Genomic DNA, 57,059 nt, shown 5'->3' on the forward strand with positions numbered 1-57,059 from the left:
GCACGATCTCGGCGGCATGAGGCGTCGGCACAACCCAGTCTAACAACTAGATTGCAATTTATGACTCAGGACACTAGCGATGGGCATCCCGATTCCCGAACCCACGCCGGTGTCGCGGCCCTTCTGGGACGGCCTGGCCCAGCACCGCATCCGGGTGCAGTACTCACCGTCGTTGGGGCGCTACGTCTTCTATCCCCGCACGCTCGCCCCCGGGACACTGGCCGACGACCTGCAGTGGCGCGAAATCGACGGCGAGGGAACGCTGTACACGTTCACCATCGCCCGCCGGCCCACCGGGCCGCCGTGGGCGGACGCCCTGCCGCAGCTGCTCGCGGTCGTGCAGTGGGACGCAGGGCCCAAATTCAGCACCGAGCTCGTCGACGTCGACCCGGGCGACGTCCATATCGGCATGCGGGTCGAGCCGGTGTTCTACGATCTGCCCGAAGCCGGAATCACCCTGTTGAAGTACCGGCCGGCATGACCGACTTGGGCGACGAGCTCGGAGGTGTACATGGACGACCCCTTTGGCGGCGTCCGGGCGTTTTTGCGTGAGTTGGACGTGGCATTCCCGCGTATCGAAACCATGACCGCCGTGCAGGCTCGCGCGGCTGTCGCCGAGCGGCGCCGGCCCGTCGACAACATCGACGACGTCCGCCACACCGAAGACCGGTCGATTCCCGGTCCGGCCGGGGACATTCCCGCGCGGATCTACTACCCGCACGGCGAACCGCAGGCGGACCTCCCCGCGATCGTGTTCTACCACGGTGGCGGATTCGTGTTGTGCGACATCGAATCTCACGACGGATTCTGCCGCGCACTGTCCCGCGGCGTGCAGGCGGTCGTCGTGTCGGTCGGCTACCGCCTCGCGCCCGAACACCCGGCTCCCGCGGCCGCGCTGGACGCTTTGGCCGCGTTCCGCTGGGTGGTCGACCACGCGCCCGAACTCGGCATCGACCCTGCGCGCACGGCCGTCGCCGGCGACAGCGCCGGCGGCAACCTCGCCGCGGTGACCGCCATTGGCTGCCGCGACCGGGCCGTGGCCGCGCCGTCCGCGCAACTGCTGATCTATCCGGTCATCGAGCCGTCGTTCGACACCGACAGCTACCGGCGCTGTGCCTCCGGCTACTTCCTCACCAGCGCCGCCATGCAGTGGTACTGGCGCCAGTACCTGGGTGCGGAAACACAGCCGGGCCACACCGATTTGGTGGCGCCGGCCCGCGCCGAGTCGCATGCCGGCCTCCCGCCCGCAGTGATCGTCACCGCCGGCCTCGATCCGCTGCACAGTGAGGGCTGCGACTACGCGCGCCGGTTACGCGACGCGCGGGTGCCCGTCGTGCACCGCGATTTCCCGGACCTGTTTCACGGCTTCCTGACCATCCCGGCCTTTCCCCCGGCGGTCTCGGCGCTCGACCTGATCTGCGCCGACCTGCGCGGGCTGCTCCGGACGACCCTTCGCGAGGCGATATGACCGACACCGCAATCAAAGACGTGATCGTGATAGGCGCGGGGTTCGCCGGGCTCTACGCCGTGCACCGCGCCTCGTCGGCGGGACTGTCGGTGCTCGGCGTCGAGGCGGCGCCCGACGTGGGCGGCACCTGGTATTGGAACCGCTACCCTGGCGCGCGGTGCGACGTCGAAAGTGTGGACTATTCCTACTCATTCGATGAGGAACTCCAGCAGAGCTGGACATGGACCGAACGCTTCGCCGCCCAACCGGAGATCCTTGCCTACCTGGGCCACGTTGCCGACCGGTTCGATCTCCGCCGCCACTACCTGTTCGGGGTCGACGTCGTCGGCGCCGCCTTCGGCCAGGGCCACTGGCGGGTCCGCACCCGCGACCAACAGACCTATGCCGCCCGGTTCCTCATCTGCGCGACGGGTTGTCTGTCCGCGGTCAACCGCCCGGACATCCCCGGCGCCGACGATTTCGCGGGCGCGGTCTACTTCACCGCGGCGTGGCCGCGCGAGGACCCCGACCTGCGTGGCAAGCGCGTCGGCCTGATCGGCACCGGATCCTCCGGCATTCAAGCGGTTCCGATCGTCGCCGCGCAGGCGGACCGGCTGGTGGTGTTCCAGCGGTCGGCCAACTACAGCATCCCGATGCCCAACCGACCCTGGACGCAGGAAGAACAACAACAGATCCGCGAACAGTATCCCGAGCGCCGCCGCGCCTCGGCCTACGCGGCGTCGGGCACACCGCACGGCACGTACCACAAGAACGCGGTCGACGCCGACCCGCAGGAGCGCGCCGAAGCCCTGTGGCGGCGCTGGCGCGAGGGCGGCGTGCTGTTCGCCAAGACGTTCCCGGACCAGAACTCCGACCTCGCCGCCAACCACATCGCCCGGGAGTTCGCCGAGGAGCGCATCCGCGAAATCGTGGCCGATCCCGTCGTCGCCAACGACCTCATCCCCGTCGACCACCCGATCGGGACCAAGCGAATCTGCACCGACGGCGGGTATTACGCCGCGTTCAACCGGGACAACGTGGAGCTGGTCAACCTCCGGCGCGAACCCATCGAGACCATTACCGCCGACGGCGTGCGAACCACCGCCTCGACCTACCCGTGCGATGTGCTGATCTTCGCCACCGGCTTCGACGCGCTCACCGGCGCTCTGACCCGCATCGACCCGGAAGGGCCGGGGGGAGCGCGGCTGCGTGACGTCTGGGCCGACGGCCCGCTGACCTTTCTCGGGCTGATGGTGCCCGGCCTGCCGAACATGTTCACCATCAGTGGACCGGGCAGCCCCTCGGTGCTGGCCAACATGGTGCTGCACGCCGAGGTTCAGGTCGACTGGGTCATCGAGCTGATGCTGTCGATGCGACGCCTCGGGGTGACGGAGGTGGAGCCGCGCCGCGACGCCGCCGAGGCGTGGACGGACCATGTCGCGAGTGCGGCCGAGCAGACGCTGTTCCCGAAAGCCGCCTCGTCGTGGTACCTCGGCGCCAACATCGAAGGCAAAAAGCGGATCTTCATGCCCTACGCCGGGGGATTCGGCACGTATCGGCGCCACTGCGACGAGGTGGCGCGCCGGCACTATGCCGGGCTGGTGCTGACCACCCGATGATCGAAACGGTTCAGCAACTGCTGCGGGGACGCCGGGACGACGACACCCCGGCGGTCGCGCACGGCGAGCGCGTCTGGACCTGGAGAGAACACCTCGCGGAGGCCGAGGCGGAGGCCGCCGCGCTGATCGGTCTCGCCGATCCGGCCCGTCCGCTGCACGTCGGGGCCCTGCTGCCCAACTCCCCGGCGATGCTGCGCGCCATGGCCGCGGCGGCGCTGGGCGGCTACGTGCTGTGCGGGATCAACACCACGCGGCGCGGCGCCGGGCTGCTGGCCGACATCCGGCGCTCCGACTGCCAACTGCTGCTCGTCGACCCCGAACACCGGGACCTGTTGGACGGCCTGGATCTCGGCGGGATTCAGGTGCTCGACGTGACCGGCCGGCGCTACGCCGAACTGGTGGCCGCCGCGCCGGCCCTGGAACCGCACCGAGAGGTCGCCGGCGACGACACCCTGATGATGATCTTCACCTCCGGAACCAGTGGCGACCCGAAGGTCGTGCGGCTCGCGCACGCGATGGCGATCATGTGCGGCGCCAGCCTGATCTTCCAGTACGACGTCACCGCCGCCGATGTCTGCTACCTGTCGATGCCGCTTTTTCACTCCAACGGCGTCGCCGCCGGGTGGGCGGTCGCCGTCGGTGCGGGCGCCACCATGGTCCCGGCCCGGTTCTCGCCGTCACGCTTCCTCGACGACGTGCGCCGCTACGGCGTGACGTATCTCAACTACGTCGGCAAGCCGCTGGCCTTGATCCTGTCCACCCCCGAACGTCCCGACGACGCGGACAACACGCTGCGAGTGGCGTTCGGCAACGAGGCCACCGACCGCGACATCGCCGAATTCGCAAGGCGTTTCGGCTGCCGCGTGGTGGACAGCTTCGGTTCCAGCGAGTTCGCGGTGATCGTCGTCCGCGAGGACGGCACGCCGCCGGGGTCGATCGGCAAGCCATATGCGGGGGTCGCCATCTACAACCCGGCGACGCTGCGCGAGTGCGCCGTCGCGGAGTTCGACGAGCACGGGGCGCTGACCAACTTCGACGACGCGGTCGGGGAACTCGTCAACACCCAGGGCGCGGGCCCGTTCGTCGGCTATTACAACGACCCGGCCGCGACGGCGGAGCGGATGCGGCACGGCATGTACTGGTCGGGCGACCTCGCCTACCGCGACGCCGACGGCTGGATCTACCTGGCCGGCCGCACCGCCGACTGGATGCGGGTGGACGGCGAGAACCTGGCGGCGGGCCCGATCGAGCGGATCCTGGGACGCCTGCCCGAGGTCAGCCAGGCCGCCGTCTACGCGGTGCCCGACGACCGGGTCGGAGATCAGGTGATGGCCGCGCTGGTATTGCGGGAAAGAGCGCGGCTCGGCCCGGACGACTTCGCGAAGTTCCTTGCCGCGCAACCGGATCTGTCGCCCAAAGCCTGGCCCCGGTACGTGCGCATCAACGCCGACCTGCCGACGACGGCGACCAACAAGATCCTCAAGCGTGCGCTGATGTCTGCGGGTGTCACCGCGGAGGGCGGTGTCTTGTGGACGCGCCCGGCGCGCGGCACCACCTACCGTCAGCTGACGGCTTCGCCGGCCTGAGCCGATTCAGAAAGGTCCTGCGGCGCTTCACCGAACCGCGCCAGCACCAATGTCGCGGACACGGCCACGGCGAAGCCCGCGATAACCAGCCAGCCGAGTCCGTCGCGCGCGCTGTCACCCAGCCACACCACTCCGACGAACGCGGGGGCGATGGTTTCACCGATGACCATCCCGGCGACGGCCGTGGTCACCGAACCGCGGTGCAGGGCGGAGGTCAGCAGCAGGAAGCCCGCCGCCCCGCCCGCGACCGCCGCGTACAGCGCCGGATTGGTGTAGAACGCGCGCTGGGTGGGATCGAGCACCTCGATCAGCCGCACGCCGACCTCGATGACCCCGAAACCGGTTCCGGCCGCCAGTCCCAGCGCCAGCGCGCGCGGCCGGTCCGGCAGCCGGCCCGCCACGGCGCCGGCGATGAGGATCGCCGCCACCACCCCCAGTAAAGCCCAGCCCAGCCCGGCCGGGGCGCGCCGGAAGTGCCCGTGCCCGGCGGCGAGTGCGAGGACGACCAGGCTCGCGCACACCACGCCCACCGCGCCCCATTCGGTGGGCGACAACCGCGCCGACAGCAACCATGCCGACGCGATGCCGGTGACCGCGATCGAGGCCGCCAGCGCGGCCGCGACCACATAGATGGGCACCAGGCGCAACGCCGCGACCTGAAGCAGGAAGCCGAACCCGTCGAGGCCGACGCCGACGAGATAGCGCCACTGCCGGGCGGCGCGCAACAGCAGCACCGTGTCGACACCGCTGCCGCTGCCGGCCTCCACCGAGCGGGTCGCCGCCGCCTGCAACACCGAGGCCGTGCCGTAACAGACGGAGCACCCCAGCGCGAGCAGGAATCCGATCAGCACACGTCGAACAATAGGCCGCTGCCACGACTGGCGCGGGTGCCCGACCGGCTGAGATCTGTCTGAACAAATGTTTGGGCGACGGCGCGTGCGGGCACGTCAGAGGTAAGCGTGGCTGGGGGTTGGTCAACTCATCACAACTGGCGAACAGTCATGCGCTGTGTTTGCGGTCATTGACGGTTTGTCAAAATAAAGCGCCACAAGCTGATTCGAAAATTACGTTTAAACTCAGTGTACAACTGTGTACTCTAGCGAACATGGCAGAGCGCGGTGCCCAGCCCCACGTCCCATGGGGACGACGGTTGTTCCTGCGGGCGGTGCGGCGGTTGTTCAGCCCGCTGCAGCCGGACGACTACCTCGAGATGATCAACCCGCTGTGGACCACCAAGGAGCTGCGCGGAAAGGTCGAAGGCATCGAGCAGCAGGGCTCGGAAGCGGCCAGCATTCTGATCCGGCCCGGCTACGAATGGCCCGGTCACAAGCCCGGTCAATACGTGCGCCTCGGTGTGGTCATCGACGGCGTCTACCACTGGCGCGCCTACTCACTCACGTCTGATCCCAGGCCCGAAGACGGTCTGATCAGCGTCACGCCGAAGAGGGTCGACGGCGGGGTGGTGTCGCCGTATCTCGTGCACAAGATTCAGCCGGGGGACTTGGTACGGCTGGGCGACATCGAAGGCGTCTTCACGCTGCCCGAGCCCTTGCCGGAGAAGCTGTTGTTCATCAGTGCCGGAAGCGGCATCACCCCGATCATCAGCATGCTGCGCGACCTGGACCACCGGGACGAAGTGCGCGACGCGGTGGTCCTTCATTCGGCGCGAACCCGCGAACAGGCGATGTTCCTGCCCGCGTTGGAAGAGCTCGAGAAGCGGCACGCGGGGATGCGGCTGGAGCTGCGCCTCACCTCCGAACAGGGCCGACTGACGCCCGACGACCTGGACGACGTATGCCCGGACTGGCGTGAGCGCGAGGCGTTTTGTTCGGGCCCCGGGGAATTGCTCGACGCGCTGATCGAGCACTGGGAGGACACCGGCGATCGGGACCGCCTGCACTTCGAGCGGTTTCAGCCCAAGATCGGCGGCGACGCCAACGCCGGCGAGGGTGGCACCGTCTGCTTCCTCGACAGCGACAAGGAAGCCGAATGCGACGGTGGCACATCGATTCTCGAGGCCGGCGAAAAGGCTGGTCTCAATCTGGCCTACGGCTGTCGCATCGGGATCTGCCATACCTGTGTCGGGACGCTGAAATCGGGCAAGCTGCGCGACCTGCGCTCAGGTGACGTGATCGAACCCACGGGTCAGGACGTGCGGATCTGCATCAACACCGCCGAAGGTGACGTGCAACTGGAACTTTGATCGAAAGGAGCGGCCGGTGACAACTGCCGTGAAAAAGGGTGCGGACAGCCCGCTCGCGCACCTGAGTGAACAAGAACTGGAAAAGCTGGCGAAGGAATTCGACGCCATCCACGACGAGGTGTTCGCCGACCTCGGCGACCGGGACCGGCGCTACATCAAGAACGTCATCTCGGCGCAACGACAGATCGTGGTGGCCGGCCGGGTGCTCTTGCTGGCCTCGCGCTCGAAGACCGCGTGGCTGCTGGGCACCGCCTGCCTCTCGATGGCCAAGATCTTGGAGAACATGGAGATCGGCCACAACGTGATGCACGGTCAATGGGACTGGATGAACGACCCCGACATCCACTCCTCGGTCTGGGACTGGGACACCGCGTCCACCGCCGAGTCGTGGAAGCACTCGCACAACTACATCCACCACACCTTCACCAACATCCTCGGCAAGGACAAGGATCTCGGCTACGAGATCATGCGAATCGACCCCAACCAGAGATGGGCGCCGCGCTACCTGGGCCAACCGATCTACAACCTGCTGCTCACCCTGCTGTTCGAGTGGGGCGTGGCCGTCCACGACATGGACATCGACGCCATCCGCAAGCGCGAGAAGCCGTGGTCGGAGGTGCGCAAGGATCTGCGGGGCATCGGCGTCAAGGCGCGCGCTCAGATCTACAAGGACTACCTCGGCTGGCCGGCCATCAGCGCCGGCGCCTTCGCCCTCACTCAACTGGCGTTGCGCGGCGGGCTCGAGCAGCCGGCCAAGTCACGGTTGGGCAGGAGGCTGCGCAAGGTGTCCAGCCGCGGCCGCATCGGCGCCGCGACGAACTTCCTCGACAAAGTCGCGCCCGGCGTGGAAAGCACCTACCTGCGCACGCTGGCCGCCGATGCGCTGGCCAACGTCATCCGCAACGTGTGGGCGCACGCCATCATCTTCTGCGGCCACTTCCCGGATCAGACCTATACGTTCACGCAGGAAGAAGTCGAGAACGAGACGCGCGGCGGTTGGTATGTTCGCCAGTTGCTCGGCGCCGCGAACATCGACGGCAGCCCGCTGTTCCACATCGTCAGCGGCAATCTCGGTTACCAGGTCGAGCACCACCTCTACCCGGACATGCCGAGCAGCCGCTACTCGGAGATCGCGCCCCAGGTCAAAGACATCTGCGAGCGCTACGAGTTGCCCTACAATTCCGGCCGGTTCGGCAGGCAGTGGTTGATGGTGCACCGCAGCATCTTCCGCCTGGCCTTCCCGGGCGGAAAGCCCCGGCCGAAGCCCGGCCCCTACCGTGGCAACGTCCACCGCCCCGAGCCCGGGCGGTCCAGTGAGGGCACGCGATTCCGCGACCGGGTCCCGGCCGAGCACCCGGCCGCGGGTCCCGAACACGAGGGCACCGGCGTCCAGGTGCAACCGCCACCGCGCGGCAAGGACTGACCCGGCACCCGGGCGCCCCGAGTAGCCTTAATCCGCAAGGGGATTCGGGCTGCTGACTCAGGGAGCGCAATGGCGGGCATCGACGGGCAGGTGGTGGCCATCACCGGGGCAAGCAGTGGCATCGGGGAGGCGACCGCTCTGCTGCTCGCCGAGCGCGGAGCGCGGGTGGTGCTGGGCGCCCGGCGGGTCGATCGGCTCGACGACGTTGCGCGACGGATACGCGCGCGCGGCGGACAAGCCATCCTTTGCGAGACCGATGTCTCGCGACGTGAACACCTCGCGCGGCTCGTCGCCGCGGCCGCCGGCGAGTTCGGCCGGCTCGACGTCCTGGTGGGCAACGCCGGCATCAGCAAGGTCGGGCCGATGTCCGATCTCGACGTCGACGGGTGGTCGGCGATGATCGACGTCAACCTGCGGGGCGTGCTGCACGGGATCGCCGCGGCGCTGCCGGTGTTTCGGCGCCAGCGACGCGGCCACTTCGTCACCACGGTGTCGACCGCGGGGCTCAAGATCGTCCCCACCATGGCGGTCTACGCCGCCACCAAGAACGCCGTTCGCACCGTGATGGAGGGACTGCGCCAGGAGTCCACCGACGGCGTCATCCGGACCACGTCGATCTCACCGGGATTCGTCGACACCCAACTCGACAGCTCCATCGACGACCCGGAGGCGCGCGCGCAGATCCGGCGCAACATGACCGACTTCGGCCTGCCGCCGGCGGCGGTGGCACGCGCCATCGCGTTCGCCATCGAACAGCCGCACGACGTCGAGATCGGCGACATCACCATCCGGCCGACCGTCCAGGGATAGCACCGGGTCGCCGAATCTGAACCATTTGCGTCGACCGGTCGTGGATGATCATCGATGATGCGCCGCATCCGCGAGTCCGATAGCGAAGACGCCGAGCCGACGGGTGATTCCGGCGGCTACGGGTTTCCGGCGCGCCTGTGGCGTCGGTTGGACGAGCACCCGCCGCCGGGGGTCGACCGGGCGCAGCGATGGCGCAGCCCGCTGCGGGGTCCGTGGCTGACTTCCGTGTTCGGTTCGGCGCTGCTGGTGACGCTGCCGATCGTCGTCGTCACCGGCCTGCTGTCCTACATCGCCTACGGACCGCGGTTCGGCCAGGCGATCCCCGGCGATGTCGGGTGGCTGAAGCTGCCGACGTTCGACTGGCCCACCAAACCGTCCTGGCTGTATCGGCTGACCCAAGGGCTGCACGTCGGGCTCGGTCTGGTCCTGATCCCGGTGGTGCTGGCCAAACTGTGGTCGGTGATACCGAGGCTCTTCGCGTGGCCGCCCGCCCGATCCATAGCCCAACTGCTGGAACGTGTTTCGCTGCTGATGCTGGTCGGCGGCGTGCTGTTCGAAATCGTTACGGGTGTGCTGAACATCCAGTACGACTACGTTTTCGGATTCAGCTTCTACACCGCGCATTACTTCGGCGCGTGGGTGTTCATCGCCGGGTTCGTCGTCCATATCGCGATCAAGCTCCCGGCCATGTGGTCGGGCCTGCGCTCGATCTCACCGCGCGACGTCCTGCGCACCGGGCGCGCCGCGACCGCGGCCCAGGCGTGGGAACCGGACGGATTGGTCGCCGCGAATCCGCAGCCGGCGACGATGAGCCGCCGCGGCGCCCTGGCGCTGGTGGGCGGCGGGGCGCTGTTCATGGCGGTCATCACGGCGGGCCAGACCCTGGGCGGCTACGCGCGGCCGGCCGCGCTGCTGCTGCCGCGCGGGCGCACCCGCGGGGACGGGCCCAACGACTTCGAGATCAACCGGACCGCCGTGGTGGCCGGCATCTCCGCCGGGGACACCGGCGAACGCTGGCGGCTGACGTTGAGCGGCGGACCCCGCGCCGTCGCACTGGACCGCGCCGCGCTCTTGGCCATGCCACAGCACACCGCCGTGCTGCCGATCGCCTGCGTGGAAGGCTGGTCCACCACCCAAACCTGGACGGGGGTGCGGCTGGCGGACTTGGCCCGGCTGGCGGGCGTTCCCACACCGGACTCGGCGCGCGTCTCCTCGCTGGAGCGCTCCGGCGCGTTCGGCCGCGCGACGTTGCAGGGTAGCCAGGTGCTGCACCCCGACGCGCTGCTCGCGCTGCGCGTCAACGGAACGGATCTTTCCCCGGACCACGGCTTCCCGGCGCGCATCGTCGTGCCGGCGCTGCCCGGGGTGCATAACACCAAGTGGGTGGAGTCCATTGCCTTCCGGGCGGCCGCGAATGCGTAGCGCCCGTGCCGGTTTCGTCAGGCTCTACGGGTCCCGCCCGTTGCACCTGTTGACCCTGATCGCCGGGTTCGCGCTCTTGGGTTACGTGGTGGCCACCATCGGACCGGCCACGCTGTGGAATTCACACGTGTGGTGGCAGTCGATCATGGTGTGGTTCGCCGCGGCCATCGTCGCCCACGACCTGATTTTGTTCCCGATCTACGCACTGCTCGACCGGCTGCTGTCGCGGACCGTCGTCCGGCTCGCGGTGCCGCGCGTCCCGGCGGTCAACCACATCCGCGTGCCTGCGCTGGGCGCCGGTCTGACGCTGCTGGTGTTCCTCCCCGGCATCATCGAACAGGGCGCCGCGACCTATTCGGCCGCGACCGGGCAGACCCAGGATCCTTTCCTGGGGCGCTGGCTGCTGCTGACGGCCGCGATGTTCGGGATCAGCGCCGCCGCCTACGCGGTCCGGCTGACAACGGCGCGCAGGCGGCCGGGGCGCGCGCCCGGGCTACATGTCGGCGATGATGCGTAGCCGCTGCGCGCTGTACTCGGTATCGGGGATCGCGCCGCGGGTGTGCACTCCTCGAGCCGTCTGAGGCGCTCGGACGGCGGCCGCGACGGTGCGGCATGGCGCCGCCCTCGTTGGTGCTCCACCCGGCGTCCAGGTCGACGAGACGCAGGGCAAACTCAGGGCGACGTACCGGGTCGGCAGTAGCCGCGCGACCATCCCGCCGGCCGGCCGTACGACAGCCGTGCTCCTCATCCGCGGTGTACCTCCGATCAGTTCGCTGCGGTGGCAGCGGTGGTGGGCCGAGTGCAATCCGTCCGCGGCGCTACCGAACCCGAGAACGCCGGGTGTCACCACCGTCCGGTGCCGGCCTTGCCGGATTCTTGACGACTTCTTGGAATGTCCTTTGAAGTGCGCGCGCGTTCTGCAGGTCCTGCGGCGCGTAACTACAGTGGTGAGGCGTGGGGAACGGACGAACCAGGACGGCCGCGGCGCTGTGCGCCTGTGGGGCCGCGCTGGTCGTGGGGTTCGGTTGGCCCGGCGACGTGGCCGCGACGGCCGCGGCCGCCCGTTCTTCGTCGAGCGTGTCGCCCGCGCCCCCTCCGAGTCCGGGCGGCGCCCTGCCGGTACAGCCCGCCGGCGGGGGCGGCTGCATCATCGGCCTCAACTGCGGTTGCACGCGCAACTGCCACAAGCCCCGCCCGCGTCCGCCCGACGTTGCGGGCGACCCGCAACACGCCGCGCCGGCACCCGCCCCGCAGGACCCCTAACGGGCATTTGCCGACGTGGCCCCGCGCGGCTTCCCTATCATCTGCTCATGCAGACCGCGTGGTCACCGGCCTTCACCGACGAGGACTCGGCCCGGTTCCGGGCCGCCGGATGGTGGTCTGACTCGACGCTGTCGGACGCGGTGCGTCGCAACGCCGAACGGTCCCCGGATCGTCTCGCCTACCTCGACCATCCGGGGACGGGGTTGACCTGGACCGAATTCGACCGTGCGGCGACCGATTTGGCCGAACATCTGGCCGGTGCGGGGGTGTCTCCCGGCGATCGGGTGGCGGTGTGGCACGCCGACTCGGCGGCCCTGCACGTCCTGTTCGTGGCGATCGAGCGCTGCGGCGCGGTGGTCGTGGGCGTCGGCGCGCGGGCCGGAACCCGTGAGGTCGCGGCGATCCTGCGCAGCGCGCGGCCGCAGATCCTGATCAGTGATCGGCAGCGCGGCGACGCCGCGGCGGTTGTCGCCGAGCAGCTTTCGCTGCCCACCCTGGTGTTGAGCGCCGACAGCGGCGCACCGCGGCTCAACGTCGCGGCGCCGCCCAAGACGCTGGACGGCGAAAGCCGACTGGGGCCCGACGAGGTCTTCCTCATCAACTCCACCTCGGGCACCACCGGCCTGCCCAAGTGCGTGGTGCACACCCAGAACCGTTGGTACTACTTCCACCAGAAGGCCGTCGCCAACGGGCTGCTCACGGCGGCCGACAGGTTCCTGCCGGTGATACCGACGCCCTTCGGATTCGGGCTGTGGACCAGCCACACCACGCCGATCTACCTCGGCGCCACGGCGGTCATCGTCGAACGGTTCACCGCCAAAGCGACCTGCGAGGCGATATCCCGGCATCGAATCAGCGTGTTGTGCTGCGTGAGCACGCAATTGACGATGCTGATGGCCGACCCCGCCACTCGCGAGTACGACCTGAGCTCGCTGCGTGTCGTGTTCACCGGCGGCGAGGCGCTGCCGTATCGGCCGGCCGCCGAGTTCGAGGAACTCACCGGCGCGACGATTCTGCAGTTCTACGGCTCGAACGAAACGGGGATGCTCAGCGCCACCACGGTCGACGACTCACGCGAACGCCGGCTGCGCACCGGCGGCCGGATCGTCCCCGAAATGTCGGTCCGGCTCTTCGACGGGGACCGGGATGTCACCGAGACGGGACGCGGCCAGCCCGCCTGCCGCGGCCCGGCGACCAGCCTGGGTTACCTCGGCGGCACCGATCACGACAAGCTGTTCACCCGCGACGGCTGGATGCGTATGGGTGACCTGTGCGAAATCGACGACGACGGCTATCTCACGGTCACGGGCCGCACCTCCGACTTCATCCTGCGCGGCGGCAAGAACATCAGCGCGACCCAGGTCGAGGACGCCGTCACCACCCACCCCGCCATCGCGGTCGCGGCGGCGGTGGCCATGCCCGATCCGGTGTTCGGCGAAAGGGTTTGCCTCTACGCCGAACTCGTCGACGGGGTCACTCTGGACCTGCCCGGGCTGTCCGAACACCTGTTGGCGCTCGGAGTCTCCAAGGAACTGTTGCCCGAACGGCTCATCGTGGTCGACGAGCTCCCGCGATCGTCGGGCGGGAAGGTTGCCAAAGGCCGGCTCCGCGAGGATATTCGAGCCAGAACGGAGGGGAGATCATGAAAGCTCCTGACGCCCGCCGGGGCGGCCTGGAAGTCTGGGCGCCGTCGGTGGTTCCCCCGATCGGCGTCGAGCTCTCCGACGAGCAAGCCCTCGCCGTGGCCTTCCGCCACCTGGCCGGCATCGGATTCGCCGAGAACATGGCCGGACACATCACCTGGCAGCCGGACGGGCAGACCGAGATGCTCGTCAATCCGTGGGGGCTGTGGTGGCAGGAGGTGACCGCCTCCGACATCTGCGTCGTGGACGCCGACGCCCGGGTGCTGCGCGGCCGCTGGGACGTCACCCCGGCGATCCACATCCACACCGAGCTGCACCGCGTCCGCGACGACGCCCGGGTGGTCATCCACAACCACCCGTACTACGTCTGCGTGCTCGCCGCCCTGGGCAGGCTGCCCGAATTGGTGCACCAGACCGGGTCGCTCTTCCTCGACGACCTGTGCCTGGTGGACACCTACGACGGCGAGGTCGACAGCCCCGCTCGCGCCGCCGAGCTGGCGGCCCGCATCGGCTCGGCCAACCTGACCATCCTGGCCAACCACGGCGTCATCGCGACCGGGCGCAGCCTGCCCGAGGCCGTCTACCGTGCGGCGTCGATCGAGCGGGTGTGCAAGCTGGCCTACGACGTGCTGCTCACCGGCATCCAGCCGGTCGCCATGAAGTGGTCGGACATGGCCGGCATGCAGCGGTCGCTCGTCGAACGCGCGGCCGACGTGTACTGGGCGGGAGCGGCCAGGATGACCATCAAGGCCGATCCCGACGTGCTCACGTGAACCGCGCACTCAACGCCGCCGTCAGGCAAGGAGATTGACGAGTGAAATCGATCGACGAGCTGGCCGCCGACCTGAGCTTCACCACCGCCAAGACCGGCGGGCAACGCTCGGTCACCTTCCTGCCGGACCCGCCCCGGGCACCGCGCCGCTACACGGTCATCTCGGTCGACGACCACATCGTCGAACCGCCGGACACCTTCACCGGCCGGATGCCGCGCAAGTTCGCCGACCGTGCCCCCAAAGTCGTGGAAACCGACAGCGGGGGACAGACCTGGGTATACGACGGCCGCGAGCTGCCCAACGTCGGCTTCAACGCCGTCGTGGGCCGGCCGGTGGCCGAGTACGGCTTCGAACCGGTGCGGTTCGACGAAATGCGCAGGGGCGCCTGGGATATCCATGAACGTGTCAAGGACATGGACCTGAACGGCATCTACGCCTCGCTGAACTTCCCGTCCTTCCTGCCCGGGTTCGCCGGCCAGCGACTGCAGCAGGTCACCACCGACCGCGACCTGGCGCTCGCATCTGTGCGCGCGTGGAACGACTGGCACCTGGAGGTCTGGGCCGGGTCGTATCCCGAACGCATCATTCCGTGCCAGCTGCCGTGGTTACTGGACCCCGAACTCGGCGCGAAGATGATCTACGAGAACGCCGAGCGCGGGTTTCACGCCGTCACGTTCAGCGAGAACCCGGCGATGCTGGGATTGCCGAGCATCCACTCCGGGCACTGGGACCCGATGATGGCGGCGTGCGCCGAGACCGGCACCGTCGTCAACCTGCACATCGGTTCGTCGGGGTCCTCGCCGTCCACCACCGACGACGCGCCGCCGGACGTGCAGGGCGTGTTGTTCTTCGCCTACGCCATCTCCGCGGCGGTCGACTGGCTGTACTCCGGACTACCCAGCCGCTTCCCCAACCTGAAGATCTGCCTGTCGGAGGGCGGAATCGGCTGGGTCGCCGGGCTGTTGGATCGCCTCGACCACATGCTCAGCTATCACGCGATGTACGGCACCTGGCAGGCGCTGGGCGAAAGCCTGACTCCCGCCGAGGTTTTCACCCGGAACTTCTGGTTCTGCGCGGTGGAGGACAAATCGTCGTTCGTGCAACGCGACCGGATCGGCGTGGACAACATCATGCTGGAAGCCGATTACCCGCATTGCGACTCCACCTGGCCGCACACCCAGCAGACCATCCACGAACAAATCGGCGACCTCCCCCCGGATGTGATCCGCAAATTCAGCTGGGAGAACGCATCTCGCCTGTACCGCCACCCCGTCCCGGCAGAGGTACAGCGCGATCCCGAGGCCTTCTGACCCGGACTGCCGCGGGCGAGCACCAAGCGCAAAATCGCGGTTGCGTGGCTATCGCACACAAGCGAGTCAAGGATGGGCCAGCGACGCGATCGACCGCGCGCTGGGCACGTCGACCGTGGCCAGCGGTGGCCAGTTTACGGCCCGCGTCGCATAAATTACGTTTAGTATGTACTAAACGAATTATGACGTCGGAGGATCAGATGTCTCCGGAAGAGGCCGAGTTCGTCGATCGCCTCGGGCTGTTCTTCGAGCTTCTCGGCGCCACTCGCACCATGGGCCGGGTGTATGGCTGGCTGCTCATCTGTGATCCGCCGCAGCAGTCGTTAACCGAGCTGGCGGCCGCCTTGTCGGTGAGTAAGGCATCGATCAGTACCGTTGCCCGGCAGCTGTTGGAGGGCGGCATGGTGGAGCGGTTGCCGAGTCCGAACCGGCAACACCTCTACCGGGTCGCACCGGGCGGATTCACCAGCGTGCTGGAAACGCAGCTGTCCCTGATGCGGCTGGGGATCGAGCCGGCCGAGTTCGCGCTCTCCGTGCTAGGCGAGGATCGCGCCGAACAGCGGCGACGCGTCGAAGACTTCCGCGATTTCTGCGAGTTCTGCACCCGGGCCTACCGAGACCAGCTCATGCAGATGTGGACCGAATATCGAGCGGCAAGGAGGCAGCCATGACCGCGACGGACGAAGTCGACTTCACCGGGGTGAAGTGGGGATCGGTCGAATGGACGAATCTCGTCACCCTATATCTGCGCGCGTATGAAAGCCGTTCGGAACGACCGATTCTGGGAGACAGGGCGGCTGCCGAAGCGGTGGACCGGATTCACTATGACTTCAAGAGGATCCATCGAATGTCGCTGCCCGCGTCGAACCAGTACCTGGTCGCCCTGCGCGCAAAGCAGCTGGACGGCTGGTGCGCCGATTTCCTTCGGCGCAATCCCGACGCGGTGGTGCTGCACCTGGGCTGCGGCCTGGACGGTCGCGCCTTCCGGGTCGCGGCGCCGCCGTCGGTTGCGTGGTTTGACATCGACCAGCCCGCTGTCATCGAGCTGCGGCGGCGGCTCTATGACGACACCGAGCGTTACCGGATGATCGGGTCGTCGGTGACCGATCCGGAGTGGCTGGATCAAATCCCCACCGGGCGCCCCACGCTGGTCGTCGCCGAGGGCCTGCTGATGTATCTGACCGAGCAGCAGGTGCGCCAGCTGCTGCGGCGCCTGACCGACCGGTTTGATTGCGGCGAAATGCATTTCGACACGCTGTCGGCGCTGGCGCCGCTGCTGTCGAAGGTGTTCACCAGGGGCATCATCAAGTGGGGCATCCGCGACGCGCGGGAGCTGCAGACGTGGAACCCCAGGCTCCGGCTGCTCGAGCAGTCACCCGCCCTGGCGGGTTACCAGAAAATCGAATCGACCGCGGTCCGGTGGATGTACAGGCTGACGTGCGCAACGCCCGGCGGCAAGTACGACGTCCTGAACCGTTTCGCGTTCTGAGGCGTCACAACTTGGACGCCAGCCGGCGCAGGATGTCGGACGCCGGTTCGGCGGTGGCGTTGCGGTATCCGGTGCCGGCCCACAGATGGACAAAGTCGGGCCGGCCCGCCGCGGCCGCGGCCTTGCGCAGCGGGCTGGTGAGGTGATGGAGGGCGGGATAGCCCAGCGGTGCCTGCGTCTGGTGGGCGTCGATGAACGCATTGCGCAGCCCGCGGGCGGGGCGGCCGGTGAAGGCATGCGTGAGCACCGTCTCGGTGTACCTGGGATCGGTCAGGGCCGCCTGGTGGGTGGCCGAGGCGCCGCTTTCGTCGGCGCGCAACAGAACCGTCCCGACGGCGGCGGCCGCCGCCCCGGCGCGGATGACCTCGGCGACGGCGGCGGGGGTGGCGAGCCCGCCGGCCGCCATCACCGGCAGCGGCACCGCCGCGACGACCCGTGCGACGAGCTCGGCGATCGGCACCGGCGTCAACGGCGTCCGCGGCGAGAGTGTGCCGGAGTGACCACCGGCGGGCACCGCCTGCACGGCGAGCATGTCGACCCCGGCGTCGCGCGCCTGCACTGCCTCCTCGGGCGTGGTCACCGTCTGCACCACGACGCTACCGGCCTTGCGCAACCCGACAATGACGCTTGGCGGCGGAATGCCGAACGTGAACGACACCATCGGGACCGGGTCGTCGAGCAACAGCGCGATCTTCTCGTCGAATTTGTCGGTGTCCTCGACGGGGTCCGGGGGCAGCGTCAGGCCGAACTGGTCCGCCTCGCGCTGTACGATCGCGGCATAAGCCCGGTAGCTCTCGGCGTCGACCGGCAGGGGATTGGGCGCAAACAGGTTGATACCGAACGGGATTCCTTCGGCCCGAACCTGTTTCACCTCCGCCTCGACGGCCTCCACCGTCTTGTAGCCCGCGGCCAGCATGCCGAGGGCGCCGGCGCGACTCGCGGCCGACACCATCGCGGGGGTCGTCGGGCCGCCCGACATCGGGGCGGCGACCAGCGGCAGGGACATCCCGAACTGCGCCAGCATCTCCAGAACCCTCCCTTTTGATGGGCGCGCAGAGCGCCGCATCCGACAATAACGGCGTGCCGCCACGGCGGCATTCCGCCCACGGGCGGGACCTGGCAGGATGCTTCAGCGTGAAAAGGCCCAGCTTCCTCGTGATCGTTGCGGACGACCTCGGGTTTTCCGATATCGGCGCGTTCGGCGGAGAAATCGAGACACCCAACCTGGATCGGCTCGCCCACGCCGGGGTCCGGTTCACCGACTTCCATTCCGCGCCGGCCTGCTCGCCCACCCGGGCGATGCTGCTGACGGGAACGGACCACCACGTCGCCGGGATCGGCACCATGCTGGAGGTCGCGGGCCCCGGCTTCCGCGGCGCACCGGGGTACGAGGGCTACCTCAACGACAGGGTGGTGGCGTTGCCGGAGCTGCTGCGCGACGCCGGATACTTGACGTTGATGTCGGGCAAGTGGCATCTGGGCGCCACCATCGAGACGTCGCCCTGGGCACGCGGATTCGAGCGGTCGTTCGCGTTGCTGCCGGCCGGCGCCAGCCACTTCGGCGGCGGCGGCGCCCGGAGTTTCTCCCCGGTGCCAACGCTTTACACCGAGGACGACCAGTTCGTCACCGTCGGGGACGACTTCTACTCGTCGGACTCCTACACCGACAAGCTGTTGCAGTACCTGCGGGAACGCGCACCCGGCGACGACCGTCCGTTCTTCGCGTACCTGCCCTTCCAGGCGCCGCACTGGCCGCTGCAGGCGCCGGACGAATCCATCGCGAAATACCGTGGTCGTTACGATGCCGGGCCGGACGCCCTGCGCGAGGAGCGCCTGGCGGCGCTCAAGCGGCTGGGCCTGTGCCCGCCCGACGTCGAGGCGCACCCGGTGGTCGCGGACGGCGCCGTGGAGTGGGCCGCCATGACCGACGATCAGCGCGCCGTGTCGGCACGCAGCATGGAGGTCTATGCCGCGATGGTCGACCGGATGGACTGGAACGTGGGCCGGGTGCTCGACTACCTCTCGCAGACCGGCGAGCTCGACGACACGGTCGTGATCTTCCTGTCCGACAACGGCGCCGAGGGCGCGATCGTCGAAGCCATGCCATTGGTCGGTCCCCGAATCGCCGAGCAGATCGAAAAGCATTGCGACAACAGCGTGGACAACCTCGGCCGGCCGTCGTCGTTCATCTGGTACGGGCCGCGATGGGCGCAAGCCGCCACCGCGCCGTCGCGGCTGCACAAGGCGTTCACCACCGAGGGCGGGATCCGGGTGGTCGGCTTCATCACCTGGCCCGGCTTCGACCGGCAGGCGCAGATCGGCACCGCGTTCAGCACCGTCATGGACATCGCCCCGACGGTGCTGGAACTGGCCGGGGCCGCCCATCCCGGGGCGGTGTATCGCGGGCGTGAGGTGGCGCCCATCCGCGGCCGCTCGCTGGTGGGGTACCTGTCGGGCGCCGCGGAAACGGTGCACGGCGCCGATACCGGCACCGGCTGGGAGTTGTTCGGCCGCCGGGCCATTCGGCAGGGGGATTGGAAGGCGCTGCACCTGCCCGCACCGCACGGCCCGGGCAGCTGGCAGCTCTACGACCTCGCCTCGGATCCCGGTGAGATTCACGACCTGGCCGACTCGCACCCCGACAAGCTGGCCGAGCTGCTGACGCTGTGGGATCGCTACGTCGAGGAAAACGGCGTGATCCTCGATCCCGTCTCGGTGTTCGACCTCGAGCTCTGACGGCTGGGTTCCGATGGCTGAGACGACGACGTGCGCGATCGTGGGTGGCGGCCCGGCCGGCATGGTGCTGGGGCTGTTGCTGGCCCGGGCGGGTGTGCGGGTCACGCTGATGGAAAAGCACGGCGACTTCCTGCGCGACTTCCGCGGCGACACGGTCCACCCGACCACCATGCGGCTGCTCGACGAGCTCGGCCTCTGGGAATCGTTCGCGGCCTTGCCTTTTACCGAAGTTCGCACCGCGAAACTCGAATCCAACGGCCGCTCGGTGACTTACGTCGACTTCGAGCGGTTGCGCCTGCCGCATCCCTTTGTCGCGATGGTGCCGCAGTGGGACCTGCTCAACCTGCTGGCCGACGCGGCGCAGGCGGAGCCGAGCTTCTCGCTGCGGATGAACACCGAAGTCACCGGGCTGATCTGGGACGCCGGCAGGGTGGCCGGAGTGCGCTACCGGGGGCCCGACGGCCCGGGCGAATTGCGGGCCGAGCTGACGGTGGCCTGCGACGGCCGCTGGTCTGTCGCTCGCCGCGCGGCGGGGCTCAAGGCGCGCGAGTTCCCGGTGAAGTTCGACGCGTGGTGGTTTCGGTTGCCGCGCAAGGAAGATACCGAAATCTCGTTCCTGCCGCGGCTGGGTGCGGGCAAGGGGCTCGCCGTGATCCCGCGGAAGGGCTACTTCCAGATTGCCTACCTCGGACCGAAGGGCATCGACGCCCAGCTGCGGGCGCGCGGCATCGAGGCCTTTCGGCGCGACGTCGAAGAGCTGCTGCCCGATATGCCCGAGTCGGTGGCGGCGCTGCAATCGATGGACGACGTGAAACACCTGGACGTGCACGTCAATCGACTGCGACGCTGGCACACCGCGGGGCTGCTGTGCATCGGCGATGCGGCGCATGCGATGTCGCCGCTGGGCGGCGTCGGCATCAACCTCGCGATCCAGGATGCCGTCGCCACCGCGACAGTGCTGGCCGAACCGCTGCGGCGACACCGGGTCGGCGACCGTGAACTCGCCGCGGTGCACCGCAGGCGCGTGTTCCCCACGGTAGTCACGCAATTGGTCCAGCAGGTGCTGCACCGGATGTTGCTCGGGCCGTTGCTGCGCGGCGAGGATCCCACGCCGCCGGACGCGCTGCTGGGCCTGATGCAGCGGCTGCCGTGGCTGTCGGCCGTTCCGGCCTACTTCGTGGGCGTCGGCGTGCGGCCCGAGCACGCGCCCGCATTCGCGCGCCGCGCCGCCGCCGGCCGAGACGGCTGAGCCGCCTGCCCTGGAGGCGGTTTGGTATTTCGCGAGCCTGGGTAACCTTTTGTGACAATTTGCATGACACTTTGAGGTCGGGAAATCGGTCCTATCCGCGCCGTGCGGACGCCGCCACTGGCGAGCCTTGGACCGAGAGGGGGCCAGAAATGCTGAATCTCAAGAAACTCGCAGGTAAGGCCGCGGTCGCCGGCGCGTTGGGCGCGGCGGCGTTCGGTCTCGGTACCGGTGTGGCGCAGGCCCACCCGGGACCGTGGCCTCCGCCGGTTCCGCCGGGTCCGCACGTCGTCGACAATGGCCATTTGAATCCGCTGCCGCCTGGGCAAGTCAAGCAAATCTGCCCCTGGCAGGCGCCGCCCGGCCATTGGGTGGGTGGCCCGCACGGCGTTCCCTGCACCTGATGGCGTGACCCGCTGACGGCGGGTGTGACCAGTCAGGTTGGCCGGCCGGCCAGTTGGGCCAGGCGCGCAGCGCCTTCGGCCGTTTGGGTGGTCAGCGCGATGCGCCCGGAAGTGACCTGTTCCTCGATGATCGGCGCCTCGATGACGAGATCATCGCGGACGAAGGCCACATGGTCTTGCAGGTGCGCGCCGGTGTATGAGGCCCACGCGGCCGCCGACGACGGGTCCAGGATCAGCGTCACGCCGTAGAAGCCGGCGGTCAGCGACTTGGGTGGGTCCACGTGTATCAGCCCCAGCTGCATCGTCTCCGGGCCGAGCATGTACAAGGTCGTCCGCCCGATGTCGCAGGTGGTGAGCGCATCGGTCGGCGCGGCGGGGTGATTCGGGTCGGTGGCCGGGCACTTCTGCGGGCTGGCCGGTTGCGATTTGTTGACCGGGCGGACCGGCAGCGGCGCGATCTTCACGCTGGGCGCAACCGGCGCGGCCGGTGCCGCGGTGGTGGGTGTCGCGGTGGTGGTCGACGGGTGCGCGGCTTGGTGCCGCGCCGCATGGCAGCCGCACGTCAACGCGCCGAGCAGACCGCCGCATGCCAGCCAAGCGGCCGTGATGCGGAATCGGCCCCGAGCGGGGCGGCGCGACACCGCCCGCGCTTCTTCACCAATCCGGCGTCGAGTCATCCGGCCATTCTTCCAGTCCAGGACGCCTCGCCATGGCCGTCACACGGCTCTTTACCGACACTACGAATATAGAGTAGCGTCTCGACCGGAGAGGACGTCATGGACAAACGCCGAAAGCCTAATCCCGGTGAGCGCCGCCGCGACTTGTGTGATGCGGCGATTCAGTTGTTGGCCGACGACGGGACCAAGGGACTGAGCCATCTCAAGGTGGACCGCAAGGCGGGGGTGCCCGACGGGACGACGTCGTTCTATTTCCGCACCCGCTCGGCGCTCCTGCGGGCCGTGGCCGAGCGCCTCGCCGAACTGGATCTCGCCGATCTGCAGTCCGTCGCCGACGACGCCGACGGCCGCGGGGACAACCCGTCGCCCTCGCGGCTGTCGCAGGTGGTCATCCGATCCGGCAACGAGCCGCAACTGTTCCGGACCAAGGCGCGCTACGAGCTGACCATGCAGGCCGCCCGCGACCCGGCGCTGGCCGCCATCCTGCAGCGGGCCACCGACGAATTCACCAAGCTGCACCGCGAGATCTTGGTCCAACTCATGCCGCACGGTGCGGACCTGGACCCCGCCGTGGTCGAGGATCTGAGCAATGTGACGCTGACGTTCATCAACGGTCTGCTGGTGCGGTTCGCGCACGGTGACCGGATCGTCGACACTCCCGAGCAACTCGACGGGATCCTTTCGGCCGTCGCAGCCGGCATCCTGCGCAGCCCGTACCAGGGCCGGCTGACCGAGACGGCCGGACAGCGCCCGCCGCGGCCGGCCACGGCGATCGGGTGACCAGGACCGGCCATGCGCGCAATGGCGGCGGGTCGTGCGGCACGGGGTCTTGCCAGAGCATGGGCGTTATGGTTCTCTACGAGAATAGAGTTACGGCAGGCTGACGGGTGGATTTCGACCCGGCCGGTGCGTATCTCGCAGCAACGCAATTAAGCGGAGTGTACAAATTGCCCGAACCGGATCCGGCGCTGCAACACTGGCAGCGCGAGCGCTGCTCAGGCGGTACGGATGGCCCGGAAACGGCGGCCCTAGGAGGGGATTCGTGACGACGAGCATCGACAGCCATGTGCGATTCGACCCGTACGACGTCGACCTCATCGCCGACCCGTACCCGATGTTCGCGCGTCTGCGCGAAGAAGCGCCGCTTTATTACAACGCCGAATACGACTTTTTCGCGGTAAGCCGGTATGCCGACGTGAACAAAGCGCTCGTCGACCACGCGACTTTCAGCTCCGCCCGGGGCGCAATTCTGGAATTGATCAAGGCCAACCTCGAGATTCCCTCGGGGATGCTGATCTTCGAAGACCCGCCGATTCACGACGTGCACCGCAAGTTGTTGTCGCGCATGTTCACCCCACGACGGATCGCGTCGCTCGAGCCGATGATTCGCGACTACTGCGCCCAGCTCCTGGATCCGCTGGTCGGCTCGGGCCACTTCGACTTCGTCGCCGACCTCGGCGCACTGATGCCGATGAAGGTCATCAGCTCGCTGCTGGGCATCCCCGAAGACGACCAGGTGTACATCCGGGACCGGGGCAACGCCCAGCTGCGCACCGAGGCGGGCAAGCCGATGGATGCCGCCCAGCACGGCCTGTCGGTGGGCGAGCAGTTCGAGGCCTACATCGACTGGCGCGCCGACCACCCGTCCGATGACATCATGACCGAGCTGCTCAACGTCGAGTTCGTCGACGAGACCGGCACCACGCGGCGGCTCACCCGCGACGAGATCCTCGTCTACCTCAACGTCGTGGCCGGCGCGGGCAACGAGACCACGACCCGGCTGATCGGTTGGGCCGGAAAGGTTCTCGCCGAGTACCCCGACCAGCGTCGCGACCTCGTCGCACGCCCCGAACTGATCCCGCAGGCGATCGAGGAGTTGCTGCGCTACGAGCCGCCCGCCCCCCACGTTTCGCGGTATGTGACCCGCGACGTCGAGCTCTACGGCCAAACAGTTCCCGAGGGCAGCGTGATGATGATGCTCATCGGTGCGGCCTGCCGTGACGAACGCCAATTCGGGCCCGACGCCGGCGATTTCAACATCCACCGGACGGTCCGCCCCCACCTCACCTTCAGTGTGGGCACCCACTTCTGCCTGGGGTCGGCGCTCGCGCGCCTGGAGGGCCGGGTCGCGCTGGAAGAGATCTTGAAGCGATTCCCCGGGTGGGAGGTCGACCTGGCAAGTGCCACGTTGAGCCCGACCTCGACCGTGCGGGGCTGGGAGTGCATGCCGGCTCTGGTGCCCAGATGACCGGCCGCGTCGAGGGGAAGGTCGCCTTCATCAGCGGCGCCGCCCGGGGCCAGGGCCGCAGCCACGCGGTGTGCCTGGCTCAGGAGGGCGCCGACATCATCGCCATCGACGTCTGCGGGCCGATCGAAAACCTGGCCTATCCTCACTCGACGCCGGAAGATCTGGCCGAGACGGCCGAGCTGGTGAAGGCCCAGGACCGTCGCATCGTCACCGCGCAGGTGGACGTCCGCGACTACCAAGCGCTGAAATCCGCGGTGGACGGCGGAGTGGAACAACTCGGGCGGCTCGACATCATCGTCGCGAACGCGGGCGTGGGTACCGACGGCAGGAAACTGCACAAGATCCGCGAGGACGTCTGGCAGGACATGATCGACATCAATCTGACGGGCGTCTGGCACACGGTCAAAGCCGCCGTCCCGCACGTGCTCTCGGGTGGGCGGGGCGGATCGATCGTGCTGACCAGCTCCGTCGGCGGGCGCAAGGCCTACCCCAACACCGGCCACTACATCGCGGCCAAACACGCCGTCATCGGTTTGATGCGTTCCTTCGCCGTGGAACTGGGCCAGCACATGATCCGTGTCAATGCGGTACTGCCCACCCAGGTCAGCACCACGATGGTGATGAACGACAATACGTATCGGCTGTTTCGCCCGGATCTGGAAAACCCGGGACCGGACGACTTCGCCCCCATTTCCCAGATGATGCACACCCTGCCCGTCCCCTGGGTGGAAGCCGCGGACATCAGCAACGCGGTGCTGTTCCTCGCCTCTGACGAATCCCGTTATGTCACCGGCGTTTCGCTCCCCGTCGACGCGGGCAGCTTGCTCAAATAGGCGCAAATTCAAGAGAAGTTGGAGAAGACCATGCCCGAATACGACTACGAAGAAATGAAGAAGGAAGCCGAGCAGTACATCAAGTTCGAGAAGGACAAGAAGAACCGGATCGCCTACATCACCTTCAACCGCCCCGAGGAACTCAACTCCACCACCTTGGGCATGCGGCAGAACTACGCCGACCTGATCCACAAGTGCAACGTCGACGACGACGTCAAGGTCGTCGTGATCCGCGGGGAGGGTGAGGATTTCGGAAGCGGCGGCGATCTGCCCGAGCAGCGCGGAATGCTGGAGAACCCGGGGATGCCGCTGCTGCACGAGCTGGCGATCAACGACGACGACGTCAAGTACCCGCCCGGCGGGTCCTACCGCTACCTGTCCACGGTCACCGACTTCTACGCGAAGGCCCGCGCCGGGAACCGCCCGCTGCAGGAGCTGCGCAAGATCAGCATCATCGAGGCCAAGGGCTACTGCTACGGCTGGCACTTCTACCAGGCCGGCGACGCCGACCTGGTGGTCTCCTCCGACGACGCCCTGTTCGGGCACCCGGCCTTCCGCTACGTGGGCTGGGGACCGCGGCTGTGGTGGTGGGCCGAGACGATGGGGCTGCGCAAGTTCTCCGAAATGCTGTTCACCGGTCGGCCGTTCACCGCGAAAGAGATGTACGAGTGCGGCTTCGTCAACAGCGTGGTGCCCCGGGAGAAGCTGGAAGACGAGACGCTGAAGTACGCGATGGCGTGTTCGCGCTCCCGGCCGACCGACACGGTCGCGGTGCAGAAGACCTTCCTCGAGCTCTACAAGCAGCACAAGGGCGAGTACTTCGGCAGCCTGCTCACCGGCATGGTCGAGGGCATGCTCCCGATGATCGCCAACGACGCGGAAGAGGTCGACCTGACCGCGGGCACCTTCGAGAAGGGCCTCAACAATGTGGTCAAGGACAACGACCTGAACTTCCCGCCGGAGTGGCGCCTGAGCCGCTCCGGACGCGCGAAGCCCTGACCGTGTTGGACGGGCTGGCGTGTCGGCGCTGACGGGTTTTCGGGTCGTTGAGCTGGCCGGGTCCGTCGCGGGAGAGTACTGCGGAAAGCTGTTGGCGGACTTCGGCGCCGAGGTCATCAAGATCGAGGCGCCGGGGTGCGGCAGCCCGACGCGGGCGATGGCGCCCATGGTGGCGGACGGGTGCGACGGAAGCGCGCTGTTCGCCTACCTGAACACCAACAAACGGTCGGCCGTGCTGGATCTCCGCTCCGAGGACGACGTCGAGACCGTCCATCGGCTCATCGGCGGCGCGGACGCCGTCATCGACGACGGTGCCATTGATCGGGCGGCCGGCTGGCCGCAGCGGCATCCGGATGTGGTGTTCTGCTCGATCACGCCATTCGGTCGGGACGCCCCTCGCGAGTTCGCCAATGCCAGGAGCATCAACGTCTTTCATGCCAGCGGCTGGGGGCACCACACGCCCAGCCACCCCGACCTTGCCAAGCCGCCATTGCAGGGGCCCGGCCGATTCCTGGCCGACTACGAGGCGGGATTGGACGCCGCGCTCTGCGTGGCGGCGTCGCTGTTCGGGCGCCTGCACGGCGGCCGCGGCGACTCCATCGACGTCTCCGCGCATGCCGTGCTGGTTTCCCGCGCGGACTGCATCCTCGGCCGGTTCGTCACGGGCGAGGCGACGGCCGCGGGCCACCGCGGTGACTACGATCAGGCCGGCCCGGCAGCGTTTTTCGCATGCGCCGACGGGTTCGTGTACCTGTACATGACGAGCCGCGCCCACTGGCTGGGCGTGAAAGGACTCATGGGACAGCCGGACTGGCTGGACGCGTTCGAAGATGACTGGCTGGAATTCTCCGTCACCGCGGAAAAGGTCGCCGCATTCCGGCGGGGCTTCGCGGCGTGGGTCCGCGACCGCGCCAAGGAGGCGACGTCCGAGGACGCTCAGCGCCTGGGCGTGCCGCTGGTTCCGGTGAACGGCGCCGCCGACCTGCACGCGTCACCGCAATACCGTCACCGCGGTTTCTTCCAGCGGGTCGATCACCCGGTGCTCGGCAACGCGGCATATCCGACGGTGCCGTACGCGTTCAGCGCGTCACCGGCCCGGATCACCTCGGCCGCACCCACTCTCGGCCAGCACACCGGGCCGGTGCTGGACTGCATCGGCTCCCCGCGCCCACGGCCGCGCGCCCAGGCCGCGCAACTCAAACCGGCCAGGGAATCGCGCGGTGGGCCGCTCGAAGGGGTGCGGGTCGTCGAGCTCACCAAGGTATGGGCCGGCCCCTACGCGGGCAAGCTGCTGGCGATGCTGGGCGCCGAAGTCATCAAGATCGAGACCGCGGGCAGCCCGGAGGAGATGCGGGCCTACGGCGGCACCGACATCAACCACGCGCCCTACTTCCTGAGCATCAACCCCGAAATCCTCAGCGTGGATCTCGATATCAAGTCCGCCGACGGTATGGCGCGGTTGCGCGAGCTGATCGCCCGCAGCGACATCGTGATCAACAATTTGCGCCCGGGCGCGATGGAACGCCAGGGCCTGGGATATGCGCAGTTGAGGGAGATCAAGCCGGACATCATCTCGGTGTCGATCAAGATGTGGGGCAACGACGGACCGCTGGGCCATCAAACCGGTTACGCGCCATGCTTTGCCGCGCTGGCCGGCCTCGCCCCACTTGTCGGCTACCGAGGTGGGCCGCCCCTGGGAACGAGCATGCGCTACGGCGATTCGACTGTCGGCGCGGCCGCCGCCTACGCCGCCGTGGTGGCGTTGCTGCATCGCGAACTCAGCGGAGCCGGGCAGTTCGTCGACCTCTCGGCGGTGGAAACCCTGTCGTCGATGATCGGCGACCGCCTGCTCGAGGAAGCGTTGACCGGGCAACGCCTCGAGCCCAACGGCAACGATCACCCCGACCTGTGCCCGCACGGCTGCTACCCGTGCGCGGACGGCGCCTGGATCGCCGTGGCGGTCGCCTGCGACGCGCAGTGGCAAGCGATGTGCGACGTGCTCGGTGCGGGATCGCTGGCCCGGGAGCCCCGCTACGCCACCATGGCCGGGCGCCGCCAGAACACCGACACGCTCGACGCCGACCTCGCGCAACTCACGGCAAGCCACGATGCCGAGCACTTCGCGTATCGCCTGCGCGCGGCCGGGGTCCCCGCGGTCAAGAGCGCTACATCCCTCGATGTGATCGGCGACCAACGACTCTGGGACCGCGAACTGTATCGATTCGTCAGCGATCACCGCGAGGGCCAGCGGCCGATCGTCGGGCCGCCCTGGCGGATGGCGCGCGGTCAGGCGCGCATCGCCCGCGGCGCACCCGACCTGGGCGAGCACACCGAGTACGTGCTACACGAGATACTGGGCGCATGACGGGGACACTCGCACACACCGCGGCGCTGGTGACCGGCGCCAGCAGTGGCATCGGGGCCGCGACGGCCAAAGCACTGGCCGCCGAAGGCGCGGCGGTGGCCCTGCTCGCACGTCGCGCCGAGCGGCTCGCCGACCTGAAAGCCGATATCGAATCCGCCGGGGGCACAGCGCTCGCCGTGCCGGCCGACGTCACCGACGCCGAGCAGGTGTCGGCGGCCGTGCAGCGCGCCGTCGGGGAGTTCGGCCGGCTCGACACCGTCGTGAACAACGCCGGGCTGATGCAATCCGGACCCGCGGCCGAGGCATCGCTGCGGGATTGGGACGCCATGGTGACGGTCAACGTGCAAGGGGTCCTGTATGTCACCCGCGCCGCACTCCCGCACCTGATCGACGCCGCCGCCGATTCCCCGCGCGGTGTCGCCGATCTGGTCACCATCAGTTCGACCGCGGGGTGGGTCGCCCGACCGAACACCGCCGTCTACTCGCTGACGAAATTCGGCGTGAACGCCTTCAACGAGGGCATTCGCCAAGAGGTGCTCGGCAAGCGGGTCCGGGTCGGCGTGGTGGGCCCGGGAACGGTCGACACCGAGATCTTCAGCCACCTCGCCGATTCGTCGCGGGAAGCGTTCGAGCAGCAGACCGCCGGCATGGTCAAGTTGCGCCCGGAAGACATCGCCGATGCGGTGCTGTTCATGGTGACCCGTGATCGCCGGGTGGCCGTCAACCACATGCTGGTGCGCGCGGCCGAACAAACCTGGTAAGCCATTGACTTCTCAGCCATTGACTCAGCCATTGACGTCACAGTGGGCCGTCGGCGACCGTTATGGGCTCGCGTTTCCGGCCGATCCCGCGGCGCTGGAGTGCGCCGGGGCGCGCTTTCTCACCGAAGCCTTTCTCGCTTCCCGGGCGTGCCGGGACAACGGCATCACGCGTATGACGGGATTTCGTGAAGTGGCCGGCGGCAGCACCGGGCGCAAGGCGATGCTCTCCGTCGAATACGCCAGACCCGCAACGGGTCTGGCCACCGAGTTGTTCGTCAAGTTCTCGCGCGACTTCGACGACTCGGCGCGTGACCGGGGAAAGACGCAAATGGAACCGGAGGTGCGGTTCGCCGCATTCTCGAGTGCCCCGGAGTTTCCCATCGCCGTGCCCAGGGCCCTCTTCGCCGACTATCAACGCCGGACCGGCACGGGAATATTGATTACCGAGCGAATCGGATTCGGCGCCAACGGGATCGAACGGCAATATCACAAGTGCCTCGACTACGAGATGCCCGAACCCCTCGCGCACTACCGCGCGCTGGTCACCGCCCTGGCCCGGCTTGCCGGTACCCATCGATCCGGGCGGCTACCGGGGCTGACCGCGGCTTTCCCCGTGGACGTCGCGGCCGCGACGGTGGGGGAGCGGGCGCCGTTGTCGGGCGACAAGCTGGTTCGCCGAGTGGACGAATTGGCCGCGTTCGCACAGGCCCATCCCGGGCTGCTTCCGGAGCTCTCGCCGGAGTTCACCGCGCGCCTGCGCGACGACGTGCCGCGGTTCGCACGCCATGAGCAGACCATCGCAGCCCTGCTCTCCGGCGACTCCGACTATGTCGCGCTGTGCCATTGGAACGCCAACATCGACAACGCGTGGTTCTGGCGCGACTCCGACGGCGTGCTGCGGTGCGGCCTGATGGACTGGGGATGCGTCGGCCAGATGAACCTGGGCATGGCGCTCTGGGGAGCCTTGTCCGGCGCCGACACCGGCATGTGGGACGCCCATTTCGACGAATTGCTGCAGCTGTTCGCCGGGGAGTTCCATCGCTACGGTGGGCCGGAACTCGATCCGGCCCGGTTGCGGCGGCACACGGTGCTCTACGCCGCGGCGATGGGTGCGGCGTGGCTGCTGGGTGTGCCCGCGTTGATCCGCAAGCGATTCGAGGCCATACCGCGCAGCCGCGCGCATCCCCTGATCCGCGCCGACGAAAGCGTGCGCGCGCCGCTGCAGATGCTGTCGAACCTGCTGTTCGTGTGGCAGCGGCATCGGGCCGGGGATCACCTCGACGCCGCCCTTGCGGAGGTGACCCCCTGAGCTATGCCGCGTCGTCGTCGTCATCATCATCGTTATCGTCGCCGTCGCGCAGCAGCTTCTCCGGATGGTGAAACGTGTTGGTGCGTGGCTGGTCCCTATCCAAGTGTGGCGGCGGTATCCATTCGGTGTCGCCCTTGGCGTTCTTACGCGTGGTCCAGCCGCCGGGTTTGAGCAGGCGGTGATGCGGTCCGCAGGCGAAGGTGAGGCCGTCGATGTCGGTGCGGCGGCACTTGACCCAGTCGGTGACGTGATGCACCTCAGAGAGATAGCCGGGCACGGTGCAGCCGGGGGCCGAGCACCCACGGTCCTTCGCATACAACACGATTCGCTGCCCCGGGGATGCCAGGCGCTTGGTGTGGTGGAGCGCGAGCGCCTTGCCCTTGTCGAAGACGGCCAAGTAGTGGTGCGCGTGGCGAGCCAGCCGGATCACATCGCTGATCGGCAGGATGGTGCCGCCGCCGGTCAGGCCGCGGCCGGCGGCCGACTCGAGCTCTTGCAGCGTCGTGGTGATGACGATGGAGGCCGGCAACCCGTTGTGCTGACCCAGCTTTCCCGAGGCCAGCAACGCTCGCGACGCCACCAGTAGCGCGTCATGGTTGCGTTGGGCGGTGCTACGGGCGTCGCGGTCGATCGCGTCTTGCGTCGGGGTCCCGTCGACACAAGGCGCGTCATCCAGCGGGTTACACATGCCGGGTGCGCCGAGTTTGGCCAGCACGGCGTCGAGGGTGGCGCGCAGTTCGGGTGTCAGCACGCCGCGCAGCTCGGACATGCCGTCGGGCTCCTGCTTGCCCAGCGTGAGGCCGCGCCGCCGGGCGCGGTCCTCGTCGGTGTAGGTGCCGTCGGGGTTGAGGCAGTCGGCGATATGGTCGGCCAGCTCTGCCAATTGGTCGGGGCGATACTGCGTTCCGTGCGCGGCCAGGTCCGCCTCGACAGCCTGGCGGGTGGCGAAGTCCACCCAGCCGGGCAGCCGATGAAAGAACCCTCGGATCACCGCCACCTGGCCAGTGCCGAGCTTTCCCTCGCGTTGGGCGGCAGCCGTCGCCGGCAAGAGCGGCTCCAGCGGCTCACCGGTCAACCCGCGCCGCGGCCCCAGTTCGGCCGCCTCCTCGACGCGGCGCGACGCTTCGGCGCGGCTGATCAGCGTCGCCTCGGCGATCGCATACGACAGCTTGCCGCCCAACTCCTCCGGAGTGGCCTGGCGGGCCAGGTTGTTGATCAGTGGATGCTCGATGGCCGGGAGTTGCCGGCGCACTCTCTCGCACCGCCCCAACATCGCGAGCTGCTCGCGGGTGGTCGAGGCGTCGCAGTCATAGCCGATCAGTTCTTTGACCGCAGCGTCGATGGTGTCGAAAGCCGCCGACACCGCCTCGGGATCTACACTCACACCCCGAAGCTATCGGAGCCCACCGACAAAAAACCGCCCCTTGAGACCACTGAAACCACAGTGACGCAAGTGATTTCAGTGCCACCGACACCTAGAGGGCGTCGCGCTCGGCAAAGTGACGAGTCCGCGCGTCGATTGCCCGCCTCCGTTCCTCCGCGCTGATCCGCTGTTCCGGCCGGAAGTGCTCGTCCAGTTGGTCCGTCGGAATGACGGTCACTGTCGGCGTCTTCGGCTGATGCGGTGTGCTTGCCCGCCACGTCACCACACCGTCGCGATACCCGCGGGCGTCAAGCCAATTGCGCACGCCGAAGTCCTCGGTCGACAGCAAGACCCGGACCCGCCCCTCCTCAACGTGGGATTGTGCAAGGTTGAGGCTGGTTTGCCGGGCGTCGACATCGATCATCTGGCTCCACCGATTGGTCAGGCAGATTCCGACGTACGGCGAACCGGGAGGGATTTCGTAGTCGATGACGAGCGCTTCGCCGGCATCGAGCGCCCACGATATGGGGACGAACCACGCGCCGGCCATCGCCGAGGGGGGCTGGAGCGGGGGAATGGCAATGTTCTTCGGCAGGGCGCCGAACACCCGCGCCGGAATGTCCCTGACCCACATGGTGAATAGCTCGCGAGACGCCATCAGTTGCGCGTCGAACGCGGCGATCGCCCGCTCGAGCGAATCCGGGCCGGCCGGATCGCCGGGGTTCAGGCATTCAATGCGAACCGTGCCCTTGGTCTCACGGTCCCAGTCGCCGAAGGTTTGGTAACTGCAGAACGAGTCAGCCCCGGCCGGGAGCGGGAACCAGTTCGTGTCGCCCATCTTCCGGCGGCTGAAGAAGATTTCGAACGAACCATCGTCGCCGATGGCGAGGTCTTCGGAGAGCACCTTCACCGACTCGGCCCGCTCATCCTTACCCGCGTAGACGCCGAAGGTCGTCTGCGCGACACAACCCAGCTTCCCGTGGACGCGGTAGTCGTGTCTGTCGTCGATGCGCGCGGTCAGGTACAGCGTATCGGGGTTGGAATGGCCCCAATTCCACGGCGCGTATTGGCCGTTGATGAGATGCGGCCGCGCGGGATCGCTGCGCAGTTGCAGGCCCAGGTATTGGATGTGGCCGAGAAGGCACCCGAGCACGGCCGCCGCGGCACCGTCGTCGAGAGTGCCCTGGGACAGCGCAAGTTCGAGCAGTTCCTCCTGCAGGTCGCGGAAGCGTCGCCACGCCGCGCGTAAGAGTTGCTGTGCGTCATCGCCCACGGCGGTCCTCGATTCCGTAGAAGTCGCGATAGAACTGCAGTTGCGGCCACAATTCGTCGATGTCGAGCCCGTAGTCCGCGGCGTCGTAGATGTTGGGCTTGCGCTTGGCCAGGGCGCGGTCGTCCATGAACAGCCTCATCCTGCGGTGGGCGCCCTCGGTGAGTTCGATGCCGAAGAACTCGTAGATTTCCTGCACGCACGACATGGGGTCGGCCACCATCCGGTCCATCGGAAAGTCGATGAACCGCGTCGGGTCGTGCGCGTACCGCTTGCGCAGCTCGACATTGCGGGCGAGCATCCTGCCGGTGCGCCAGCGCATGTACCGGCCATGGTCGAGCCAGTCGACCTCGTCCTCGACCATCCCGAACACGGTCCCGGCCAGCTTGCAGCTGGAGGCGACGATCTCGGTCGGCTCGCGGTAGGTGGTGACGAAGCGCGCGTCGGGAAATACCGCCAAGATGGTGTCGATGTTCTCCATATGCGGCGGCGTCTTGAGAAGCCAACTCTCGGTAGGGCGCAATCCGCCGCTTTGCATGTACTGCAAGAGCAGTCTCTGTTCCTGGTAGACCCAGGTCAGGTCTTGCCCGGCCAACCACCGGTCATAACCCTGGCAATTGAACATGACGTGGAAAGTCGCGCTGTGGAAGGCATAGGCGTGCAGCAGCGCGCACTCCTGCGCCTCCCACGCGCCGACCGGGTGCGCGGCGTCGAGATCGGGTGCCAGCGCCAGACTTCGGCGGATCTGCTTGTCGCTGCGCCTGATTCGCGGATCGGTATGCATGGTGGCCGGATTCAGCGGTGGATGAAGCTCATCGCATTCCCAGGTGAGCGGGTAGCGGAACCGGTCGTCTCGGCTCAACAGGTGATGGGTGATGGTGGTGCCCGTGCGCGGCGCGCCGACGAGAAAAATCGGCTTCGCGATCATCTCGTCGCGAATTTCCGGGTGCTGACGCAGGTGCTCGGTGAGCAGGAGCCGCTGGCGCAGCAAATTGGTGATGTGTGACGTGGCGAGGATCCGGCCGAAACCGTTGAGGCGATCATCGCTTTCGAGCGATTCGATGAGGCGGTCGAGGCCGCTTTCGAAGCGTGGATCACCGAAGTCGGTCAGGCCCCCCGCGCGGTGGCTGGCCCGGTCCATCAACGCCGGCTTGCGCAGGGGGAGCGGATGGGCGCGCAGTCGACGCGCCGCCCGGTAACCGCCGTTCAGAATCCGGAAAGGCACAGGCCGACGGGGTGATTCGATCGCCATGCTGGGGGAGCGCCTCCCTGGGGCCCGCGCGTTGTCTTCCGGTCCGCAAAACATTACGATTTGAACGTAATGGAGTCAATGGCGGGGACCGATCAGCGACGAGGCGGTGGCGCGCGGTCGCAGGGACGGCCGCGCGACTCCCGCATCGACGAGGCGGTGCTCGCCGCCACGGTCGAGCTCCTGGAGGAAATCGGCTACACACGACTGACCATTCCGCTGGTCGCAGCCCGCGCGGGGGCGACGCCCCCCGCGGTGTATCGACGGTTTCCGAATCGAGTCGAATTGGTCTACGAGGCAGTATTTCCGACGCCGCCGAGTGCCGAGCTCCCATTGGCCGGCGATCCGGCGGACGTTGTCCGCACCCTGATACGAGCAACGATCGACCTGTTCAGCCGACCGGCCGTCCATTCCGCGGTATCGGGGCTGATGGCCGAATTGCCCTCGGAGCCAGGGCTTTCGGCGCGCCTGCTCAGCCGCCTGCAGGGCAGCACGTACCTTCTGCTGCAGCGCTACCTCGACGAGGCCGCCGCCGACGGACGCGCCGCCGACGGTGTCGACGCCCGCGTGCTGGTGGACATGATCGGTGGCACCGTGCTGATGGCCCTGGCCAACGAACGAGTCCTCGATGACGCCTGGGTCGAGCAGAACACAGCCCTCATCGCCAAGGGTCTGGCCCGATAGACTCGTCAGCCTCCGTCGCGCACACCGGACTGGTGGTCAGCACGTCGGCGCCGGCCTCGGTGATGTGGACGCTGTCCCGCCGGAATACCGCCCCGACGCCCTCCTGCCACACGTAGCCGGTGATCGCCAACACCATGCCGGCCTCCAGCCGGTCGTGTTCGCCCGCGTCCAGCAGCGTTTGGGACACCACGGGTGGATCGAACCCCAGCCCCAACCCGTGCGCGATCGGCATCGGCGGAATCGGTTCGCCGGCCGCCTGATAGGCGGCCACCAAGTCCGAGGTGGGCGCGCCGGGCCGACAGGCCGCAAGCATCTTGTCGTACAACAAATCCGAACGGCCGAACAGCTCCGGGGCAGAACCACCGGCCGGCCAGGTGCGGCCCACTTCCGCGACGTAGCCGTTCGCCAGCGCTCCGGCGGCGAACGCGACGAGGTCACCCTGCCGCACGTCACCCGAATCGGCACGCCGCCAGGGCTGTTCCTTCGACGTCACCCAGGCCGCGTCCTGGGTGGCCGGGGTGCTCACCCCGCCCGCGGCCATGGCCTCCATCATCGCCCCGGCCAGCGTCCGCTCCGACACCCCGGGTGCGAATTCGCAAAGGGCCGCTGCCAATCCGCGTTCGGCGACCCGCACCGCGGTGCCCATCGCCACGATCTCGTCGGACGTCTTGACCCGTCGCGCCGCCCGCATGGCCGGTTCGGCGTCGACGATCTCGGCGTTGGGGAAGGCTTCGGGCAGCAACGCGGCGAAAGTCGGTGTGATCGCGTCGGTTCCGACCCTGCGGGCCGCGTCGGCGCCGTCGATCTTCTTCAGCACGTCGATGAGGGTCATCGGGTTCCAGGCCAGTCCGTACAGGTGATCGTGCCCGATCTCGTCGGGGACGCCCTCGTCGTCGGTGCTGTTGAGGTAGATGTCCTCGGTGGCGCGCACCAGCACGCACATCGGACCGAATGGCCGCGTCCCGGCGATCCACAGCTGTGGTGCGCCGGTGACGTAGCGAATGTTGGCCTGCCGCCCGAGGACCAGGACGTCGAGTCCGTATGCGTCCATTTGGGCCAGCGCCCGTTCCCGACGCCCCGCCCGCAGCGGGTACGCGTCGGGCAGGACGTCAGTCGCCATAGGGGGAGTAGGGGTAGTCGGTGATCGGCTGGTAGCCGTCTTCGGTGATCACCACGATCTCCTCACTGCGATAGCCGCCGGTCCCGTCCTCCCACACCACGGGTTCCAACACCAGAACCATGCCCGGCGGGAAGACGAAGCTGTCATCGAAGTCTTCGCCGAGATCCGTTCCGATCATCGGCGCTTCGGCGGGATAGGTGCCGATGCCGTGGCCCAGGTAGAAATGCGGCAGCCACGGTTTGCGGCCCCCATTGGCCGCGATCGCCGCGCGCGCCAGATCACCCGAGGTGACGCCGGCCTTGGTGACCGCGAGCACCGCATCCAGGATGGCCCGCCATTGCCGGAACTGGTCCTGCTGTCGCGGCGTGGGTCGTTCGCCGACCACCCAGGTCCGGCCGAAGTCGGAGCAGTAGCCGAGGTAGGTGATGCTGATATCGGTCCAGAGCACGTCGCCGGCGGCCAGCTCGCGATCGGTGGTCAGCAGCGGCAGCGCAAGATCGCCATGCGTCGTCCACACCCCGGCTTCGCGTGAACTCGGCATCACCTGCCAGATGGCCTCCAGCATGTTGGTGGTGGCACCCAGCTCGAACGCGCGCCGGACCAGCGTGGCCGAGAGGTCGGTCTGGCGCACTCCCGGCGCCAGCGCCCGCTGGACGTCCACGATGGCCTGCTCGGTGATGCGGGCGGCGCGGCGCAGGCAGGACAACTCGTCTCGGGTCTTCACCAGTTGCGCGTCGGCGAGCACGATCGCCGCGTCCGAGGGCGGGCCAGCCGGGAACAGCGCGCGGCCGGCCCTGCGCATCGCCCCGGTCAGTTCGTCCACGGCGACGTTCGCGCCCGGCGGGATCAGACCCGCCAGCTCGCGGGCGAATTGTTCGACCCCGTGGTCGAATTCGAGGTACACGGGTCCGTGCAGATGATCGCCGGGCACCGGTGACTCCGTGGACGCCCCGCCGCGGAACGGCATGAACAGGTGCGGATGTTCGTCGTCGGCGAGCACGACGGCGACCGGGCGCTCCACGTGGGAGAGGCCCGCGTCCAGCAGCGGCCAACTGGCGCCGGTCGCGTATCCGACGTAGCCGTTCATCAGCAGGACCAGCGCGTCGACGCCGTGGGCGGCCATCGCGGACCGGAGCCGCGCCCCGATCTCGGCGCGCATGCGGACCCGGTCCGGTTCATCCGGAATGTCGATCACCGAGCCGTGAGCGGTGAGCGAATCGGTCATCTCAGAGCCCCAGGAAGTTTCTGATGTTTCCGCTGACGACGCGGACCGCATCCTCGGGACCGACGGCGTCGACCACTGCGGCCAGCGACCGCTCCGAGTAGCCGTAGGTGCTTTCGTTGTGTGGGTAGTCCGAGGACCACATCACCTTGCCGATTCCGATTTCGTCGATCTGGGCGAGCCCGAGGCCGTCCACCATGAACGACGCGCACATGTGGGCGTCCCAGTAATGGCGCACGTCGTGTTCGGGCTGGTGTGCCAGCATGTGCCGATAGGAGGCCAGGACGTGCTCGGCGTCCTGCAAAGCCGGGGGGATCCAGGCGATGCCGCCCTCGAACCAGCCGACCCGCAGCCGCGGATGGCGGTCCAGGATGCCGCCGAAGACATACTTGGAGAACATCTCCCGGAACGAGTCGATGTTGACCATCATGGCCACCGCGACGCTGTTGACCTCGCTCGGGACTTTCGGCTGGCTCTCACCGATGTGATGGGTGACGGGCAGGCCGGCGTCCTCGATCTCGTCCCACACGGCGCTCATCGCGGTGCTCGAGAAGTCGATCGCGTGGCCGTTGTCGTCGATGCCGGGGTTGATCGGCATCAGAAATGTCTTGAGCCCCAGCGACTTCAGCTCGGTCAGCGTGCGCCGGGTGCCGCGCGGATCCCACCAGTTGATCAGCCCCACCCCGTAGCAGTGGCCATCGGAACGCTCCTGCACGGCGGCGATGTGTTCGTTGTAGATGCGGAAGATGCGCTCCCGCAGGTCCTTGTCGGGATAGTGGAACAGGGCCAGCACCGCGTTGGGGAACACCAGTTCCTTGTCGACGCCGTCTTCGGCGAGTTCACGCACGCGGGCGTCGATGTTGTTGCTGACCGCACCGGCGAGGTCGTCGTATTGCATGAGCACCGCGCTGAAGTCGCCGACCACCATCGATTGGCCCGGCCGGCCGAGCAGGTAGGCGCCGTCCTCGTACCAGATCCTCGGCGCGTAGTCCTTCAGTTCGTCGGGGAAGCGCTCGTAGAAGATGTCGTCGGCCACCGAGATGTGGTTGTCGGCGGAGAACACCTCGGTGCCGGGCGGCAGGCCGGTGCTGGCGGCGGCGGCCCGGCCGCGGCGGTGCTTGGGCGCGCCGATCACGCCCTCCGGGTACAGGGTGCGCGCCTGAAGTCGCCCCGGGTTCACCATGTCACCGGAAGCTCGTAGAGGCCGTAGGCCAGCGCGTCGTGTTTGAACGGCAACTCTTCCAGCGGTACGGCGAGCCGCAGCGTCGGGACGCGGCGCAGCAGGGTGGGCAGGACGATCTGCAGCTCCATCCGGGCCAGCTGCTGCCCGACGCACTGGTGGCGACCGTAGCCGAAGCCGACGTGTGGGCCGTCCTCGCGGCGCAGGTCGAGCCGGTCCGGGTCGGGGAATTGGCGGATATCCCAGTTCGCCGGCGCGACATCGAGGATGATGCCCTCGCCCGCGCGGATCGTCACGCCGGCCACCTCGATGTCCTCGACGGCGATGCGGCGCTGACCGGTCTGGATGATGCTGAGGTAGCGCATCAATTCCTCGACCGCGACCGCGATCGCCTTGGGGTCGTCGGTGTCGCGCAGCAGGGCCAACTGGTCGGGATGCTCGAGCAAGGCCGCGATGCTCAGGCTGATCATGTTGGCGGTGGTCTCGTGGCCGGCGATCAGCACACCGGTGGCCAATTGCGCGGCCTCGCGCACGCTGAGTTCCTCGGCGTTGACCCGCTCGGCGAGGTCGGACACCAGGTCCTCCGACGGGCTTTCCATTTTGGTGCGCACCAAGTTCGCCAGGTACTTCGCCAACGATGCGGCCCCCTGCGCGGTGTCCTCCTCGGTGGCGTACCGGCCCATGCCCCGCTGCGCCTGCGCCTGGAAGAAATCCGCGTCCTCGTACGGCACGCCCAACAACTGGCTGATGACCAACGACGGGACCGGCAGTGCCAACGTGTTGACGAGGTCTCCCGGCTTGGGGCCGGCCAGCAGCGCGTCGATGTGGTCGTCGGTGATTCTCTGCACCGCCGGGCGCAGCGCCTCGACGCGCTTGAAGGTGAACGGTTTCGACAGCATCCGGCGAAATCGGGTGTGCTCTTCGGCGTCGGAGGTGAACACCGAACGCGGCCGCTTGTGCACGGTCGCCAGCATCCCGGCGTTCCAGTGCGGATACCCCGGCAGCCGGTCGTCGACGCTGGCCCGCGAGTCGGTGAACAACGCCCGGATCGCCTCGTAGCCGTGGATCAGCCACGGCGTGCTGTCGTCCCAGATCCGGACGCGGCTCAACTGGGCTTCGGCGTTGAGCTCCAACACCTTCGGCGGCGGGGCGAACGGGCAACCCGGCGCGCGTGACATCGGGAACTCCGGTACGTCGGTGGCGGTCGGGATCTCGGTCATCGCTCTCCTGGGTGCTGGGATCGTTCTCCGCTTGGTGGGCTAGCTGCCCGCCGCGGCCACGTGGACCGGTGCCAGCCACAGGCCGACGATCGCGTCGATCAGCCCTTCGCCGGCGACCGGCCAGGCCGAACGGGACCGCGGTCCGTGTTCGGCGAGCGCGCCTTCGTGCTCGGCGCAGGTGTGCATGAGCAGGTTGCGGACCATGACCATCCGTTCGGAACGCACCCGCCGGGGCAGGTCGGGTAGGCACCGATTGATTCCGTCGATGGTCCGCACGAGCAACGGGGAGGCGAGCGCGTCCTTGGTGACCACGTGGCGGTAGGTGGGGTCGGCCATGGCCTGGGCCGCGAACCGGGCGTACCAGCTGGGGGTACCCAGTGTGTGCAGGTGATCGGTGAGTGGCCGCACCAGCGCGCCCACCCAGTCGCGCAGCTCGGTCGAATCGCCGATGGCCGTGAGCATCTGCGCCCGCACGCGCTCGATCGGCTCGCGATGCTTGCTTTCGATCGCCCGGAGCAGGTCGGTCCTGGTGCCGAAGTGGTAACAAGCGGCGGCGTTGTTACCTTGCCCGGCCGCCTCGCTGATCTGCCGGTTCGATACGGCATACATGCCGCGTTCGGCGAACAGCACTTCCGCGGCCGACAGGATCGCCTCCCGCGTGCCCGTCGACCTGTCGGAGCGGGCGATCCGCTCGGCGGTCATCGCCTCAGTGAACACGGCGGGGCGGATTAAATCAAGCCATTTATTTAACGAGTGCGGCGGCCGCCGCGCGATGCGTAAGCCTCGGGGTTCTCAATCCCCGGCCCTTCAAGGTGATTTCATTGCGTCGACGCCCGAGCCTGGCCGCCCCGGGAATACAGTCTTCGTATGAATCCGCTCCAGCGGGTGGCTCGCAATCCGGCGGCCTATCGCCGGCTCGTCCTGAATGGTCGGCCGGTCGCCGAGGGACTCGAGGCGCTGCTGCGCTTCGCGACAAACGGTCGGCTCGGTGTTCTGGACCTCGCCGGTCTGCCCAACGTGCAGGTCACCACGTCGGGTCGCAAGACGGGGCTCGCGCGCACGGCGACGGTGCAGTACGTGCCCGTCGAGAACGGCCTGTTGCTGGTCGGCTCGAACTGGGGCCGGGATCGCCACCCATCATGGTCGGCGAATTTGAAGGCCACACAACGGGTTACGGTCCGCCGGCGCGGCCAGCGCTTCGTCGCGACGGTGCGGTTGCTCACCGGTGCGGAGCGCGAGCAGGCGTGGTCCACGGCGCTGGCGCACTGGCCGAACTATCGGGTCGCCCAGGACCGTGCGGGCGGCCGGCAATTCCGGCTGTTTCTCCTCACGCCTACGGCATAGGCGCCGCGACGACCGCTAACCCGGGTGGTGCGCCTGTTCCAATTTGGCGATTTCGCCGCCCCAAACCGATTGGGCCCCAGCATCACCCACGCGGTAGATCTGGACCATCGATGAGATGGCGACGGCGAGCACCAGTATCGCAATGGTCGCCCGGACGACAATGTGGCTCTTTTCCGTGCGGTTTTCGATCAGGCGCATCACCACCAGCACCAACGCGGCCGCCAGGAGTGCGGCGGAGAAGTAGGTCATCGTCGCGCCCAGGTCGGCATGCTTTTGCAGGATCGCGCTGGGTTTGGCCCTCAGGTCGTAAAGCCATTCCCCGGCGTTGACCGTGATCGGCGTCAACACCATGGTGGCGGCAGCCGACATCGCTGCGAGCCACAACAGCGGGCCCCGCCGCGCCGTCGGCCAGAACACGCACACGATCTCCAGCACGGCGGTCAGCGGTACGAGCACCACCACGAAGTGCAGCAGCAGGGCATGGGCGGGCAGGCCGTTGATGACGGTCATCGGGCTCCTTGGTGTGTTGGGCGGTCAGCCGGCGGTCAGCCGCCGAGCCCCTTCTTGATGGCCGCGTCCTGCTTCTGGCCCACGTCGTTGACGAAGTCGGCCGGGGCAAGCGTGTCGGGGGGCCCGTCGAATTCCAACGTGACGAAGGCCCTGCCCTCGGTGAACAGCAGTATCGTCACGCCCTTGCTCTTGTCCGGGGAGTTGCCCATCAGGGTCGTTCCGCCCGTGCCCACGTTGGCCGCTTGCGTTGTCGGGTTCTTGATCACATCACCCTGCGCACCCTTGGCCGCGTTCAACGCGCTCGTCGCCGCGTCGGGGTCCGCGAGCACCTGGATCGTGTCCTTGATGACGTGGCTGCCGTCCTCGTCTTTGAACGTCGTCGCGACGCCCGGCTGGCCGTTCGGGTTGCTGGTCGGCGGGGTGGCGGTGAACGGGATCGGCGCGTTGATGTCGCTCGCCTGGATCAACAGCCCGGTGTACTGGTTGGCCTGCGGGGACGCCGACGAGGCCGGTGTCGAGCCGGGGGCGCTGGTGGTCGGGCTGGACGAGCCCGGTTTAGGCGTCGACGGCGCCGGATGCTTGCTGCACCCCGCGATCGCCACTGCCAGCGCCGCCGCCGCCGCGACGCCCGCGGTCACCGTCCGTGAGGTCGTCATCGCTCGAGCTCCCTTCCAGGCCGCCTCCGGCGCCACTGTCGAGTTCGTTTCCGAATCGCACAGTACACATTGCGTCGCGGCGCCGCGGTGGCGCCGAAGGCCCCTGGGCGGGCGATGGAGGGCTACTCCAGTTGGTCGCGCAGGCAGCGCAGGGTGCTGGCCAGGATGCGGGAGACCTGCATCTGCGACACGCCGATCCGCTCGGCGATCTGGCTCTGCGTCATCGACTCGAAGAACCGCATGCGCAAGACGTCGCGTTCGCGCCCCGGAAGTGCGGCCACCAGGACGCGCAGCGCCTCCCGATTGGTGATGTGCTCGATCTGCGGATCGATGCCGCCGACCGCATCAGCGACCAGCCGGGGTGACCCCGAGCCGTCGGTGCCCACCGGCGCGTCCAGGGAATCCAGCCGGTAGGCGTCGCCCGCCACGAGGCACTCGACGATCTCCTCGCGGGGCACGTCCAGCTCTTGCGACAGCTCGCCCGCGGTGGGCGCACGTCCCAGCCTCTGGGCCAGGTCGCCGGTCGTCCTGCTGATCTGTACGTGTAGCTCACGCAGCCGCCGCGGAACCCGCATACCCCAGCTGTAGTCACGGAAGTAGCGGCGAACCTCGCCCATCATGGTCGGGACCGCGAAGCCGATGAAGCTGGGGCCCTTGTCGGGATCGAACCGGTTGACGGCGTTCATCAGACCAAGCCGCGCCACCTGGACGAGATCGTCGAGACCTTCCCCGCGGCGCGCGAAATGGCTGGCCACATGGTCGGCCAGGGGCAGGCATCGTGCCACGATCCGTTCGCGCTGGCGGCTGTACTCGTGTGACTCCGCCGGCATCCGGCGCAGCGCCACAAACATTTCGACCACGTCGTCGTAAGAATCGTCGGCTTTGGTGTCGCGGCGCGGGGCGGGACGGGTGGATGCGATTACATCGGTCATAGGCGCACGCGCCCGGCCTCGGCACGGCAGATCCTGGAAAGTTTTGCGCACAAACATTTCTGCATTGCTGACTCACTCCTCGAGTCGCTTGCAGCGAGAGACGGCAGCTATGCGTACGGTCGCCTCACTGCACCCTGTATCCGCGGGACTGGTCGGTTATCCAGCGCGCTCGGCCTACCAAAGGGATATGACTCGGGGTGTTCGTCGCCGGAGCCATATCAAGCTCAGTAGCCGTGCGGCTGACTGGCCGCTTTGAGCTAAACGGCGACACGTCCATAACGGACTTCACTGGCGACTATACGCCTCAACGCATGGGCCCGCGATCGCCGAGGGCAAGCGGGCTCCTCGGCTCGCCCGCAACGGTTTCCGCCGCGCCCTGAGCGCGTGGGAGCTTTCGCCGACGTATGTGCAGGCCAGCGGGCCGAACCGGTGGTCGGGCGTACAACGCGCCGATGCCCGGCCGGATGGCCGGCCGCGAGGTTTGCGGTGCGCACAGCCGGTGCCGCTTGCCTACGTTGGCGCGTTTGCCGGCAGGAAAAGTACTGACTGCGGTTCTCATTTCTGTACCGGCTGGGTACTGTTCGCCTAATGTTCGTGACCGAGCCCCCGCGTCCGGCACTCGACCGGCGCCGGGAACGCGTCCTGCACAACGTATTACGACGCCCGTGGCGGTGAGCGGCGACGGGCGCCTGCTGGACGGGCGGGGCGTGGTGGTGGCCGGCGGCAGCCGTGGGATCGGCCGCGCGGTCGCCGAACTGCTCTGCGACCTGGGGGCAGGCGTTGTCGTCAACGGGCGTGATGGGGACGCCGTCGAGGAGACCGTCGCCGCGATCACGGCGGCGGGCGGACATGCCAGCGCAGTGGTCGGACCCGCTGACGAGGGGCGCGTCGCCGGCTTTCTCGTCGACGACTGCGTGCGTACCCACGGGCGGCTGGACGCCATGATCAACTGCGTCGGGATCGCCGAGCCGCCCGGCTCCTCGATCCTCAACATCTCGCCCGAAGACTTCGACCGCCTGGTCAGCGCCCACCTCGGCTCGGCGTTCCACACGTCGCGGGCGGCGGCGCGCGTCATGGCGGCGCAGGGACACGGTGCCATCGTCAACACCAGTTCGGTGGCGTTCCTGGGCGACTACGGCGGCACCGGCTATCCCGCGGGCAAAGGTGGGGTGAACGCCCTGACGTTGGCCGTCGCCGCCGAATTGAAGGCGCACGGCGTGCGGGCCAACGTCGTGTGTCCCGGGGCCCGCACGCGCCTGTCGACGGGCGCCCAGTACGAGGAGCACATCGAGGACCTGCACCGCCGAGGGCTGCTGGACGAAATGACCATGCGGGCCTCCCTGGACAGCGCCCCACCGGCCTTCGTTGCCCCCGTGTATGCCTATCTCGTGAGCGACCTCGCGCAGGCCGTCACGGGCGAGATCTTTGTCGCCGCAGGCGGATTCGTTGGTCGCTTCGACCGGCCGGCCCCGCGGGTGCTCGGTTACCGCGACCACCATGACGCCGGGCCCTGGGCGGTCGGCGATGTGCACGAGATGATCGCCGCCGCGCAAGCCGCGCGCTGAGCGGCGGGACGCCACGGCGGTCCGCCCGAAAGTCGCACGTTAGGGATGTGCGCCGCCTACGCTGTCCTGCGAAGCGCAGGAGGGTGTTTTGACAATGCAATCGAACCCGCTCGACCCCGTCGCCAGCGAACGGCTCTCGCACGCGGGCAAGGTGTTCACATCCGATCTGTCGATCAACGAATTCGCCTTGCTGCACGGGGCCGGGTTCGAACCGATCGAACTCGTGATGGGCGTGTCGGTCTACCACGTCGGTTATCAATTCAGCGGTATCCGGCAACAATCCGAACTGCCGGTGCTCACCGACGCGACCTATCGGGCGCGCTGGAATGCCATGTCGCGGATGCAGGCGGAGGCGGACGCGCTGGGCGCCGACGGTGTGGTCGGTGTCCGCCTCGAATGGCGGCACCAGGGGGAGGGCGAGCACCTGGAGTTCATCGCGGTCGGAACCGCGGTGCGCTACACGCAGCAGCCCGGCGCCTATCGGCGCCCCAACGGTCAGGCGTTCACCAGCCACCTGTCCGGGCAGGACCTGACGACCCTGCTGCGATCGGGGTTCGCCCCGGTGGCGTTCGTGATGGGCAACTGCGTGTTTCACATTGCGGTGCAAGGCTTCCTGCGCACGCTCAGCCAGATGGGGCGCAATGCCGAGATGCCGCAGTGGACGCAGGGCAGCTACCAGGCCCGCGAGCTGGCGATGGCACGCATGCAAAGTGAAGCCGAGCGCGACGGCGCAACCGGTGTTGTCGGAGTGCATTTCGCCATCTCGAACTACGCGTGGGGGCAACACACCGTCGAGTTCTACGTGGCCGGCACCGCGGTGCGTCACAGCGGTGAGGCGCAGACGCTGACGCCGTCGTTCGTCCTGCCCATGAGCGATTGATGACGGGCCTCGATCACGATCGGGTCGGCCGGGTCGTCGGAACCGCCCTGGCCGGGCCCGGGGGAGTCGGGGTGGTACTCAAGGTGTTTTCCGGGGTTCCGGGGGTGGTCGTCGTTCCCGCCCGGCGCGGCTTTTTCCGATCGCAGCCGGAGCGGGTGCAGATCGGCGACTGGCGCTACGAGCTCACGGTCGACGGTCGGGTGAGCGCCGCGCACGTGGTGAACGGCATCGTCCTGGCCGAGGAGGTCCTGGCCGCCGGCACCGTCGGACCCCATATCGCCCGCGCGCTCGGGCAGCTGGTGACCCGCTACGGCCCGACGATCATGCCCAACATCGACGCGGCGCTCGACGTGCTCGACGCCGGCTCCGGGCCGCGCTGATCCCGCGCGGTCACGGGCTGCCCGACTGGCTCTGATCGAGGCCCACCACCCACCGACTGAACTTCCAGCTGCCGTCGCGCTTGACGGCGGTGAAGTCATAGCATCCGGTGAGGTCGGCAACGGGCGGACCACCGTCCTTGATGGCGAAGACCTGGACGTAGCAGTGTCCCGTCGCCTCGTCGGCGCCTTGGCCGGAAAACCAGAACGAGTTCAGGGCGTGGCGGCGTTGGTTGTATTCGGCCTTGAATGCCGCCTTCCGGGCCGCCAGCAGGCTCATGACCGTTTCGATGTCGGCCGACAACGGTTGGCCCTCGTGCAACAGGACGAGTTCCGGCGACTCGGTGAACAGCGTGCGAAACTCGTCGAGCCGGTTGTGGTCATAGGTGTAGGCGTAGGCGCCGAACAGGTTGATGATCGCCAGCCGGTCAGCGACGTCGAAGGCCGCACTTCCGACGCTCTCGATCGGATTCCCGGCCACGGTGGTCAGTCTAGGCGCCCGGCTACCGGCGGCCGGCGGCGAAATCGGCCGCCTGGCCGATGCGGCCCGGGCGAACACCACCTCGACGTCGGGGCAGGGTGCGGCGACCCGCCACGGGCTACCGCGGCGTGTCCGTCCCCGGGGGGTGTCGGTGCAGCAGCGAACGGGCGGCCCGCAGCACGCCGCGAAACGCATAGGCGGCACTCACCACGGTCAGGACGATCAGCAGGACGAACATCGGCAACCAGTTGCCCCTGCTGTGGTCGACGTCCCACCAGATGACGGTGAACAACACCACACAGACCACCAGCACGATGTCCCGCCAGTTCCCCTGGTAGGACAACGCCGCCTTGCGCAGCGCCCTGCTTCGCTCCGCGCTCTCGATCAGGTCGTCGATGCGGGCGTCGATGGTGCGTTGCAGCTCAGCGCGCCTGGCGCCGGCCTCAGGGGGGAGCCGGTCCAACAGATCCATGTCGTCTTTGATCAGCCCCCGGAAATCCGGGGCCCGGAATTGGCCGGCGGCGACCGCCAGCATCGCGCCGCCGAAGACGGGCGCACTGTTGAGCGCGATCTGTCCGAGGCCCGTCATGCCCGCTCCTTGTGGTTGTCGTCAACGCCGCCCGACGCGCCGTCAGGATGCCTTGAAAGGGCGCCGCCGCGTGCGCGGCGGCTCGGGGCTTTGCAGCGCGGCCATCGCGCGCAGCAGCTGCGGATAGGCGATCGCCGGCCCGAGCCAACGCGTGAGATAGCGCCGCAGATCGGCACCGCTGCGCGCCGGACGCCCCGGGTCGGCGAGGAACGAGTGCAGCACCCGCAGGCTGAATTCATTCAATTCATCGAGACCGGCTTCATCGAAACCGTAACTCTCCCAGTCGATGTCGTAGCGATGCAGCATGGACCGCCCGAACGCCAGGGCGGTATCGGAGACGATCGACACTTTCTGGCCGCCCCGATGGCGTTGATTGAGCACGAATTCCACCTGGTTGTCCGAGGCGAGCTGCTCGATGGCGAATGCCATGCCCTCCGTCATCGCCACGACCGGGTCGGTGACGCCGTCGAGGTGGGCGGCCATCCGGTCCAGGAACCCGTCGGCCGACCGCATCGCCGAGGCCACCAGCAGTGCCTGCGTTCCCGGGAAGTACCGGTACACGGTCTGGCGGGTGACCCCGAGCGCCCGTGCCACGTCGGCGATCCGCATCGCCGAGCCGCGTTCCTCGATGATCGCATCGGCGGCATCCAGGATGCGCTCGATCGCCTCCTCGTCGGAGGCGGGCGTGTTGCCCGCCCAACCGTGACTGCGCATCTAACGGGCGGCAAACCCGTAGTCGGTGATCCCCACAGCTGGATCATAGCGGCTGGTGGATCGTGATCGTCGCAGGTTGACGCCCCGCGGGCGCCGCACAGCGTGGCCAGACACTTCGGAAACTATGTATGATCACCGCGGATGTGGCGCGTCCGGCGGCAGAAAGGCCGAACATTGCAGTACGACACCGTGATCGTGAACGGACGCTGGTTCGACGGGACGGGTGCGCCGTCGGCGCGCAGAAACATCGGGGTGCGCGACGGCCGGGTGGCCACCATCAGCTCCGAACCACTCGACACGGCGGGCGCCGACGTCATCGACGCGACGGGCCAGTGGGTCATCCCCGGCATCATCGACATCCACACCCATTACGACGTCGAAGTACTTTGCGAGCCCGAACTTTCCGAATCGCTGCGGCACGGCGTGACCACCGTGATGCTGGGATCGTGTTCGTTGTCCACGGTGTATCTGGACAACGTGGACGCGGGCGACATCTTCGGCCGGGTCGAGGCGATTCCCCGGCGCTATGTCATCGAACACCTGAACGCGGCCCGCTCCTGGACCAATCCCGCCGAGTACGTTGCCGAACTCGACCGGCGGAACCTGGGCCCCAACGTTGCGGCGTTCATGGGGCACTCCGACATGCGCGCGGCGACGATGGGACTCGACCGCGCGACCCGCAAGGACGCCCGGCCGTCGGCGGCGGAACTGGCGCGGATGGAGTCGATGCTCGACGAGGCGCTCGACGAAGGCTTCGTCGGGATGTCGTCACAGCAACTACTGTTCGACAAACTCGACGGCGAGGTCTGCCGGTCGCGCACCCTGCCGTCGACCTACGCCAGGCCCCGGGAACTGCGCCGGCTGAACGCTATCCTGCGGCGGCGCAACAAGATCCTGCAATCGGGACCCGATATCAAGAATCCGCTCTCGGTCGTATCGCAGCTGGCGACGTCGCTGGGGTTCGGTCGTCCCCGGCTGAAGACCAGCCTGCTCTCGGCAGCCGACATCAAGGCCATCCCGCCGGTGATCCACCTCATGGACTCCCTCGCCCGGGTCGTCAACGGACTCGGCGGCGACTTCCGGTGGCAGCATCTGCCGGTGCCGTTCGAGGTCTACGCCGACGGGATCTCGCTGGTGGTGTTCGAGGAGTTCGGCGCCGGCGCCGCGGCGCTGCACCTGCAGAATGAGCTCGAGCGCAACCGGCTCATGCGCGACGAGGACTACCGCCGCTGGTTTCGGGAGGACTACGACAAGAGGTTCGGCCCCCGGGTGTGGCACCGCGACTTCTTCGACGCCGAGATCGTGTCGTGCCCCGACCCGTCCGTGGTGGGCAAGTCGTTCGGTCGGGTGGGGCTGGACCGCGGCGGGCTGCATCCGGTGGACGCGTTCCTCGACCTGGTGGTGGAGCACGGCGAAAAGCTGCGCTGGCGCACCACGATCTCCAACCATCGTCCCGAGGTGCTCAAGAAGCTGGCGCGGAGCGAGACCGTACAGATGGGTTTCTCGGACGCCGGTGCGCACCTGCGCAACATGGCCTTCTACAACTCCGGGCTTCGTCTGCTGCGGCACGTGCACCAGGCGGACAAGCACGGCACCCCGTTCATGTCGGTCGAGCGTGCCGTGCACCGGCTCACCGGCGAACTCGGGGCGTGGTACGGAATCGACGCCGGCACCCTGCGCGAAGGGGATCGCGCCGACGTCGTCGTCATCAACCCGGACAAGCTCGACGCCTCGCTCGACCGCTACGCCGAGCATCCGGTGGCGTCCTACGGCGGGTTGTCCCGGATGGTCAACCGCAACGACGACACCGTCAGCGCCGTGCTCGTGGCGGGGCAGTTCGCGTTCGGTGCGGGCCGGGCCGCACCCGCGTTGGGCAAGCAGAAGTTCGGCCGCTTCCTGAGGGCCGGCCAGGCGTCGAACAGCTTGACAACGGTGGCTTAGTCGTTGCCGCGCAGCGGTTCACGCGACGGAGGCACCCAGGATCAGATCGACGGCCTCGTCGAGTTGCCCCTCGATCTCGTCGAAGCTGACGAACCGGGCGGTCATCAACGCGCCGGAGAAGGCCAGCTGCAGCGTGGTTTTCACGGCGCGCGGCCAACCCGGACCCAGCGCGGCGCCGATGCGGGCGGCGACCTCGTGCCCGATCTGCTCACGAATCGGCGTGACCGCCGGGTCGTCGGCCATCAGGGCCGCGCCGCAGGCGGCGGTCAGCTCCGGCTCGTCGGCGACCACGACGGCCATGTCGCGCAGCGTCGCGCTGACCCGCGTCCTGGTCGTGTCGTTGACGTCGGTGTGCAGCGGCAACTCGCGCAGGAACCGCAGGTACACCGCCGCCACCAGCGCGCTTTTGGACGGAAAGTAGGTGTAGGCGCTGGCCGGCGAGACTCCGGCCCGGGTCGCCACCGAGCGCATCGTCAGGTTCGCGTACGACGACCCCCGCAACTCCTGAAGCCCGGCGTCGAGAACCTTGCGGATCGTCTGCCCCGGCCGGCGATCCGACCGGCGAACCGCATCTTTGGACACCCGTCCAGTGTAGGAAGACGCTGAAAGCCCCTACAACGTCCTACCGGGTTCTACAGTTGCGGCTATGGCCGAGGCCGACCGGCATCGCTGGGACGAGCGGTACCAGACCATGGCACCACCGTCGGGGGACGCGGTGGGACCACCCGACTTCCTGACGCCCCATGCGGACGTACTTCCTACTGCCGGAAGGGCACTCGACCTCGCGTGCGGGCCCGGCCTCGCGGCCGTATGGCTCGCGACGCGCGGACTTCGGGTCGAGGGATTCGACGTATCCCCGGTGGCGGTGGGCCGGGCGCGCGACCTCGCCGAGCGCGCGGGAGTGAGCGATCGGTGCCACTTCGAGGTCGTCGACCTGGACCACGGGCTGCCGGCCGGCCCGCCCGCTGACGTCATCCTGTGCAATCGATTCCGCGACCGCCGCCTCGACCGGGCGATCATCGAACGCCTGGCACCCGGCGGCCTGCTGGCGATCGCCGTGCTGAGCGAAGTCGGCGCCGCCCCAGGGCCGTTTCGCGCGGTTGCCGGTGAGCTACCCGCGGCGTTCGCCGATCTCGACGTGCTCGCCGCCGGCGAAGGCGCGGGCCACGCCTGGCTGGTGGCGCGCGCGGGACAGGAAGAACGCTGAGGCGCAAGCGGTTTCGCCGTGTCAATCGCGGCTCGCCGGAATGGCGTCTGGCGGTGCCATTTCGGCCCCCGGCCGGGTAATGTCACGCAGATGGAGCGGCGCGTCCTCGAAGCGGTCATCTACGAGCGCGAGCCGCCGATTGCGCGGATCGTCCTGAACCGGGTCGACAAGGCCAACACCAAGGATGCGGTCCTGGTCACCGAGGTCGACGAATGCCTGCACGAAGCCGACCGGGACAAGGAGATCAAGGTCGTCATCCTCAAGGCCAACGGAAAAGGATTCTGCGGCGGACACGTCGCCCGCTGGGGACCCGACGAGAACCCCTATCCGGACTTCGGCGAAACGTTCGAGGACCTGTACAAGGGCACCGCCGACCTGTTCCTGTGGCCGACGCTGTACCTGTGGGAATTCCCGAAGCCGACCATCTCCGCCATTCACGGCTACTGCATGGGCGGCGGGATCTATCTCGGCCTGCTCACCGACTTCTGCGTGGCGTCCGACGACGCGTATTTCCAAATGCCGCTTGCCCAAAGCCTCGGTGAACCCGGCGGCCACACCATGATCGAGCCGTGGCTGCTGATGAACTGGCACCGCACCATGGACTGGCTGCTGCTGGCCCCGACCCTCTCGGCCCAGCAAGCCCTCGACTGGGGGCTGCTCAACCGCGTCGTGCCGCGCGAAGACCTCGAGGACGTCGTCGAGGAGATGGCCCACAAGATCGCCCAAATCCCGTTGACCACGCTGATGGCGGTGAAGAACAACGTGAAGCGCGCGTGGGAGTTGATGGGCATGCGCGTTCACCTGCAGGTCAGCCACATCCTGACCAACATGGTCGGCGCCGCCTCCGATGTCCAGGCGCGGCGGGCCGAGCTGAAGCAGTCGGGCATGAAGCCACGAGAGTTCGTCGGCCGCGACGAGACTTCTTAGCGCGAGAAGACGCAAAGTCGCATAATTCCGCGGCCAACTAGGCGATTTTCTGTCTGCTCGCGGAGGTTAGCGGCCCGGATCGTCGGCGTCACTGCGGCCGGCGGCGTGGCGGGCCGCGACGTAGCCGAAGACCATGGTGTAGGCGATGCTCCCGCCGGCGCCCAGGTAGTTCCGGCCCATCACCGTCGCGGTGATGTTGCCCGTCGCGTACAGTCCGTCGATCACGCGGTCGTCCTCGCCGATGACCTGTGCGTGCTCGTTGGTGATCACCCCGCCGCACGTTCCGACGTCGGCCGGAACGACCTTGGTGGCGTAGTACGGTGACCGCTCGAGGGGGCCGAGCGCGGCGTTGGGGCGATATCCGGGATCGCCCAGACAGGCGTTGTAGGCCGACTGGCCGCGGCCGAAGTCCGGGTCGAGACCCTTGGCCGCAAACCCGTTGAACCGCTTGATCGTCCGCTCCAGCGCGTCGGGCGGAACACCCATGTGGCGCGCGAGGTCGCCGATGGTCTCACCCCGCACTACGGCGCCGCGCGTGATGAGATCTTCGGGGAGGCGGCGCCGCTTGAACGGGTTGGCCCCCGACACGTATCGGCCGATGTAGCCCTGGTCGAACACCATCCAGCACGGCACGGCCTTGTTCGCGTACATGGCCTTGCCCACCTCGACGTAGGAGTTGGACTCGTTGCAGAACCGCCGGCCGGTCCCGTCGACATAGATGGCGCCGGGCCGCTGCCGGCCGCTGCCCAGCGCCCGTGCCGCGTCGCCGCCGTCGGCGATGAACACCGATGGCAGCCACCAGGCCTCGTCCATCAGATCGGTCTTCGCGCCCAGCCCGATCGCCGTCTGCAACACCTCGCCGGTGTCGCCCGCGTTCGCGATCGACCAGATCCCCTCGTTGGGCTGCTCGCCGCTGTAGCGGCGCCGCATGTCCGGGTTGCGGCTGAACCCGCCGGCGGCCAGCAGGACGCCCTTGCGGGCCTCGACGTTGAGCGCGGCGCCGTTCCGCGCGACGCGTGCGCCGACGACACGGCCGTCCTCGACGATCAGGTCCTCCATTGCGGCCCCGGTCCAGATCGGTGGTTCGCCGCGCCGGTCGATCAGCGCCTTGAGCATCTGGCCGATGAGCGATGCGCCGTTGGTGAGCATCTCCCGGTGGAGGAGCCTGGCCGTCCTGGTGCGGGCGAACACCCGCGTCGCGACGGCGAAGGCGCGCGGCGACCGATTGAAATACTGCACCGCGCGCAGCTCGTTCGTCTTGAGAACGAACCCGCCGTAGGCCTTGGCCATCGAGGGCTGGACCTTTTCGCGCCAGCTCCCCAGGGCGGCCGCGTCGTAGGGGACGCACTCGATCGCGCGACCGGCTTCGTTGCCGCCCTTGTGATTCGGGTAGTAGTCGCTCCAGCCCGGGCACCGCACGAACCGAACACCTTGGTGGGTCAGGAAATTGATCATCTCGTAGCCGGCGGTGAGGAACGTCTCGCGCCGCGCCGGCGACGACGCCGGGCCGATGTCGCCGACGACGTCGTCGAAGTAGGCGAGCCCCTCCTCGTGCGAGTCCGGGACGCCGTCGGCCCGCATCAGCGGGTTGTTCGGCAGCCACACCATGCCACCCGAAAGTCCGGTGGAACCGCCCACCAGCGGCTGCTTCTCGACCACCAGGGGTTCGATCCCGGAGTCGAGCGCCGCCAGCGCGGCGACCATGCCGCCGCCCCCGCTGCCCGCGATCAGCAGATCCACGGAGCGGTCCCATCGGGTGGTCATCGTGGCCCCGCGCTGAAGCCCAGGTCGGCGACCGGCACGTCGATGGTGGTGTTGGTCTTCTGGATCGCGGGCACCAGCGCGTTGTACGGCAGACCGGCGAGGAAGCCGTCGATGACGCGTTCGAAGTTGGAGATCAGCCCCTCGATCTGGTCGGACAACCGCATGTAGTCAAAGCCCTTGGAATGCAATCCCTTTTGTTGCCTCGGCAGATTGGAGAAGTCTTGGGCGGGGATCGGCGGCCAGCGCGGGTCGTCGGGCGCCATGGGGTCGGGCGGTTGGAGCTTGCCCGCCGAGGCGTCGTCGGGAAACCGGGTGAGCGACCAGATCTCGAACAGCGTGTCCTCGGGCCCGAGCGGGCGGATGCGGTACGACGACGCGCTGCTGTAGGTGGGCAGGAGGAAGTAATGCGGGAAGCAGAACCCGATGGCGTCGGTGATGCCGCGGCGGACCAGCTCGTTGAGGTCGGGCATGTCGCTGCCCCGGGCCCGATGCCAGGCCACGACGGCGTCGTTGAGGGCGCTGCGCCAGGCGCCCAGCGCCGCGGCGGGGTCGGCGGGCAGCTCCAGGTGCTGCAGGCCCTCGGCGATTCGGATGTCGTTGTCGTGCGTCATGCCGCCCATCCCGGTGCCCAGGGTCCGCATGAAGTACAGGCTGCTCGCGATGACGGGGTGCACCGCGGAGCTCGCCGGGCCGTCCTGTTGCGCGGACGGCAGCAACTGCGGATGGGTCTGCGGGACGTGGTATCCCTCCATGAACGCCGCCGTCGCCAGCTTCCAATTGACCGGCAACCGGCACGACTGCCACCACTCGACCCGCAGCGACTCCACCTTCCAGGCGTCGTAGATCGACGCGAAGGGCTCCAGGCAGTCGCGCAGCGCGGGGGCCTCGTCATCCAGGTTGATCCACGCGCATCCGCCCCAGGTCTCGCACCGGACCGAAACCAGCTGCAGGTCCTGCGGATTCATGTTCTCCTCGGCGAACGCCTGGGGCCGCAACACGAACGTGTTGCTGCCGTCGAGGCCCCAGCACCAGCCGTGGAAGGGGCAGACCAAGGTCCGCCGGTTCCCCCGGCCTTCCACCAATTTCACCCCGCGATGACGGCACGCGTTGTGGTAGGCCCGGACCGTCTCGCTGTCGACCCGCACCACGATGAGCGACTGGTCGAGGATCTCGTACTCGGCGAAGTCGCCGGGCCTGGGAATCTCCTCGAGCCGGCAGGCCATCTGCCAGACGCGGGGCCAGAAGTTCTCCGCCTCGAGCGCGTAGAAGTCGGTGTCGTAGTACCGCTGCTTGGGAATGCGATCGACGGCCTGGACCGCCCACGGCACCGGTAGCGGTGTCCCGTGCACGGCGCCTGCCATTGCGTCTGTCTTGAAAGCCATCTCGCCATCCCTCGTTGGTCACACGATCCGCGATGCCCGCCCCTGCCAGTAACGCTCGCGAATGCGCCTCTTGTACAGCTTTCCGTTGGGGTCGCGGGGCAATTCGGCGACGAACTCGACGCTGCGCGGGCACTTGTAGCCGGCCACGTGTACGCGGCAGTACTCGATGAGCTCGGCCTCGAGGCCAGGACCCGGCGCGACGCCGTCGATCGGCTGCACGACGGCCTTGACCTCCTCGCCGAACTCCTCGTTGGGAACCCCGAAGACCGCCGCGTCGACGAGCTTGGGATGCATGATCAGCAGGTTCTCGACTTCCTGGGGATAGATGTTCACCCCGCCGGAGACGATCATGAACGTGGACCGGTCGGTCAGGTAGAGGTATCCGTCCTCGTCGACGTATCCCACGTCGCCCAGCGTGCGCCAGCCGCGGTCGTTGGACACCGAAGCGGTCTTGGCGGCGTCCTTGAAGTATTCGAAATCGGGACCGCCCTCGAAGAAGAGCTCGCCGGATTGGCCGGCGGGAAGCTCGACGCCGTCGTCTCCGATGACGTGCACCGGCGACATGGGCCTGCCCACCGAACCGGGATGGGCCAGCCATTCGTCGGGACCGATCGTCGTACCCGCGAATCCCTCGGTGCCACCGTAATATTCGTGGATGATCGGCCCGAACCACTTCATCATCTGTTGCTTGACGTCGACCGGGCAGGGCGCGGCCGCGTGGATGACGCATCGCAGGCTCGAGACGTCGTAGCGCTCCCGAACCGCCCTGGGCAGCTTGAGCATTCGCACGAACATGGTGGGCACGAACTGCGCGTGGGTCACCCGGTGGGTCTCGATCAGCCGCAGCACGGCCTCGGCGTCGAACCTGTGCATCAGGATCGCCGCCGCGCCGACGCGGTTGACGGCCATGGTGTAGTTCACCCCGGCGGCGTGATAGAGCGGTGCCGGGGAGAGGTACACGCTGGACCGGCTCATCCCGTACTTGTGGGTCAACGCCAGTTCCAGCACCGCCTGAGCCCATGAGCCGTTGCCGTCGGTCGGCAGGGGCCGGCGGACGGCCTTGGGGCGCCCCGTGGTTCCCGACGAGTACAGCATCTCCGACCCGTCCCTGACCGGCGGCGCGTCGCCCGCGTGCGCCAGCACGTCCTCGTACGCGCGCCAGCCGGGCAGGGACCCCCCTACGGCGAGGTGGACGGTCACGGCGGTGTTGGCCTCGCGCACGTGGGCGGCGACGTCGCGCAGGGCGGCGTCCGTCGTGTCCACGAACACCGCCCGCGCCTCGGAATCCTCGACGACGTAAGCGGCCTCGTCCGGGGTGAAGTGGGTGTTGACCGCGGTGTAGTAGAGCCCCGATAGCTGGCAGCCCCAGGTGATCTCGAGGAACTCGGACCGGTTGGGCAGGATCAGGGCCACGCCGTCACCGGGGCGCAGCCCGGCGTCGTGCAGCGCCGCGGCGACCCGTTGACTGCGGGCGTAAAGTTCGGCGTGCGAGATCGTGTCGCCGTCCGCGACGATCAGGGCCGGCGCGTTCCCGGCCCCGGCGGCGTGCTCGGCGATGTTCACCGGTGAACCTGCGAAAACCTAAGGGGCGGTGGCGCCGTCGGTGGATGCGGCCGCCGCGGCCTGGCGCCGCGCCTGCTCCGACGGCAACACCTTGTCGCGGAACACCGTCTGGATCAGCTCCTGGACGTCCTTGCTGATGGAGGCCAGGGCGACGAGGTCGTTCGAGCTCTGCCAGTGCACCCGCATGCCCATCAACTCCCAGGCCCGCTTCAGGTTGGCCTTGGTGGCCAGCAGCGTGGTCATCGGCGCCTGCGCGATGTGGCGGGCGATCGCCTCCACGCGGTCGTCGAGTTGGTCGCGCGGCACCACCTCGTTGACCAGGCCGACCTCCAGGGCCTTCTTGGCGTCGATGA

Annotated in this window: 54 protein-coding genes (1 of these 54 running past the window's edge); 32 read left to right on the top strand and 22 right to left on the bottom strand. The window is 68.2% G+C overall.

The genetic code is table 11. The annotated features are described in order from the left end of the window. Window positions 1–79 precede the first annotated feature (79 nt). From AWC03_RS02585 to fadD1, 4 genes are read left to right on the top strand one after another with little or no spacing between them, the layout of a single operon-like run. Window positions 80–481: a Zn-ribbon domain-containing OB-fold protein gene (locus AWC03_RS02585; RefSeq protein ID WP_085238974.1), complete on the top strand. Its 402-nt coding sequence runs from the start codon at window positions 80–82 to the stop codon at window positions 479–481. 30 nt (window positions 482–511) lie between these two features. Continuing rightward, a complete protein-coding gene (locus AWC03_RS02590; RefSeq protein WP_085239042.1) occupies window positions 512–1,468 on the top strand; it encodes an alpha/beta hydrolase in 957 nt (318 codons plus the stop codon). After that, window positions 1,465–3,066 carry a flavin-containing monooxygenase gene (locus AWC03_RS02595; protein WP_085238975.1) on the top strand — a complete coding sequence of 534 codons (1,602 nt, stop codon included), beginning with the start codon at window positions 1,465–1,467 and terminating at the stop codon, window positions 3,064–3,066. Before AWC03_RS02590 ends, AWC03_RS02595 begins: the two co-directional genes overlap by 4 nt. Beyond that, complete coding sequence (gene fadD1, locus AWC03_RS02600; protein ID WP_085238976.1) at window positions 3,063–4,652, top strand: fatty-acid--CoA ligase FadD1; 1,590 nt, start codon at window positions 3,063–3,065, stop codon at window positions 4,650–4,652. Before AWC03_RS02595 ends, fadD1 begins: the two co-directional genes overlap by 4 nt. On the opposite strand, the gene AWC03_RS02605 is transcribed toward fadD1, so the two are convergent. After that, complete coding sequence (locus AWC03_RS02605; protein WP_249025816.1) at window positions 4,628–5,503, bottom strand: DMT family transporter; 876 nt, start codon at window positions 5,501–5,503, stop codon at window positions 4,628–4,630. The two genes, fadD1 and AWC03_RS02605, sit on opposite strands and share 25 nt — an antisense overlap. A gap of 254 nt (window positions 5,504–5,757) precedes the next feature. Between AWC03_RS02605 and AWC03_RS02610 the strand changes: the two genes are divergently transcribed. The 11 genes from AWC03_RS02610 (at window position 5,758) to AWC03_RS02655 (ending at window position 16,988) form a co-directional block, all read left to right on the top strand. Continuing rightward, window positions 5,758–6,855, top strand: coding sequence for a ferredoxin reductase (locus AWC03_RS02610; protein ID WP_085238978.1), 1,098 nt, complete (start codon window positions 5,758–5,760; stop codon window positions 6,853–6,855). 16 nt (window positions 6,856–6,871) lie between these two features. Next, window positions 6,872–8,278 (top strand): fatty acid desaturase family protein, encoded by a 1,407-nt coding sequence (locus AWC03_RS02615; protein ID WP_085238979.1) that lies wholly within the window; start codon window positions 6,872–6,874, stop codon window positions 8,276–8,278. A 69-nt stretch (window positions 8,279–8,347) separates the two neighbouring features. Further along, a complete protein-coding gene (locus AWC03_RS02620; RefSeq protein ID WP_085238980.1) occupies window positions 8,348–9,088 on the top strand; it encodes an SDR family oxidoreductase in 741 nt (246 codons plus the stop codon). A 54-nt stretch (window positions 9,089–9,142) separates the two neighbouring features. Next, the gene (locus AWC03_RS02625) at window positions 9,143–10,510 is read left to right on the top strand and encodes a molybdopterin-dependent oxidoreductase (protein ID WP_420845643.1); all 1,368 of its coding nucleotides are present in this window, start codon (window positions 9,143–9,145) and stop codon (window positions 10,508–10,510) included. Further along, window positions 10,503–11,027, top strand: a complete 525-nt coding sequence (locus AWC03_RS02630; protein ID WP_085238981.1) for a hypothetical protein — start codon at window positions 10,503–10,505, stop codon at window positions 11,025–11,027. Before AWC03_RS02625 ends, AWC03_RS02630 begins: the two co-directional genes overlap by 8 nt. 437 nt (window positions 11,028–11,464) lie before the next feature. After that, complete coding sequence (locus tag AWC03_RS26695) at window positions 11,465–11,773, top strand: hypothetical protein (RefSeq protein WP_142278307.1); 309 nt, start codon at window positions 11,465–11,467, stop codon at window positions 11,771–11,773. Between the two features lie 47 nt (window positions 11,774–11,820). Further along, window positions 11,821–13,419 (top strand): class I adenylate-forming enzyme family protein, encoded by a 1,599-nt coding sequence (locus AWC03_RS02635; protein ID WP_085238982.1) that lies wholly within the window; start codon window positions 11,821–11,823, stop codon window positions 13,417–13,419. Then, the gene (locus AWC03_RS02640; protein WP_085238983.1) at window positions 13,416–14,189 is read left to right on the top strand and encodes a class II aldolase/adducin family protein; all 774 of its coding nucleotides are present in this window, start codon (window positions 13,416–13,418) and stop codon (window positions 14,187–14,189) included. Before AWC03_RS02635 ends, AWC03_RS02640 begins: the two co-directional genes overlap by 4 nt. A 41-nt stretch (window positions 14,190–14,230) precedes the next feature. Further along, on the top strand, window positions 14,231–15,499 hold the full coding sequence (locus AWC03_RS02645; protein WP_085238984.1) for an amidohydrolase family protein: 1,269 nt from the start codon (window positions 14,231–14,233) through the stop codon (window positions 15,497–15,499). Between the two features lie 200 nt (window positions 15,500–15,699). Beyond that, the gene (locus tag AWC03_RS02650; RefSeq protein WP_085239044.1) at window positions 15,700–16,170 is read left to right on the top strand and encodes a GbsR/MarR family transcriptional regulator; all 471 of its coding nucleotides are present in this window, start codon (window positions 15,700–15,702) and stop codon (window positions 16,168–16,170) included. Beyond that, the gene (locus AWC03_RS02655; protein WP_085238985.1) at window positions 16,167–16,988 is read left to right on the top strand and encodes a class I SAM-dependent methyltransferase; all 822 of its coding nucleotides are present in this window, start codon (window positions 16,167–16,169) and stop codon (window positions 16,986–16,988) included. Before AWC03_RS02650 ends, AWC03_RS02655 begins: the two co-directional genes overlap by 4 nt. 4 nt (window positions 16,989–16,992) lie before the next feature. On the opposite strand, the gene AWC03_RS02660 is transcribed toward AWC03_RS02655, so the two are convergent. After that, complete coding sequence (locus AWC03_RS02660) at window positions 16,993–18,012, bottom strand: NAD(P)H-dependent flavin oxidoreductase (RefSeq protein ID WP_085238986.1); 1,020 nt, start codon at window positions 18,010–18,012, stop codon at window positions 16,993–16,995. A gap of 110 nt (window positions 18,013–18,122) precedes the next feature. Between AWC03_RS02660 and AWC03_RS02665 the strand changes: the two genes are divergently transcribed. After that, window positions 18,123–19,724, top strand: coding sequence for an arylsulfatase (locus tag AWC03_RS02665; protein WP_085239045.1), 1,602 nt, complete (start codon window positions 18,123–18,125; stop codon window positions 19,722–19,724). 13 nt (window positions 19,725–19,737) lie between these two features. Continuing rightward, window positions 19,738–20,973 carry an FAD-dependent oxidoreductase gene (locus AWC03_RS02670; RefSeq protein WP_085238987.1) on the top strand — a complete coding sequence of 412 codons (1,236 nt, stop codon included), beginning with the start codon at window positions 19,738–19,740 and terminating at the stop codon, window positions 20,971–20,973. A 433-nt stretch (window positions 20,974–21,406) separates the two neighbouring features. On the opposite strand, the gene AWC03_RS02680 is transcribed toward AWC03_RS02670, so the two are convergent. Further along, window positions 21,407–22,051: a SecDF P1 head subdomain-containing protein gene (locus AWC03_RS02680; RefSeq protein WP_244275278.1), complete on the bottom strand. Its 645-nt coding sequence runs from the start codon at window positions 22,049–22,051 to the stop codon at window positions 21,407–21,409. A 99-nt stretch (window positions 22,052–22,150) separates the two neighbouring features. Here AWC03_RS02680 and AWC03_RS02685 point away from each other — a divergent pair, with 99 nt between their 5' ends. From AWC03_RS02685 to AWC03_RS02715, 7 genes are all read left to right on the top strand, one after another. Further along, window positions 22,151–22,831, top strand: coding sequence for a TetR/AcrR family transcriptional regulator (locus AWC03_RS02685; RefSeq protein WP_085238988.1), 681 nt, complete (start codon window positions 22,151–22,153; stop codon window positions 22,829–22,831). Between the two features lie 262 nt (window positions 22,832–23,093). Next, window positions 23,094–24,299, top strand: a complete 1,206-nt coding sequence (locus AWC03_RS02690) for a cytochrome P450 (RefSeq protein WP_085238989.1) — start codon at window positions 23,094–23,096, stop codon at window positions 24,297–24,299. Next, on the top strand, window positions 24,296–25,132 hold the full coding sequence (locus AWC03_RS02695; RefSeq protein WP_085238990.1) for a mycofactocin-coupled SDR family oxidoreductase: 837 nt from the start codon (window positions 24,296–24,298) through the stop codon (window positions 25,130–25,132). Before AWC03_RS02690 ends, AWC03_RS02695 begins: the two co-directional genes overlap by 4 nt. Before the next feature lie 30 nt (window positions 25,133–25,162). Then, the gene (locus AWC03_RS02700) at window positions 25,163–26,131 is read left to right on the top strand and encodes an enoyl-CoA hydratase/isomerase family protein (protein ID WP_085238991.1); all 969 of its coding nucleotides are present in this window, start codon (window positions 25,163–25,165) and stop codon (window positions 26,129–26,131) included. Between the two features lie 19 nt (window positions 26,132–26,150). Next, window positions 26,151–28,496, top strand: coding sequence for a CaiB/BaiF CoA transferase family protein (locus AWC03_RS02705; RefSeq protein ID WP_085238992.1), 2,346 nt, complete (start codon window positions 26,151–26,153; stop codon window positions 28,494–28,496). Next, entirely contained in the window at window positions 28,493–29,257 is a 765-nt protein-coding gene (locus AWC03_RS02710) for an SDR family NAD(P)-dependent oxidoreductase (RefSeq protein ID WP_085238993.1), read from the top strand. Before AWC03_RS02705 ends, AWC03_RS02710 begins: the two co-directional genes overlap by 4 nt. A 31-nt stretch (window positions 29,258–29,288) precedes the next feature. Continuing rightward, window positions 29,289–30,566: a hypothetical protein gene (locus AWC03_RS02715; RefSeq protein ID WP_085238994.1), complete on the top strand. Its 1,278-nt coding sequence runs from the start codon at window positions 29,289–29,291 to the stop codon at window positions 30,564–30,566. A gap of 1 nt (window position 30,567) precedes the next feature. On the opposite strand, the gene AWC03_RS02720 is transcribed toward AWC03_RS02715, so the two are convergent. From AWC03_RS02720 to AWC03_RS02730, 3 genes are all read right to left on the bottom strand, one after another. Then, complete coding sequence (locus tag AWC03_RS02720; protein WP_085238995.1) at window positions 30,568–31,950, bottom strand: HNH endonuclease signature motif containing protein; 1,383 nt, start codon at window positions 31,948–31,950, stop codon at window positions 30,568–30,570. A 91-nt stretch (window positions 31,951–32,041) separates the two neighbouring features. Beyond that, window positions 32,042–33,202, bottom strand: a complete 1,161-nt coding sequence (locus tag AWC03_RS02725) for a DUF1214 domain-containing protein (protein WP_085238996.1) — start codon at window positions 33,200–33,202, stop codon at window positions 32,042–32,044. Then, window positions 33,192–34,424, bottom strand: coding sequence for a sulfotransferase family protein (locus tag AWC03_RS02730; RefSeq protein ID WP_249025817.1), 1,233 nt, complete (start codon window positions 34,422–34,424; stop codon window positions 33,192–33,194). Before AWC03_RS02730 ends, AWC03_RS02725 begins: the two co-directional genes overlap by 11 nt. Window positions 34,425–34,529: 105 nt before the next feature. Between AWC03_RS02730 and AWC03_RS02735 the strand changes: the two genes are divergently transcribed. Beyond that, window positions 34,530–35,132, top strand: coding sequence for a TetR/AcrR family transcriptional regulator (locus AWC03_RS02735; protein WP_208859401.1), 603 nt, complete (start codon window positions 34,530–34,532; stop codon window positions 35,130–35,132). On the opposite strand, the gene AWC03_RS02740 is transcribed toward AWC03_RS02735, so the two are convergent. Genes AWC03_RS02740 through AWC03_RS02760 form a run of 5 tightly spaced genes read right to left on the bottom strand, consistent with a single transcriptional unit; the run spans window position 35,107 to window position 40,591 of the window. Beyond that, entirely contained in the window at window positions 35,107–36,252 is a 1,146-nt protein-coding gene (locus AWC03_RS02740; RefSeq protein ID WP_085238998.1) for a M24 family metallopeptidase, read from the bottom strand. The genes AWC03_RS02735 and AWC03_RS02740 overlap by 26 nt on opposite strands. Beyond that, the gene (locus AWC03_RS02745; protein WP_085238999.1) at window positions 36,242–37,477 is read right to left on the bottom strand and encodes a M24 family metallopeptidase; all 1,236 of its coding nucleotides are present in this window, start codon (window positions 37,475–37,477) and stop codon (window positions 36,242–36,244) included. Before AWC03_RS02745 ends, AWC03_RS02740 begins: the two co-directional genes overlap by 11 nt. Window position 37,478: 1 nt before the next feature. Further along, entirely contained in the window at window positions 37,479–38,657 is a 1,179-nt protein-coding gene (locus tag AWC03_RS02750; protein WP_085239000.1) for an amidohydrolase family protein, read from the bottom strand. Continuing rightward, the gene (locus AWC03_RS02755; protein WP_085239001.1) at window positions 38,651–39,874 is read right to left on the bottom strand and encodes a cytochrome P450; all 1,224 of its coding nucleotides are present in this window, start codon (window positions 39,872–39,874) and stop codon (window positions 38,651–38,653) included. Before AWC03_RS02755 ends, AWC03_RS02750 begins: the two co-directional genes overlap by 7 nt. Window positions 39,875–39,913: 39 nt before the next feature. Then, complete coding sequence (locus AWC03_RS02760; RefSeq protein ID WP_085239002.1) at window positions 39,914–40,591, bottom strand: TetR/AcrR family transcriptional regulator; 678 nt, start codon at window positions 40,589–40,591, stop codon at window positions 39,914–39,916. A gap of 150 nt (window positions 40,592–40,741) precedes the next feature. Here AWC03_RS02760 and AWC03_RS02765 point away from each other — a divergent pair, with 150 nt between their 5' ends. Beyond that, window positions 40,742–41,218 carry a nitroreductase family deazaflavin-dependent oxidoreductase gene (locus AWC03_RS02765; protein ID WP_085239003.1) on the top strand — a complete coding sequence of 159 codons (477 nt, stop codon included), beginning with the start codon at window positions 40,742–40,744 and terminating at the stop codon, window positions 41,216–41,218. Between the two features lie 15 nt (window positions 41,219–41,233). Here the strand turns inward: AWC03_RS02765 and AWC03_RS02770 are convergent, their stop codons facing one another. The 3 genes from AWC03_RS02770 to AWC03_RS02780 all read right to left on the bottom strand — a co-directional run bounded on the left by AWC03_RS02770 (window position 41,234) and on the right by AWC03_RS02780 (window position 43,316). Continuing rightward, window positions 41,234–41,728 carry a DUF2231 domain-containing protein gene (locus AWC03_RS02770; protein ID WP_085239004.1) on the bottom strand — a complete coding sequence of 165 codons (495 nt, stop codon included), beginning with the start codon at window positions 41,726–41,728 and terminating at the stop codon, window positions 41,234–41,236. Window positions 41,729–41,763: 35 nt separating this feature from the next. Next, the gene (locus AWC03_RS02775) at window positions 41,764–42,384 is read right to left on the bottom strand and encodes a hypothetical protein (RefSeq protein ID WP_085239005.1); all 621 of its coding nucleotides are present in this window, start codon (window positions 42,382–42,384) and stop codon (window positions 41,764–41,766) included. 122 nt (window positions 42,385–42,506) lie between these two features. Further along, entirely contained in the window at window positions 42,507–43,316 is an 810-nt protein-coding gene (locus tag AWC03_RS02780) for a SigB/SigF/SigG family RNA polymerase sigma factor (RefSeq protein ID WP_085239006.1), read from the bottom strand. Between the two features lie 665 nt (window positions 43,317–43,981). On the opposite strand from AWC03_RS02780, the gene AWC03_RS02785 reads away from it, so the two are divergent. The 3 genes from AWC03_RS02785 to AWC03_RS02795 all read left to right on the top strand — a co-directional run bounded on the left by AWC03_RS02785 (window position 43,982) and on the right by AWC03_RS02795 (window position 46,141). Beyond that, the gene (locus AWC03_RS02785) at window positions 43,982–44,881 is read left to right on the top strand and encodes an SDR family NAD(P)-dependent oxidoreductase (protein WP_085239007.1); all 900 of its coding nucleotides are present in this window, start codon (window positions 43,982–43,984) and stop codon (window positions 44,879–44,881) included. A gap of 94 nt (window positions 44,882–44,975) precedes the next feature. Next, window positions 44,976–45,761, top strand: coding sequence for a heavy metal-binding domain-containing protein (locus AWC03_RS02790; protein ID WP_085239008.1), 786 nt, complete (start codon window positions 44,976–44,978; stop codon window positions 45,759–45,761). Continuing rightward, entirely contained in the window at window positions 45,761–46,141 is a 381-nt protein-coding gene (locus AWC03_RS02795) for a DUF5073 family protein (RefSeq protein WP_085239009.1), read from the top strand. The genes AWC03_RS02790 and AWC03_RS02795 overlap by 1 nt, the downstream gene beginning before the upstream one ends. Before the next feature lie 10 nt (window positions 46,142–46,151). Here the strand turns inward: AWC03_RS02795 and AWC03_RS02800 are convergent, their stop codons facing one another. The 3 genes from AWC03_RS02800 to AWC03_RS02810 form a co-directional block, all read right to left on the bottom strand. Then, on the bottom strand, window positions 46,152–46,619 hold the full coding sequence (locus AWC03_RS02800; protein WP_158089945.1) for a nuclear transport factor 2 family protein: 468 nt from the start codon (window positions 46,617–46,619) through the stop codon (window positions 46,152–46,154). A 118-nt stretch (window positions 46,620–46,737) separates the two neighbouring features. Further along, window positions 46,738–47,208, bottom strand: coding sequence for a hypothetical protein (locus AWC03_RS02805; protein WP_085239011.1), 471 nt, complete (start codon window positions 47,206–47,208; stop codon window positions 46,738–46,740). A gap of 42 nt (window positions 47,209–47,250) precedes the next feature. Next, a complete protein-coding gene (locus AWC03_RS02810) occupies window positions 47,251–47,922 on the bottom strand; it encodes a TetR/AcrR family transcriptional regulator (RefSeq protein WP_085239012.1) in 672 nt (223 codons plus the stop codon). A 174-nt stretch (window positions 47,923–48,096) separates the two neighbouring features. On the opposite strand from AWC03_RS02810, the gene AWC03_RS02815 reads away from it, so the two are divergent. Next, entirely contained in the window at window positions 48,097–49,863 is a 1,767-nt protein-coding gene (locus tag AWC03_RS02815) for an N-acyl-D-amino-acid deacylase family protein (RefSeq protein ID WP_085239049.1), read from the top strand. Window positions 49,864–49,881: 18 nt separating this feature from the next. On the opposite strand, the gene AWC03_RS02820 is transcribed toward AWC03_RS02815, so the two are convergent. Next, a complete protein-coding gene (locus tag AWC03_RS02820) occupies window positions 49,882–50,445 on the bottom strand; it encodes a TetR/AcrR family transcriptional regulator (RefSeq protein ID WP_085239013.1) in 564 nt (187 codons plus the stop codon). Between the two features lie 64 nt (window positions 50,446–50,509). On the opposite strand from AWC03_RS02820, the gene AWC03_RS02825 reads away from it, so the two are divergent. Further along, a complete protein-coding gene (locus AWC03_RS02825) occupies window positions 50,510–51,070 on the top strand; it encodes a class I SAM-dependent methyltransferase (protein WP_085239014.1) in 561 nt (186 codons plus the stop codon). Window positions 51,071–51,160: 90 nt separating this feature from the next. After that, window positions 51,161–51,997 carry an enoyl-CoA hydratase-related protein gene (locus AWC03_RS02830; protein WP_085239015.1) on the top strand — a complete coding sequence of 279 codons (837 nt, stop codon included), beginning with the start codon at window positions 51,161–51,163 and terminating at the stop codon, window positions 51,995–51,997. Between the two features lie 66 nt (window positions 51,998–52,063). Here AWC03_RS02830 and AWC03_RS02835 read toward each other — a convergent pair whose 3' ends face one another. The 4 genes in view from AWC03_RS02835 to AWC03_RS02850 are tightly spaced (at most 18 nt apart) and all read right to left on the bottom strand, a layout consistent with a single transcriptional unit that may run on beyond the window. Then, window positions 52,064–53,761 carry an FAD-binding protein gene (locus AWC03_RS02835; RefSeq protein WP_085239016.1) on the bottom strand — a complete coding sequence of 566 codons (1,698 nt, stop codon included), beginning with the start codon at window positions 53,759–53,761 and terminating at the stop codon, window positions 52,064–52,066. Beyond that, window positions 53,758–55,143, bottom strand: a complete 1,386-nt coding sequence (locus AWC03_RS02840) for an aromatic ring-hydroxylating oxygenase subunit alpha (protein WP_085239017.1) — start codon at window positions 55,141–55,143, stop codon at window positions 53,758–53,760. Before AWC03_RS02840 ends, AWC03_RS02835 begins: the two co-directional genes overlap by 4 nt. 18 nt (window positions 55,144–55,161) lie before the next feature. Then, on the bottom strand, window positions 55,162–56,706 hold the full coding sequence (locus AWC03_RS02845; protein ID WP_085239018.1) for an acyl-CoA synthetase: 1,545 nt from the start codon (window positions 56,704–56,706) through the stop codon (window positions 55,162–55,164). 18 nt (window positions 56,707–56,724) lie between these two features. Then, window positions 56,725–57,059, bottom strand: the final stretch of a protein-coding gene (locus AWC03_RS02850) for an enoyl-CoA hydratase-related protein (RefSeq protein ID WP_085239019.1). The gene runs 538 nt beyond the window's last position; only the last 335 of its 873 coding nucleotides appear in the window; its start codon lies off the right edge, out of view; the stop codon is at window positions 56,725–56,727.

Source organism: Mycobacterium europaeum (genome assembly GCF_002102155.1).
GTDB lineage: Bacteria > Actinomycetota > Actinomycetes > Mycobacteriales > Mycobacteriaceae > Mycobacterium > Mycobacterium europaeum.

Excerpts from the sequence above, each read along its gene's own strand:
- AWC03_RS02585 (WP_085238974.1), top strand. The coding sequence starts at position 80 with ATGGGCATCCCGATTCCCGAACCCACGCCGGTGTCGCGGCCCTTCTGG.
- AWC03_RS02590 (WP_085239042.1), top strand. The coding sequence starts at position 512 with ATGGACGACCCCTTTGGCGGCGTCCGGGCGTTTTTGCGTGAGTTGGAC.
- AWC03_RS02595 (WP_085238975.1), top strand. The coding sequence starts at position 1,465 with ATGACCGACACCGCAATCAAAGACGTGATCGTGATAGGCGCGGGGTTC.
- fadD1 (WP_085238976.1), top strand. The coding sequence starts at position 3,063 with ATGATCGAAACGGTTCAGCAACTGCTGCGGGGACGCCGGGACGACGAC.
- AWC03_RS02610 (WP_085238978.1), top strand. The coding sequence starts at position 5,758 with ATGGCAGAGCGCGGTGCCCAGCCCCACGTCCCATGGGGACGACGGTTG.
- AWC03_RS02620 (WP_085238980.1), top strand. The coding sequence starts at position 8,348 with ATGGCGGGCATCGACGGGCAGGTGGTGGCCATCACCGGGGCAAGCAGT.
- AWC03_RS02625 (WP_420845643.1), top strand. The coding sequence starts at position 9,143 with ATGATGCGCCGCATCCGCGAGTCCGATAGCGAAGACGCCGAGCCGACG.
- AWC03_RS02630 (WP_085238981.1), top strand. The coding sequence starts at position 10,503 with ATGCGTAGCGCCCGTGCCGGTTTCGTCAGGCTCTACGGGTCCCGCCCG.
- AWC03_RS02635 (WP_085238982.1), top strand. The coding sequence starts at position 11,821 with ATGCAGACCGCGTGGTCACCGGCCTTCACCGACGAGGACTCGGCCCGG.
- AWC03_RS02640 (WP_085238983.1), top strand. The coding sequence starts at position 13,416 with ATGAAAGCTCCTGACGCCCGCCGGGGCGGCCTGGAAGTCTGGGCGCCG.
- AWC03_RS02650 (WP_085239044.1), top strand. The coding sequence starts at position 15,700 with ATGTCTCCGGAAGAGGCCGAGTTCGTCGATCGCCTCGGGCTGTTCTTC.
- AWC03_RS02655 (WP_085238985.1), top strand. The coding sequence starts at position 16,167 with ATGACCGCGACGGACGAAGTCGACTTCACCGGGGTGAAGTGGGGATCG.
- AWC03_RS02660 (WP_085238986.1), bottom strand. The coding sequence starts at position 18,012 with ATGCTGGCGCAGTTCGGGATGTCCCTGCCGCTGGTCGCCGCCCCGATG.
- AWC03_RS02670 (WP_085238987.1), top strand. The coding sequence starts at position 19,738 with ATGGCTGAGACGACGACGTGCGCGATCGTGGGTGGCGGCCCGGCCGGC.
- AWC03_RS02680 (WP_244275278.1), bottom strand. The coding sequence starts at position 22,051 with ATGACTCGACGCCGGATTGGTGAAGAAGCGCGGGCGGTGTCGCGCCGC.
- AWC03_RS02685 (WP_085238988.1), top strand. The coding sequence starts at position 22,151 with ATGGACAAACGCCGAAAGCCTAATCCCGGTGAGCGCCGCCGCGACTTG.
- AWC03_RS02695 (WP_085238990.1), top strand. The coding sequence starts at position 24,296 with ATGACCGGCCGCGTCGAGGGGAAGGTCGCCTTCATCAGCGGCGCCGCC.
- AWC03_RS02700 (WP_085238991.1), top strand. The coding sequence starts at position 25,163 with ATGCCCGAATACGACTACGAAGAAATGAAGAAGGAAGCCGAGCAGTAC.
- AWC03_RS02710 (WP_085238993.1), top strand. The coding sequence starts at position 28,493 with ATGACGGGGACACTCGCACACACCGCGGCGCTGGTGACCGGCGCCAGC.
- AWC03_RS02735 (WP_208859401.1), top strand. The coding sequence starts at position 34,530 with ATGGCGGGGACCGATCAGCGACGAGGCGGTGGCGCGCGGTCGCAGGGA.
- AWC03_RS02740 (WP_085238998.1), bottom strand. The coding sequence starts at position 36,252 with ATGGCGACTGACGTCCTGCCCGACGCGTACCCGCTGCGGGCGGGGCGT.
- AWC03_RS02745 (WP_085238999.1), bottom strand. The coding sequence starts at position 37,477 with ATGACCGATTCGCTCACCGCTCACGGCTCGGTGATCGACATTCCGGAT.
- AWC03_RS02750 (WP_085239000.1), bottom strand. The coding sequence starts at position 38,657 with ATGGTGAACCCGGGGCGACTTCAGGCGCGCACCCTGTACCCGGAGGGC.
- AWC03_RS02755 (WP_085239001.1), bottom strand. The coding sequence starts at position 39,874 with ATGACCGAGATCCCGACCGCCACCGACGTACCGGAGTTCCCGATGTCA.
- AWC03_RS02765 (WP_085239003.1), top strand. The coding sequence starts at position 40,742 with ATGAATCCGCTCCAGCGGGTGGCTCGCAATCCGGCGGCCTATCGCCGG.
- AWC03_RS02770 (WP_085239004.1), bottom strand. The coding sequence starts at position 41,728 with ATGACCGTCATCAACGGCCTGCCCGCCCATGCCCTGCTGCTGCACTTC.
- AWC03_RS02775 (WP_085239005.1), bottom strand. The coding sequence starts at position 42,384 with ATGACGACCTCACGGACGGTGACCGCGGGCGTCGCGGCGGCGGCGGCG.
- AWC03_RS02780 (WP_085239006.1), bottom strand. The coding sequence starts at position 43,316 with ATGACCGATGTAATCGCATCCACCCGTCCCGCCCCGCGCCGCGACACC.
- AWC03_RS02790 (WP_085239008.1), top strand. The coding sequence starts at position 44,976 with ATGCAATCGAACCCGCTCGACCCCGTCGCCAGCGAACGGCTCTCGCAC.
- AWC03_RS02795 (WP_085239009.1), top strand. The coding sequence starts at position 45,761 with ATGACGGGCCTCGATCACGATCGGGTCGGCCGGGTCGTCGGAACCGCC.
- AWC03_RS02805 (WP_085239011.1), bottom strand. The coding sequence starts at position 47,208 with ATGACGGGCCTCGGACAGATCGCGCTCAACAGTGCGCCCGTCTTCGGC.
- AWC03_RS02810 (WP_085239012.1), bottom strand. The coding sequence starts at position 47,922 with ATGCGCAGTCACGGTTGGGCGGGCAACACGCCCGCCTCCGACGAGGAG.
- AWC03_RS02825 (WP_085239014.1), top strand. The coding sequence starts at position 50,510 with ATGGCCGAGGCCGACCGGCATCGCTGGGACGAGCGGTACCAGACCATG.
- AWC03_RS02830 (WP_085239015.1), top strand. The coding sequence starts at position 51,161 with ATGGAGCGGCGCGTCCTCGAAGCGGTCATCTACGAGCGCGAGCCGCCG.
- AWC03_RS02835 (WP_085239016.1), bottom strand. The coding sequence starts at position 53,761 with ATGACCACCCGATGGGACCGCTCCGTGGATCTGCTGATCGCGGGCAGC.
- AWC03_RS02840 (WP_085239017.1), bottom strand. The coding sequence starts at position 55,143 with ATGGCTTTCAAGACAGACGCAATGGCAGGCGCCGTGCACGGGACACCG.